The sequence below is a fragment of the Paenibacillus sp. TAF43_2 genome, from assembly GCF_052113545.1.
Lineage (GTDB): Bacteria > Bacillota > Bacilli > Paenibacillales > Paenibacillaceae > Pristimantibacillus.
The window spans coordinates 1-57,671 of record NZ_JBFRDK010000005.1 but is presented as its reverse complement, the minus strand read 5'-3'; the positions used below and the strand labels follow the sequence as shown (position 1 = coordinate 57,671).

Below are 57,671 nucleotides of genomic sequence, written 5' to 3'. Positions count from 1 at the left end.
CATGCCTTTCGGACCTAACACGCCGCGCCAGATCGTGAACTCTGCATCTATGCCCAGCTCTTTTAACGTTGGCACATCCTTGAAGTCACCTTCAATCCGTTCATCAGAAGTTACGGCCAAAATTTTGATTTTTCCTGCTTTTAAATAGCTGCCGAGGGAAGAGATGTCTGTTCCAATCGCATCAGCATTGTTGCCAAGCAGCGCAGCAATGGCTTCGCCTCCGCCATCATAGGACAAGTACTTGACTGTTTTTGGGTCAACGCCTGCTCTAAATGCGGGGAGTACGCTAATTAAATGATCCATAGAACCAGGCGCCGATCCGCCGGCTAGTGTAACTTTTGAAGGGTCTGCCTTAATGTCGTTAATTAGTGAATGAAGATCGTTATATTTGGAATTTGCCGCAACCGCGATTGCGCCATAATCCTTCGTTATTTGTGCGAGCGGGGTAACATCCTTGTAGCCGTACGGGCTGTTCCCTTCTTTTTTGAGGTTGTTAATGAGAATAGGCGGGGAGCTGACAAACAGCTTGTAGGGGTCATTCTTGTCTTTGGTTACATATTCGGCTAAAAACACAGTGCCGCCGCCGCCGGGCTTGTTCTCAACAGTCATCGTTTGATCAACGAGCTTTGTTTCACCTAGCACTTTGGCCAAGGACCTTGCTGTCTTATCCCATCCGCCGCCAGCTCCCGATGGGGCTGTCACAATGAAAGGTTTCTCAGGATAATTAGCCGATCCGCCTTTTGATGCTGTTCCGCCGCAGGCCGTCAAACTAACAGCAACAAAAGCAGCAGCTACTATAGTTTTCCAATTTTTTGTTTGGTATCCCATACGAATAATCCCCCTTTAGTTTCATTCAAGTAAACGTATGAATGATTATTGTAAGCGCTTACCTGTTTGATATGCTTCATACTATCATCGCGAATTGGGGTTGAATACAATAACCACATAAGTTGAAAAGTAGTCATACTGTTTATTTTGTTCATAAAATTTACGGCCATTATCGACTCAAGGGACTATGTTCAGGGAAGCATGTAGAATACAATAAAATCAGCGTCCCGCGGATGAGAAGTTTTTGCATGGAGGTAATTGAATGCGATTACAAACGAGATTGATTTTGTTAATTGGAACTTTGCTATTTATTATTATCATTGCTCTTACCTTCAGCTTTGAGAGAATACTAGTGACGACGCTGCAGAAAAATGTAGGTGCATCAGCTCTGAAAATTGCGAAGACAGTAGCGTTGATGGACGTCATTAGACATGCCTTTGAAGAGGAGAATCCTTCAGCCATCATTCAACCCATCGTTGAGAAAATTAGAATGGAAACGGACGCTGAGTACATCGTCATTGGGAATAAAGAGGGAATTCGTTATGCGCATCCGCTGCCGGACCGAATCGGGAAAGAAATGGTCGGCGGTGACAATGGGCCTGTGCTCAATGGAGAGTCGATCATTTCAGAGGCCGTTGGCTCGATGGGCCCCTCCTTGCGGGGAAAAACACCCATTTTTAATGATCAGGATGAAGTTATAGGCATTGTATCAGTGGGTATTTTATTAAAAGACATTGAACAATCGGCAGTGACTTATCGTAATGCGATGATTATTTTTGCAGCCATTGCGCTGATGGTTGGATCTGGCGGAGCCATTGTTATTGCCAATAGCGTAAAACGATCGATCCATGGTCTAGAGCCTGAGGAAATTGGCTTGTTATATCAGGAGAAGAGAGCTATTTTGGAAACGATCCATGAAGGCATAATTGCCATTGATACAGAGGGAACGATTACCCTTGTCAATCAAACGGCTTTGAAGCTGATCGATCCGCTCGAGCAAATGGAGATTACCGGGCAGCATGTGCGGGATGTCATTCCAGAATCGCGGCTAATGGAGGTTATTAAATCAGGGCAATCGGAAATTGATCAAGAAATGACCATTAACGAAAGCAGTGTCGTCGTCAATCGCTTGCCGATATTTGATCATCAGCACCGGGTCGTAGGGGCGGTTTCCAGCTTTCGCAACAAATCCGAGCTGCTTCGATTAACGGAGGAGCTGACGCAGGTGAAGCGTTATACCGAAGCACTGCGTTCACAAACGCATGAATACTCCAATAAGCTGTATACGATATATGGGCTAATCCAGCTGGAGTCGTATCAAGAAGCAATGGATATTATTACACATGAAACCGATGTTCATCAAAATCTGATCCATTTCCTCCTGCAGGAAATTCCTGATCCTATTATTGGCGGCATACTAATTGGCAAGTTCAATCGTGCGAATGAGCTTAAGGTGAAGCTTGAGATTGATTCCAAGAGCACCTTCAAAACGATCCCCGATGATCTTAACCGCAATCATCTGGTAACGATTATCGGCAATTTAATTGACAATGCGCTGGATGCTGTTCTAGAGAAAAATGATGAGAATCGAACCGTGAAGGTGTTTCTGTCTGACGTAGGTAAAGCTTTTACGATCATTATTGAAGATAATGGGAGCGGCATTAAGGAGGATGTCGCAGAGCGGCTGTTTGAGCTCGGTTTCTCCACGAAAAATGAGGATCATCGGGGTTATGGGCTAGTTATTGTTACGCAGGCGATACAACAGTTAAGGGGTCATATCCGTTTTGAATCGCGTCCGCAGGAAGGGACGATCTTTACCGTTGTGATTCCAAAAGAAAAGGGGAAAGATATATGATACGAGTGGTCATTATCGAGGACGACCTTCGAATTGCACAAATCAATCGACGCTTTCTAGAGAAGATAGAGGGCTTCGAAGTCGTTGGAATTGCAACAGATAAGCAGCTGGCGCATGAGCATTTAGATATTTTGGCTCCGGATTTAGTGCTGCTTGATTTATATTTTCCCGATATGAGCGGGCTCGACCTGCTTCACTACATACAGAAAAACAACCCGTTAACAGATGTCATTATTATTACGGCCGCTAAGGAATTTGAAACGGTTCGTGAAGCCATTCGCGGCGGGGTATATGATTTTATGATCAAGCCGGTTGTATTTGAACGTTTTCAAGAGAAGCTGAAGTCTTATCAGAAATATCATAACCAAATGGCACTGCTCGGAGGCTCAAATAAACAAGTGGATCAAGAGGGAATTGATCAGCTGCTGTGGGGGGTAAATGATCGTACGGACAAGGATTCTTATTTGCCAAAAGGCATCGATAAGATAACGAATGAGAAAATACTCTCCTTCATTCAGGCAGGTCCTGAAGTATTAACGGCGGAGGAGCTTGGGAAAAAGGCTGGTTTCAGCCGTACGACCGCTCGGCGGTACTTGGAGTATTATGTGGCCAAGGGTGAATTAATAGCTGATATTTCTTATGGAACCGTTGGAAGGCCGGAGCGGGTTTACAAAAGAAAAGAGCAAATATGAGGCTGCCATTTTTAGTTTTTCGAGAGGACAATGGATAATAAAAATAGCCCGTTAATGAGGAGCAGCGCACCAAAGATAAGGCCAGTTTTATTCTTTTTTATAAATTCCATTTGAACACCTCGCCACTTTTTTTTACTACATATAATTATCTCGTTTTTGGGCTTATTTTTCCACCTTTTTTTTGGTAAAAATGAAGCGATTAATAAGTTTGTGACAGAAAAAATACGTGCTTTTGTGCCTAAGCCTATGTTTATTCCGCTTTAAGGTTCACTATTTGTAGAAATTTGTATTTGGAGCAGCAATTGTTATAAAATTGATTGGGAGAGGCGATAAGGAACTGCCTGCTGCCAATGCACTTTTTTCTATGTAAAATTGCCGTAAAGAAGAGGTAATATTCAGGTTTTGTAGAATAATGTATGGATCATACATTTTTTTTGGAACTTGCATGTCGAATAGGCGTATTGTTGGTTAGTAGGTTCAGAATCGCTGTATTTGGATATTTTTTTAGTAGTGAACCTTATGGAAAGGGGGTGCAAATACAATGGCTATCTCTCTCGTAAAAGGTCAAAAGGTAGATTTAACGAAAGGCAATGCTGGTCTCAGCAAAGTTATCGTTGGTTTAGGCTGGGACCCGGCTCAAACCAAAGGCGGTTTTTTCGGAATGAAAAAAGCGGCTAACGTTGACTGTGACGCATCGGCATTATTGCTTGATGAAAACGGCAAGCTAAGTGGCGAGAAAAATCTCGTTTGTTTCTACAACAAGCAAAGCGGATGCAGCTCGGTCGTTCATACGGGTGATAATATTACCGGTGAGGGCGATGGCGACGATGAGCAAATCATCGTGCAGCTTGATCGTGTTCCTGCTAATATTCACAAAATCCTTTGCGTAGTTAACATTTACGAATGTGAATCCAGACGACAAGATTTTGGCATGATCAAATCGGCCTTTATTCGTATCGTCAACCCAGCGAACAATCAAGAACTGATTCGCTTCAACTTGACGGATGATTATTCAGGCAAAACGGCTCTAGTCGTAGGTGAGCTTTACAGACACAATGGTGAATGGAAGTTTAATGCAATTGGGGAAGGCACTCATGCTGCCCATGTTGATATCCTTGCACGTCAATACCAATAAATTTATGTGAGAAAAGAGGGCTTTTAAAATGGCAATCAGCTTATCCAAAGGACAAAAAATCGATCTCACGAAAACAAACCCAGGTCTTACAAAGATTACAGTAGGTCTAGGCTGGGATACTAATAAATATGACGGCGGAAAAGACTTTGACCTTGATGCTTCTGTATTTTGCTTGAATGCACAAGGCAAAGCAGGTTCTGAATCTGATTTCATTTTCTACAACAACCCAAAAAATACAAACGGTTCAGTTGTTCACACAGGTGACAACCGTACAGGCGCAGGCGATGGCGACGAYGAGCAAGTAAACGTTGACCTTTCTGCTATCCCAGCAGAAACTGACAAAATCGCATTCTGCATTACGATCTATGATGGCGCAGAACGCAGCCAAAACTTTGGACAAGTATCCAACGCATTCGTTCGTATCGTGGACGAGCAAAGCGGCACAGAACTTATCCGTTATGATCTTGGAGAAGATTTCTCTGTAGAAACAGCAGTAATCGTTGGTGAACTATATCGTCATTCCGGCGAGTGGAAATTCAGCGCAATCGGAAGCGGCTTCCAAGACGGCCTAGGCGGTCTTGCTCGCAACTTTGGTCTTTCTGCTAGCTAGTCATACTTATCTACCCGTAAAGGGTCGCCAGTGGCGGCCCTTTTTTAAAATATAACAATTTATAAGTAAGTGAACAGCGGAAAGTCGCAGCAGATATCAAAACGGTCTAGTAGGCCTTTGCACTGACTTTGGCGTTCAAACCTAGTCAATTCAAGGAGGAATAGAACGATGTCTATAAATCTTTCCAAAGGTCAACGCATTGATCTTACAAAAACAAACCCAGGTCTTACGAAGGTTGTTCTCGGTCTAGGCTGGGATAYGAACAAATATTCAGGCGGCGGAGAAATTGACCTTGATGCGAGCGCGTTTTTGCTTCATCAGGATGGCAAAGCAAAGGACGAGAAGGACTTTGTATTCTATAATGCACTGATTGCTTATAACGGCGCTGTTGAGCATACAGGCGATAATCGTACCGGTGAGGGTGAAGGTGACGATGAGCAAATCAAAATTGATTTCCAAAAAGTCCCTCCGCACATTCAACGAATCGGAATTAGCGTTACGATTCATGATGCCGAGTCCAGGCTGCAAAACTTTGGTCAAGTATCCAATGCCTTTGTTCGTCTAGTAGACGAGTCTTCTGGAAGAGAAGTGCTGCGCTATGATCTGGGAGAAGATTTCTCCGTTGAAACAGCGATTGTCTTCTGCGAGCTGTACCGGCATGATGCCGATTGGAAGTTCCAAGCGGTAGGTTCAGGTTTCTCGGGCGGACTAGCAGCGCTTTGTCGTAATTACGGGCTTACGGTTTAATTCATCTGGCGTATAGGGTGGCAGTTTGAGGGTTTGTCACCCTATTCTATTATTACCGAAGGGCGGTTTAAGCATGGAGCTGGCATTAATGAAAGGTCAAAAAGCGGATATTACCAAAAATAATCCTTCCATAAAAAACCTTCTAGTTGGCATGGGATGGAACACTGCAGCAGGTGTAGATGTCGATTTTTCGGCTTTTCTATTACGAGCGAATGGAAAAACAGCTGGAGACCAAGATTTGATTTTTTACAGCAATCCTAAGGATGTCAGCGGTTCTATACAACTGGCAAGCGGCAATAAACGAAGTTTTGCAGGAAAAACGGATACGGAACAAGTATTGATCGCGATTAGCGATGTGCCTCAAACGATTGAACGTATTTCATTTACTTTAACCATTTATGATGGGGAAGCGAAGAGACAAAATTTTTCTAGCGTGAATGATGCCTATATCCGGGTTATTGACGAAGGAACAGGACGCGAAATTTTGCGGTATGATCTTGGAAAAAATTTCTCTATTGAGACTGCGATAGTCGTAGGAGATTTATATAGATATAATGGCGAATGGAAATTCAATGCCATTGGGTCTGGTTATTCAGGCGGTCTTGCTGCACTCTGCAATAGCTTTGGTATTGAAGTAAAGGCAGACGCTCCTGCTGAAGCGCCAACTCCAGCACCAGCACCAGTGAAAGCTCCACTTATTCCACCTAAACCTCCCGCACCAATCGTACCAGAACCAAGCAGTCCGCCAATAAGCCTCAGCAAAATTTCGCTTACCAAACGCGGTGATGTCATCAATTTACAAAAAGGTGCCGGATCACTTGGTGAGATTGTCGTTAATTTGAACTGGAATCAGAAAAAAGCCTCCACTGGTTTTTTTGGCCGTTCAAGCAGCGGTGTAGATCTAGATGTCGGATGTTTGTATGAATTAAAAAATGGTATGAAAGGTTCGGTTCAAGCGCTAGGCAACAGCTTCGGAGATTTTTCGCGAGCGCCGTACGTTTCGCTTGACGGGGATGACCGAACCGGCTCTATTACAACGGGTGAAAATCTTAGAATCAACGGTAATAAAGTTTCTGAGATTAAGAGAATTGTCATATACGCATACATCTATGAAGGAGCTACGAACTGGGCGGAGGCTGCTGGTATTGTTACCATCACACAAACAGGCGGTCCTGATATAGAGGTGCGGATGGACGAGCATAATAATCGCAAGGGTATGTGTGCGATTGCGATGATCGAGAATGTAAATGATCAAACCTTCAGCATTCAGCGGCTCGTGCAATATTTCTCAGGCCATAAAGAGCTTGACGAGGCTTATCGCTGGGGTCTCAGATGGGTACAAGGAAGCAAATAAAGAAAAATGCGGAGGTTTAAGAGATGGTCGACTTTTTTCAAAATGTAATAGCCAACTTCGGGAGCTTCTTTCACTGGGACAACTTGTCACAAGTTCTCACCAACCCGACAAACTGGGGAATAATTGCAACACTCGTTCTTTTGGAAGGCTTGTTATCGGCAGATAATGCGCTAGTACTAGCGGTTATGGTAAAGCATTTGCCGAAAGACCAGCAGAAAAAAGCGTTGTTCTACGGTATTATTGGTGCCTATATCTTCCGATTTATCGCAATCGGAGTAGGTGTCTATCTCGTACAAATTACATGGATTAAAGTAGCGGGCGGATTGTATCTGTTATGGATTGCGTTAAGCAATCTATTCCATCTGGAATTCAAGCTTGCTCGTGTCGGCAACATTCCATTAATTCCTTACATCGGCAAGAAGGGCAACGACGATGATGCAGAAGTTCAAAATAAAGGCTACGGCTTCTGGCGTACGGTACTTGCTGTTGAAATTATGGATATCGCGTTCAGTATCGACAGCGTACTAGCTGCATTCGGCGTAAGCGAAGAGGTATGGGTTCTATTCCTCGGCGGTATTCTCGGCGTTCTAATGATGCGTGGCGTCGCTCAAGTATTCCTCAAGTTGATTGACAAGTTCCCTGAGCTTGAGAAAGCGGCGTTTATTCTAATCATCGTTATCGCAGCAAAAATGATTGGCGGAGCGTATGGCTTGCATGTGCCGCACGCTTTGTTCTTCGGTTTAATTATAGCTGTATTTGGCGGTACCCTTCTTTACAGCGCAGCACGTAAGAAAAGAGAATCAAAAGCGGTTTAGATTCGATAATACTCTGTTTATGAAAAATATCCCTCAATGGATCGCGAGGGATATTTTTTCACTCTCAGATTGCTTTACACAACTTTTAGGAGGGATCACTTTGAGGTATTTTAACTATCTTACCAATGAAGAAGAGCAAAATTTCTTTTACTCCCTTCCAACTCAGTTCAATAATTATGCTGACAAAGAAGTTATTGCTCACGCGATTGGTGCAGCGCTCTACATGCCTGCCACCAAGGATAACATAGCAGATGATTTGGTAACCGGAAAACACGAAGGACTCGTGTCTATGGTGATAGACCTTGAAGATGCAGTAGGTGATAATCAAATCGAATTTGCCGAAGAGACGTTGAAGGCAACGTTGATTAAGATTGGCCGTTACATTTCGATTGGTTTGCTCCATGCCGACGATATTCCGCTTATGTTTATAAGAGTGCGCTCTGTTGAACAGCTTAAACGACTGCTCTCGTTTTTCGGTGAAGAGATTGAATATATTACAGGAATCGTGTTTCCAAAGTTCAATGTGGAGACTGGCGGTGAGTATTTAAAGCTGCTGCATGAATACAACACAAACAAACGATCAACAAGCTCTACGCTATACGGCATGCCTATTTTGGAAAGCTCTGACGTCATTTATCGCGAGAAAAGAATGGAAACGCTAATGGGCATTTCCCAGTTGCTGAATGAATATAAGGCCTATGTGCTGAATGTTCGGATTGGAGCAACAGATTTTTCGAGTTTATTTGGGCTTCGAAGAAGTCCGGATCATACGATCTACGACATCGGCGTCATTCGTGATTGTATTGCGGATATCGTAAATGTGTTTGGACGGATGGATAATCATTATGTGATCTCCGGCCCCGTATGGGAATATTTTAAAAGCGATCGCGTATTTAAGCCCCAGCTCAGGCAAACGCCTTTTGAGGAAAGCATGGGAAGACACGGACGGATTTTGCGTATGGATTATATTAATAAGTATGTGGACGGGCTTATTCGCGAGGTCGCTATGGATAAGGAAAACGGGATAATCGGCAAAACCATTATCCATCCTACCCATATTAAGCCTGTACAGTCGATGCTTGTGGTGACGCATGAGGAGTATATGGATGCCCTGCACATTATGGAAAATGAACAAGGCGATTTGGGTGTGATGAAGAGCCGTTATTCGAACAAAATGAATGAGTTCAAGCCGCATATGACATGGGCCAAACGAATATTGTTCAGATCAGACATTTATGGGGTGCTAAATGAAAACCAAAACTTCACCTGCTTGCTCGCAGAAGAACGAGAATCAGCAATCGTTTAATATTATCGGAGATTTAGAGATTGCCATTGAGGTTACGAGTAATTCATTTCATATACCGCTTGAGCAGCTTTTTCAAATGGCAGCCCGAATTAATAAAAAACGCAGTTTTTTATTCGTAAGCAAGGTGCTTGGCAAGCATATTCCTGTTCGCCCGCATGTGTCCTTATTATCGGGTGCGGCACTGGGGCTTTTATATCAGCAGTTTAAAGGTGAGAAGCTTCCTATCCAGATGGAGCAGCTGCTGCATGCCTTTGAATCTCCTGAGACAGCAGGTGAGATCTATGAACAGATGAAGCAAAATAAAATGATTATAGATGAAAAAACGCTGTTTATCGGTTTTGCGGAAACGGCAACAGCGCTTGGACACAGCATGTTCGATATGTTCGAGGGTAATGCGTCTTTCTTGCACACCACGCGGGAAAAAATCGACTATATGACGTCCTGCATCGATTTTGAGGAAGAGCATTCCCATGCGACTACACATCGCTGCTATGCTGACAATCCAGCTGTATTCGAGAATGCAGAAACGATTGTGCTGGTCGATGATGAGATGACGACCGGGAAAACGGCCATCAATATAATTCACGACTTGAATGCAAGGTATGGGAAGAAAAAATATATTGTTGCTAGTTTGCTTGATTGGCGTTCAAACGAGGATATGGAACGTTTTGATGAGCTGGAGCAAGAGCTTGGCATATCGGTAAACTGCCTATCGCTTGTTACGGGGCGGATATCTGTTAAGGGTACCCCAATTCAAAATGCTGACAAAGCAGCAGAGTTGCAAACAAATGAGTCGGAGCCTGCCATTAATGTTCTCTATGTGAACAATCGGTTTGCTAGCCTTCCCTCTTTGAATCGAGAAGTTTCCTACCTGAAGCATACTGGCCGCTTCGGATTAACGGCTGAAGAAAGCCTGGTGCTTGACGCAGAAGTAGGACAGGCGGCGGCGTTCATCCGAGAACATAGAACGGGCAGCAAGGTGCTTTGCATGGGAACCGGTGAATTTATGTTCATTCCTATGCGCGTAGCAGCAGAACTAGGCGATGATGTATGGTATCAATCGAGTACAAGAAGCCCCATTCATCCGGATTCCAGTTCACAATATGCGGTGAATACAGCTTATCCCTTTATTTCCCCTGAACATGCTGACGTCATGAATTTTATGTACAACATACCAAATGGCTATTATGATGAGATGTTTTTGTTTATGGAGCGCGAGGTTGCAGGAGCGCAAATGGAGGAGCTTAATAAGGTGCTTCTCTCCTTAGGAATCCAGCGTGTTCATATCGTTTATTTCAGTCGGAAAAGGCTTGCCGATCCGGCTCCTATCGGGAGCTATAAGCAGGAGGATGTTACTTTTTTGCTAAAAGACCTTAGCGATATTTCGTTAGAGCAGCGAACGGAGGACAGGGAAGCGGCCATGCAAACAGGCGGCCACTATTCGGAAAGCTTGCCGATTGAATATCAGCCTACTGATGAGTATATACAATTATTTCAAAACACACTCAGTGATTCGGCCATTCGAATCGCAAGAGCGGTTGGAACGGTTTCCGAGCGAATCATTCAAAAAAATGGATTTGATGTTGTGCTTGCATCCTTAGCGCGAGGCGGTACGCCAATTGGCGTATTAATTAAGCGATATATCAAGCATATGTATGGTATTGAGGTTCCGCATTATAGCCTTTCAATTATTAGAGGCAAAGGCATTGATGAGAATGCACTGCTGTATATCAATCAGAACCATCCGCATAAACGCGTGCAATTTGTAGATGGCTGGACGGGCAAAGGTGCAATTGCCAAAGTGCTCATAGCAGCTTGCAGCCAGATGAAGCAAAAATACGGCATTGAATTGAACGATGAGCTTGCGGTGCTCGCAGACCCCGGCTATTGTGCAAGTACGTTCGGGACAAGAGAGGATTTCCTCATCCCAAGCGCTTGCCTTAATTCAACGGTGTCAGGTTTAGTCAGCCGGACTGTATTGCGCAGCGATCTTATTGGCGCCGATGATTTCCATGGTGCAAAGTATTATAAGGAGTGGGAGAGCTCTGATCTGTCTCAATTATTTGTGGACACGATTTCTGCTTATTTTGATCAGACAGCTGATGACTCCAAAGCGGAAGCTCTTCAAATGGAAGCAAATCCTGCGGAAAATGAAATGACTTGGCAAGGGATGCAGGATATTGCTCGTATCCAAACTGATTTTGCAATCACTGATATTAATTTCATCAAGCCTGGCGTAGGTGAAACGACTCGTGTTCTTCTGCGCAGAGTCCCTTGGAAAATACTCGTTGATCGTCTTGATAATCCTAACTTGAAGCATATCCTGCTGCTGGCTAAGGATCGTGGTGTACCTGTGGAGGAATATCCAAACATGACCTATTCCTGCTGCGGTATTATTAAGGCTTTGAAGGGGGAGACGGAATGATCTTTGCGAGCGATTTGGACCAAACTTTAATTTATTCCGTAAGATCCAAGGGCGAGATAGAGCTTGAAGAAATGGTACCCGTTGAGCGTTATGAGGAAAGATATATTTCTTATATGACCAAGCCGGCGATTCAGAAGCTGCAAGAGCTTGTCAGCATTATGCGATTTGTTCCTGTGACGACGCGAATTCCGGAGCAATACAACCGTATCTTCGCGATAAGAGAACAGTTCCGTCCTGAATATGTGATCGTCAGCAACGGCGGTACCGTTCTCCGTAACGGAGAAATTGATCAGGAGTGGCATAGCTTCGTTCGTGAAGCTGTGAGAGAGCATTGTGCTGAGCATACGGAAATTGCGAGCCTGTTTGCGGAAATTGCTTCTACCCACTGGGTGAAGTCGACTGATCTTTGTGATGAGCTATTTTATTCCATTAAAGTAGAGAGAGATCAGCTGCCGCATGAAACGTTGGAGGAGCTGAAGCCGAAGCTTGCTTCGCGTGGCTGGAGCTACTCACTTCAAGGCCGTAAAATATATTTGGTTCCCGAGAGGGTAAGCAAGGGGGCGGCCATTCAGTATGTGAAAGAGAAGCTCGCTTCAAATTTCGTATATGCAGCCGGCGACAGCCTGCTCGATGAGAGTCTGCTGCTGGCAGCTGATTATGCCATATCGCCTGTACATGGTGAATTAGGACGATCCTATTCGGCACATCCGCATATTCAATTTACACAAGCAAGAGGCGCGCTTGCCTCGGAAGAACTGCTAGACTCCATCTTAGAGCATGCACGAAGATTATAAATGCAATCGCAAAAATATATCTAATCAGATGGAAGAAGGTTTTTATACATGACACGAGTTTATATGAATCGTTGGTTTTCGGTAGCTTATCATTATATTAATATGATTCGCAATAATCCAGACGGCGAGTCGTTTGAGTTTTTTGGCACGCACCCGGATATTAATCATATGTCCTTGCTTGCATCCGATCATATCGGAACAGAGCCTGCTGTTTTTGGACGCGAATACGTAGATTTTTGTGTAGATTTCTGCAAAAGAAACCAAATCGATATTTTCATTCCTCGTTTGCATATGGAGGAAATATCAAGATATGTTCATTTATTTGATGAGATCGGCACGAAGGTTATGGTATGCCGTGATATCGAATTGCTGGACTCCATGATTGAGAAGGATAAATTTTATGAAGCGCTGCAAGGAAAAGATCTCGTGACCATTCCAGACTACCGTGTTGTAAATACAGCAGAACAGTTCAAGCAAGCTTATGAGGAGCTCACAGCTGCTGGCCATAAGGTGTGCTTTAAGCCAACGAAGTCAGAAGGCGGCATGGGTTTCCGGATTATTGATAATGAACGGGATCCGCTGCGTGACCTGTATGGCTATGTAACCCTTTCTACAACGTTTGAGCAAGCTTATGAAACGTTGTCATTAACGGAGCATTTTGACACGCTGATGGTGATGGAGCTGCTCGACGGTACGGAGTATAGTATCGATTGTGTGGCATCTGCTGAGGGTGAACTCATTACAGCTATTCCTCGCCGCAAATCAACGGGCAGGACTTATCTATTGGAGGATACGCCGGAGCTGCTGGCGATTGCAGATCGGATTGCGACAAGCCTTCGCATTCCTTATGCCTTTAATATTCAGGTGCGTTACAACAATGGCATACCGAAATTGCTGGAGATCAACCCGCGGATGTCTGGGGGCCTTTATATTACCTGCTTGTCTGGCGTAAATATGCCTTATTTGGCCGTTCAAGCGCTGCAAGGAAAAACGATTGATCCGCCTGATCCGAAGTTCGGCATACAAGCGGGTTATGTAGAGCAGCCTTTGATCATGGAAATGAACAGAGTAGAATAACCGAAGAAAGGGGCGAGAGCCCCTTTTTTTTCATATTGTGCTCATTAATTTGGCACAACATCCTTTTTTTATTTTTTAAAATTGACTTCTATGTACCAATAACGAGATAATTGTAGGAAGAAGACGAGCATAAAGATTAGGTTCAGAAAGCTCATATGGAGGTGCAGCAATGAATGCATTGAAAAAAAACGCAGCCATCGCGATTGGCGTTTATGCAGTCGCATTAGTTGTTAATGGGATTACCTCCCCATATATAGCTATGGCGGTTCCCGTGTTCGGTTTGTTAATCGCATTATCATGGAAGCAGCGTCCAAGGAAAGAAATTAATCAGCCAACACGCGAGCCAGAGCTGCAGCAAAATACGCAAAACCCGCCCATACAACAACCAAGTGCAGCTTCAACTGCTCAAGCATCATTGGCCTCAAAGCCAGCTCCTGCAGCTGTTATTCCGCCGCAGGTTCTAGATCCGGAGCTTGCTTCTGCATTAGAATACATCGGAATCATTGAAGATATGATTTTACTCGAAGGCGAGAAAAATAATTTAGACGATGAAATTGTTCAGAAGACGCTTGCATTGCTGTCGCGGCTAAACCGATTAATTCCGGATTTAATGGCGTTAGGAGACTCAAGCATTAATCACAACATTTTGCGATTGGTGCGAAAGGATTTAAATTCGACCATTAATCCATTTCTTCGGCTCAGCGGCGAAGCGAAACGCCAGAATAGGCGGCTTTTGCTTGATGGCATTAAGGATGTAGATTCCAAGCTTACTTTTTATACGAAGACGCTTGAGCAAAAGGATCTTATGGAGCTTCATACAAAGGCTGAATTAATTCAGCAGCGTTATCGACTTACTGACTAATGAAGGGGGAAATGAACAATGGCGCAACAACTCGTACAATTAAAAAATGAAGATATTCAAAAGCTGGAGCAAGAAGTGCAAAGCACGATGCAGAAGGTAGCGACAACCGATGCTATGCATCTGGATACACTAATGGATGAGATTACGAAAAAAGGCCAGAAGACGCTTGAGCGTTCAAGCCAGACGCTTACGATGCTCGAGAGACCGCTGTCGGATCTCATGTCAGGCAAACGGTCTGAGGTAGCAAACAACATGCTTAAGCTTCGCAGCGAGGTTGAGGATTTGAGCAAAAGCAAGCAGCTCTCGCTCGTGCAGAAGCTGCTTCGGAAAGCACCGATGAAGGCTTATATTTATAAATATCAATCTGCAAAGTCTAACGTGCAGGTGATCGTCAAATCGCTCAGAGATGGCCGCGACAACTTGGAAGAGAACGTCATTCACATGAGAAACTTGAAGCGCAGCAGTCTAGACAATGTATATGACCTGCAGCTGCTTGTCGAATATGGCAATCGTCTCAAAAAAATGTTCGAAGAGGAAATTGCTAAGCCCGAGAACGAGCACCGGAAAACCTATTTGGAGCGCGGACTACGCAAGGTTGTAACGAAGCTTCAAACGTATACGGAAATGATCATGCTTTATCAGCAAGCGATTGCCGCAACGGATATTATTAATGATACAAATGATAAGCTAATGGATGCGCTGGACAGCTCGATTGATAAAACCCAGCATCTCATGTCGGTTTCAGTCTTGATTGCCAGTGCGATTGATGACCAGATGAAGGCAATAGAAGCTGTCAATTCAACGAATGAAATGTTAGGCAATCAATTTGCTGAGAACGCGCGTCTTTTGAATGAAACGAGCGAGCGAGCTAATCAAGCATTAACGAAGCCGGCTATGAGCATGGAGCTTGTGGAGCGGGCAATGTCGGATCTCTTCTCCGCGATGGACAAGTACGAGAACTCCAATCGACAAATTATACAAACGGTATCCCAGCAAACGGAAAAAATGACGCAAATTAATCAAAAGGTTGGACAACGCTTAGGCATTCAAGCGGGTTCTGGAGCTAGCCAAGCGGAGCTTCCTTCTTCAGCAGCCAAAGGATTTTTGGAGTAAATCAAAAAAGCATAATTAGCAGGACGAGCTCTCCAAGGGCTCGTTTTTTTGCGTTTTTTGAGAAGAAATGACGGATGTCCTACAAGTAATGGCTCATAAAGCATAAAGAAACAGCATAGTCTTAAAGAAAAAACGAGGTGATCATGCTATGATTGGCGAAATTGCCATAGCTGCACTCATTGTCGTCTTAATTGTTGTTGCCAGCTTTGAACGGGCGGAGGATATTTTGAAAGATTTTTAAGCATCGCTGTTTGTGTTCACCTCTGATTTGGTATAATAGGATGAATTATACTGGCTGATCGGAGGTGTTCCAATTGGAGTTTACCTATGAAATTATTTCGGAGTCGAATATTAATGTACGGTTCATCTATGGCGGCGAGTGGTTTACTTTTAATCTGTTCAATCGAGACCAGCAATGGGTCCTTCATCCTTTTGATTCCTCTTTGATTCGCAATAAAGATATGAGCAGGCTTGTCATAGCAGATTTGATCCAGCATAAGCCTTTTCAAGTGATGTTAGCCAAAGAAGGCATTCTTCTTTCCGAGCTGAATACATCCATTCCGCTTGGACAGCAGGAGGAGACAGAGGTGGAGTACGAAGCGCTTCCTCGTATAGGGCGCGGTGGTTCGGACCTAATCTTTGATGAACAGCGTTCTTCCAAGCCAGAAGAAATCAATATCGAACAGTTAATTGAAGAAAACGACCTGGAGGATCTTATTCGGCTCGAGGTACAAATGATTGAATCGCGTCAAAATCTTTATAATCAAATATTGCACCGAATGTTCATGGCTGATCTAGGTCCAACCGACCCGGAATTCCAGAAAATTCAACAAATTGTCAAAACATATGGGGAAGCGAAAACAAGGCTCCAAACGATACAATAACGGAGTCACTTCCTGTATAATAGAAGCACTGAATGGTTCTGGAGGAGATTAGGTTGGCACAGCTTTATTACAAATATGGAACAATGAACAGCGGTAAATCTTTCGAAATCATTAAAGTGGCTCACAATTATGAAGAGCAAGGCAAGCAGGTTCTTATTTATTCACCATCGGTAAGTGCAAGAGGCGGTGTGGATCGTGTAGGTTCTCGTGTAGGGTTCGAGCGGGAGTCCATTCCGGTTCAAGAGGATACGAACCTTTTTGAAAGTGTGAAAAGCTTCGTTGCAGGAGCTGCACCATCCAAAATTTATTGCGTACTCGTGGATGAGGCGCAGTTTTTGAAGAAACATCATATTTTGGAGCTTACACAAGTCGTTGATGAGCTTAACATCCCTGTTATGGCATTTGGGCTCAAAAACGATTTTCAAAATCAATTATTTGAGGGCAGCTATAACTTGCTCGTGCAGGCGGATAAAATTGAAGAGATTAAAACCATTTGCTGGTTCTGTGATCGGAAAGCAACAATGGTTATACGCTATAATGACGGACAGCCGATGAATGCAGGTGCGCAAATCCAGATTGGCGGCAACGAGGATTATAAGCCTGTATGCAGACGCTGCTATAATGAAGCTTTTCGCAATGCGTAAGCAGAGGTAATAACAATACAAAAGAACCTCCAGATCCACTGTTGCAGTGGCTTTGGAGGTTCTTTTGTTTGGTTTGCTATTAAAGACTGAATTCACTTGGATTAAGTCCAAGGGTATTGCAAATGTCACGCACAGCAGCTTGTTCCTTCATATCGAAATCGCCGTCTGCTGCTCCGATTGCGCTGCACACACCAACGATTACACGAGCGACGTCTGGTTTGCTGCGGAATTTGGCAATCGCTTTAAGCGCCTCTTGCTTGCCAATCATCGCGTCAAACTCCATATTGCCTACAAAGTGATTGAAACGGTTAATCACATCACTCATATCAAAAACTTTTAATTCTTCGCTGCGGCCTATGTAGCCGGCCATTTTTTGTTTTTCATTGGAGTCGACGGAACCGTCTGCTGCTGCTACAATCGCACAGCCAGCTACTACCGCATCTAGGAAATCTTTATTTTTAAATTTTTTGACCTGATCGGTTAGTCCTTGCTTACTTGTTTGCAGCCATGATTTGAAAGAGCTCATTTAGCTCAGCCTCCTAGGGTGAATTTAAATCTTATTATTCTATTGTAGATTTAATTGGGGTCATTTAGCAAATTTTGCGGTAAATTGTCTGTTTATGCTGTTAGATTAGATCGTTGAATGAGAAGGAAATAGGATGAACTATAGAATGAGAGACAATGTATTTTTGAAATCGATTACATTATACAAAAAACAACGCACATCATCTTAAAAATGACTCATATTATGAAATCGTTTTCAATTTTATACTTGTAAGTAATCTCGTCTACAGCTGTCCATTACAATTAAGAAGGGATATGCCGTGAGACGACAATCATAGTTATGGGGAGGGTTTGGTTTGAAAAGAAAAATGTCGATGATGACGGCGATGCTGCTTGTCATATCGCTAATGACGAGCTTGCTTTCAGTAGGAGCAGCGCCTTTGGCGCAGTCAAATGGGGGATTGCCGACGTACTTGGACCCATCAAAAAGCGTGGATGCAAGGGCGGCGGATCTGCTTGCCCGGATGACACTAGAAGAGCGCGCAGGACAAATGATACAGCCAGAGAAGTCGAATATTACACCTGAGGAAGTAAGGCAATATTTTATCGGCTCGGTGCTTAGCGGCGGCGGTTCGTTCCCAAGCGGCAAGCAGCAGGACAGCACGCGTGAAAATTGGCAGACGCTTATAGACGGCTATCAGGACGGCGCGCTTTCTACGCGTCTTGGGATTCCGCTGCTGTATGGCGTAGACGGAGTACACGGACATAACAATGTGAAGGGAGCAACCTTGTTCCCGCATAATATCGGTTTGGGTGCAGCGAATAATGCTGAGCTGGTGAAACAAATCGGCGCCGCGACAGCAAAGGAAATACGCGCAACCGGAGCAAATTGGGATTTTGCGCCGACGATTGCAGCCCCGCAGGATATTCGGTGGGGCCGAACCTATGAAGGATACAGCGGCAATCAAGCGATATCCAAGGTGCTTGGTGCAGCATACATTCAAGGGCTGCAAGGAGAAACAGCTGCGGAGCGCAGTCAGACGAAACATGTCGTTGGCGCTGCGAAGCATTTTTTAGGTGAAGGCTATACGGATAACGGCGTTAACCAAGGGAATATAACGAAGTACACAGAGGATCAGCTCATTGCAAGTGATTTAGAGATGTACAAAGCTGCCGTTGATGCAGGTGTACAAACGGTAATGGCATCTTACCACAGCATTCAAGGCCTTAAGATGCATGCGAATAAGCGGCTTCTTACGGATGTGCTGAAGGGTGAGCTTGGATTTAAAGGTTTTGTTATTTCGGATTATAATGCGATTCAGCAAATCACGCGTGATCAAGACGGCAAAGCAGTCAGCGGCTTGAAAGATCAGCTGAAAGCATCCGTTAATGCAGGCGTAGATATGTTCATGCTGACGGGTGACTGGAGAGCCAGCCTTGAGCATTTAATTAGTCTTGTTAAGGATGGCAGTATTACGGAAGAGCGTATCAATGATGCAGTTCTTCGTATTTTGAAGGTGAAAATTTCATCTGGCCTATTTGAGAATCCAAAGACAGATACGGATTTGGCAGGCTACTTCGGTGCATCTGAGCATCGTGCGCTTGCGCGTCAAGCTGCGGCGGAGTCGCTCGTTCTTCTGAAGAACGATGAGGTGAACGGTTCACCGATTATGTCTCAGCTGAAGGATATGGACAAAATCTTCGTAGCAGGTAAAAATGCGAACGATATCGGCAACCAATCTGGCGGCTGGTCGATTACTTGGCAGGGAGCATCCGGGGCGATTACGACCGGAACGACAATTTATGAAGGGCTCAAAGAGGTTGCAGGAGCCGCGAAGACGGTAACGTACAACAAGCATGGCCGCGGCGCTGCTGGCTATGACGTAGCTATTGCTGTTGTAGGCGAAACGCCTTATGCAGAAACGAATGGAGATCGTACGAGCCTGAATCTCGACGAAGAGGATCTGGCAACGATTGCAAATATTCGTGCAGCTGATCCGAACATTCCACTCGTTGTTGTTCTTGTATCCGGACGCCCGCTTACGATAGCGGATCAACTGGGTGACTGGGATGCGCTTGTCGCAGCATGGCTTCCAGGTACGGAAGGTCAAGGCGTGGCTGATGTACTAATTGGGGGCAAACCGTTTAAAGGGAAAAACCCGATCAAATGGCCATTTTATGTAACGAATAATTATCCAATTATGACCGAATCCAGTCCGAATTTGCTGTTTCCTATCGGATACGGCTTGACGAGCGGGCAGGCTACGCCTGATCTGCCGAGCAAGCCTGTAGAACCAGAGAAGCCTTCACTGCCTATCCCGGGCAAGGTCGAGGCGGAAGCGTTCGATGCGAAGAGCAGCGGATTAAATACAGAGGACGCGCAGGACATTGGCGGCGGCAAAAATATTGGCTGGACGTCCGGCGGCGCATGGCTGGATTATAGGGTGAAAGTGAGTGAACCCGGTACCTATAAAGCCGATTTCCGCTATGCTGGCAACGGCGGCGCAACTGGGATTAAGATTAAGAGCGAAGGGGGAGCGACGCTTGGCACATTGAGCGTAGGCTCCACTGGAGGCTGGCAAAGCTGGCAAACGGCCAGCGTCGAGAATATCRTGCTAAGCCAAGCAGGCATTCAAAAGCTGAGGCTTGAGTTTATTGCCGGAGACATTAATTTTAACTGGGTAGAGTTTACGCGCACAGGCGATGTTCCAGCTGGCGGCGGCGGTGGCGGCACTGATCCAGGTAATGGAGGCGGCGAACAGCCAGCACTGATTAGCGGAGCTGTTGAGGCATGGATCTCCAGTGAACGTGATGCGGGTGACCGCAAATGGTATTATGCGGATCGTTATCAAGCTGGCGATAAGAAGCTGGAGCAGCAGACGAATTTAGATATTACCCTTCCAGATAACAGCAAAGCGACAACGATTACGATAAATCCGGATAAAAAGTATCAAACGATGCTGGGAATTGGTTCGTCCATGGAAGAAGCGACGATTCATAATCTTGTGAAAATGTCTCCGGAGAAGCAGACAGAGCTGCTTCGCCAATTAATCGACAAGGATAACGGCATCGGCATGAGCTTGATTCGCCTAACGATCGGAACCTCCGATTTTACAGCGCAAAAGTTTTATTCGTACGATGATTTGCCTGCCGGTGAAACGGACGTTGAGCTTAAGAAATTTTCCATTCAGAAGGATATTGATTTTGGCATCATTCCAACCGTCAAAAAGATACAAGCGATTAATCCCGATGTTCAGTTTTTTGCATCGCCTTGGAGCCCTCCAGGCTGGATGAAAACAACGGGCAGCATGGTTAGAGGCCAAGTGAAGGAAGAATACCTTCCTGTGCTTGCAGATTATTATGTGAAATTTTTAGAGGCTTACGCAGAGCATGGCATCTACTTTGAAGGCATGACGCTGCAAAATGAGCCGCTGCTCGAAATTGATTATCCAAGTACAGCGATGTCATGGCAGCAAGCGTCACGTCTAGCCAAGCTGCTGCGGGCGAAGCTAGATCAGAATAGCAATGCAAAAATCAAAAGTGTAAAGCTATGGATGTTCGACCACAATCCTGGCGATACGATGGCTTATCCAGCACAAATTCTGGGCAATTCCGTAGAAGGGGCTTACGATGCCATAGAAGGGACGGCGTTCCACGATTATGGCGGCGAGCTGTCCATGATGACGGAGCTTCAAAAGCTGTTCCCGCAGAAAAGCGTGTATTTGACGGAGCGTGCGGTATGGGGCACTACGGGTGCTGACCGAATCGCACAATATTTCCGCAACTATGCCAAAAGCTATAACAGCTGGGTTACGATGCTGGACAGCGATATTTCATCCCATCAATGGGTAGGCATTCCTGATCCGACCCCAGTCGTACAGGATTCCTCGAATCCAGATCACTACTGGCTGCTGCCGGAGTATTATTTGATGGGGCAGTTTACGAAATTCGTGAAGCCTGGTTATGTGCGAATCGATAGCAATTACGGCTCGGCTGCGACAGTAACCAACGTTGCGTTTGCAAGCCCAGACGGCAAAGAAATTGTAACGGTTGTCATCAACCAAACGAGTGACCCGCAGCCATTTAAAATTATAGTTGATGGACTTCAAATTGAAGCGGTCATTCCAGCCAAATCAGCAGCAACCTATCGCTGGAATCGTACGCAAATAACAAACGTTCCAGCAACGATTGACGCTACGCGCTTTGCTTCAGCAGAAGGCGAGTTCCAGGTTAATCCGAACGGATACTTAGGTTCTTTTGCACCAAATGGAACAGCGTCGTTCGATTATGTTGTAAATGTAGCAGAAGCAGGCGAGTATGAACTCGATCTGGCGATTGCAGGTTTCCAAACGGATGGTCTAGTTGGCTTTGAACTGGATGGCCAGCCGCTTGTGTCACTGCCGATCAATCAGACGACGTACCAATGGGAGTACTTCGCTAATCGCCGCGAGCGCGTTATGCTTCCAGAGGGTGCGCATAAATTAACGATGAAAGTGAGTAAAAACGACTTCAATGTTAGAAGTATTGCGTTCACGAAGGCGGATAAGGCAGCTATTTCACTTCCTGCATCTATAGAGGCGAGTAAATTCACATCTGCCTATAATGTACTCGTAAACGGCTCAGTGGTCAGCTATGCCGATCCGAATGATTGGATGGAATATAAGGTGCAGGTTCCGGCGGATGGAAACTACGGTATAACGTATCAATATTCCACGACCTATGACGGAGCGAAAGCTGAGCTTTCACTAGGAGGAAATGTACTGAAAACGACTGAGCTTCCAAACAGCGAGAGCTGGGATGCTTGGGCAATGGCTTCAGATACAGTTGCTCTGACTGAAGGTGTTCATACGCTAAGAGTTCGAATCGTTGATCAAGGCTTCAACTTGAATGCCATTGCGGTTGGGCCTGCTATTATCGCAGATGCCTCAGCCGTAACAGAAGGTGCAGAGGCTGGAAGCCATATTTTTGTCCGGCTGCTTAACGACACGTATAAAGAGGAGCTGACTTCCTCCAATTGGTCCATCGAAGGGTATGCGGGAACGGTTGTAGACAGCGTTTATCGTGTTGATGACCATATGGCTAAGCTTACCTTAGGAGGAGGGGCGACTAGAGACTATGACTCTGATCGTACCGCTACGGTAACAGCCAGCACATATGAAGCTGCTTCTGGAAGCACAGGTAAGACGATGAGCTCTAAAGTTATCATTAAGGCTATTGATGATGCGGAGTCGTTATCCTTGTCAGAGAGACAGATTGCTTATGGCGTAAATAACAAGGAGCTAATCGTTACCCTTGCTGGCGGTACATTCGTGCAGAGTCAGCTTGGAGCGATAACCGTATCGGGAGCGGCGACCACGCAAGGAGGCGTATCACTGCGCTCGGCGGAGCTTCTCAGCCCTAATCGAGTGAAGCTTACGCTGAACTGGAGCGGAACCGTTTACTATAATGAATTGGAATTGCAGGTTAACGTTCCACTGCAAGCCTACGATGATTCAACAGGAGGTACGGCGTTAAACGCTATGGCAGTGCTGCTTGGAACCGAAAATGTGAAGGAGCCAGTAAATCTTTTGTCCCTTGATTCCTTGGATCAGTTCAATCGATTAAAAGGATTCGCAGTGTCTGGAACAGGAAGCGCGAGCAGGCTAACCCAAATTGATGCGGGCGATTATGCCGATTATTTGGTGCACGTGCCAGCAACTGGTTCCTATGTTGCAACCTTTAAGGCTACATCTGGCGGCCAAGCTGTGAATGGCATCGTGCTGGAGGCGCAAGACGGCGCTGTTCGGAAAACGATTAACGTACCAAACCTTTACAACCAGGTCGTTGAAATGCGAATCGTCATTGATCTCGTTGAAGGTGACCAAAAGCTTCGTATTCTGGCTGGAGCATCCGGCTACGAGCTTAGAGGCATTAAATTTGAGCCGTATGTTGTACAGGTAATGGATCAGAGCGGCGTTATGAAAATTGAAGCGGAAAGCTACACCCATGCGGATGCGGCTGCTGTTCAAAGCAATATGGACGGACAAACGCTGTTATTCAAAAACGTAGGCTTTATCGCGGCAGCAGGCTCGCTTTATTTTGACGTAAATATCGCAAAATCGAGCTTCTACAAAGTGACCTACCGTTATGCAACGCCGCAAGCTGGCGTGAGTGGAACGTTGTCCGTGAATGGGCAAAAGTTGTCTACTACGCCGCTAGGAGCAAGTGGCGGATGGGATAAATATGCGGAGGCTTCTGGCATTGTAGAGCTTGCAGAAGGCGTACAAACGATTCAATTTACTAGCAATAATGATGGGGCAAACCTGGATTGGATCACGCTTGAGCAGACTGAAGCGGTTACGCAAATTACAGGTGCCACAGCGCTTCCGACTGCTTCGTTGAAAGCTGGAGCCTACAAAGGAACCAAAACGGTTGCTTTAACGACTGCTACAGAAGGGGCTGCCATTTACTATACAACAGATGGATCGCTGCCTAGCAGTACAAACGGGCAATTGTACAAAGGAGAGCTTAAGCTCTCGGAGCTGACAGTGCTCCGCACGATTGCGATTAAAGCAGGAATGAAGGACAGCTTTGTTGCACCATTTACGTATATCATTACGCCAGGGGAAGAGCCAACACCAACACCAACGCCGACGACACCAACGGAGCCAACACCAACACCGACGTCACCGACGGGGCCAGCTGTAACGCCAGCTCCTACGACGCCTCCGAGTGGGAAGGGCACAATACCGGCACCAACTCCGGTCATGGACACGGCTAGCGGACTTGGTAAAACTGCGATAAGCCAAAAGCTTATCGACGAAGCTTTGAAAGCAGTAGAAGGAAATAATGGTACCGTTCAAACCATTACAATTAAAGTACCGAGTGTAAATGGAGCTAAAGGCTACGAGGTGCAATTGCCTAAAGGGACTATTAGCGAGGCTAAGCTGTCGGTACAGTATGAAATTCAGACAGGTACGGGTACGATTGTTGTACCAAGCCATATGTTGAAATCACTGCCTTCGGATGCGAAAAACGTGTCCATTGTGATTGCGAACATCGATAAAACAAAGCTTAGAGAAGAAGTGAGAGCAGCCATCGGCAGCCGTCCTGCGGTTGAGCTGAATCTCTACGTTGACGGCGTTAAAGTGGAATGGAGCAATCCAGAAGCTGCTGTAAACGTATCGTTTAGTTATACTCCAACAGCTGATGAGCTGGCGAGCAGCGAGCAGATTACAGTGTGGTATTTCGACGCAGCAGGTAAAGTGATTGCAGTGCCAAGCGGCAAGTATGACAAATCGCAAGGTGCTGTGCTTTTCACAGTAAATCATTTCAGTACGTATGGCGTAGTATTCGTAAGCAAAACGTTTGACGATCTTGGCAAATATCCTTGGGCGCAACAAGCGATTAAGGTAATGTCGGCTAAAGGCGTCATCAACGGCATATCGGATAATGCATACGCTCCAGCTCAAAATGTGAAGCGGGCAGATTTTATTACCCTGCTCGTGAAAACTTTAGGTCTTAACGCTGCGTATGATAGTCAGTTTACCGATGTCGCAAAGGGTTCTTATTATTATGATGCGGTTGCCATTGCGAAGAAGCTTGGCGTAGTAACTGGCCGTGCGGACGGTACGTTTGATCCGAATGCCTCCATTACAAGGCAAGAAATGATCGCGATGACAGCAAGAGCGTTAAATATTTCTGGCAAAAAGCTGCAAGCAGGAAGCTCGGAGCAGTTGAAATCGTTCACCGATTTGAAGCAGCTAGCAGCTTATGCTACGGACAGTGCTGCTCTTCTCGTAGCGAACGGCATTGTGAAGGGCGACGGCGCTAAGCTTAACCCGCTTGGTTATACAACCCGCGCGGAAGCAGCTGTTATTATGTATGCCATTTACAACAAGCAATAAGTTTGGGATGAGCGATGCGGCTCATTAAATGACCAGGAAGAAGCCTTCGAACTCACTGATAAAGTGGGAAAGAGGGCTTCTCTTTTTTTTGCCTATTCTATGAAAATTTTTTCAAAATAGTCGTATGCCGTTCTCTCTATTAATCTAGCGAATAGGATGAGGGTATCATACGGTAGGAGTTGATTAGGTGTCATTTTATTTTAAGCTGCGCACGTACCTAGGGAGAGATGTAGAAGTTATTCTCTCTAATGGGGATGTGGTTGCAGGTGTGCTGCTGACGGTGGGCTTCTCGTACATTGTGGTTCGAACCTTGAGTGTACCTGGATACGGTGGGACGGAAGATGTGTTGATACGTTTGCGGGTCATCGAATATGTCCGGATTTTATAGGAATGGCTGTACGGATGACGGAAGAAGGCGTGACTATGTCGAGCGATTGATCGCAGATAAGGATGTGCTGCCTCCTTTACGAAAAGGAAGAGATTTCTCCCAAGCAGGCAATCGGCGCGGGGTTCACCAGCGCTTGTCAGTGATTATACCCGTTCAAAACGAGGAACGGACAATAGGGCGTGTCATTCAAGAGGCTATATTGCTGTCGCCAGCTGAAATTATCGTAGTTGTAAATGGCTGCAATGATCGTACAGAGAGTATTGCTAGAGAGCTTGGCGCGTCGGTCATAGTTTTTCAGGAGCCGCTCGGAACGGATGTTGGCAGAGCTATTGGCGCATATGCAGCCACTGGCGATGCGCTGCTGTTTGTGGATGGTGATTTTCATATCCCTTGGAAGGAGCTTGCTCCTTTTCCTAATGCGTTGCTAAGGGAATGTGATTTGGCTATTAATAAGCTGGATCACCACCTCAGCATGCGCGTGCCTTGGAGTGCCGTGACAACGCTGAAAATAGCACTGAATATGGCAGTTGGCCGCGAGGATCTGGCGAATGCTTCACTCGTGCATGTTCCATTTGCGCTGAATAGGCGGGCGCTTGATGTCATTCAATGGTCCATTTTATTATGTCCGCCGAAAGCTTATGCGCTGGGACTGCTCGGGGGGTTAACCGTCAAACCCGTTCACTGCGTAGAAGTTGATCGCTTAAACCGTTATCGTCCGAGCAAACACAGCAATGCCGGAGGAGACCATTCCATTGCAACGATGCAAATAATAGGGGATCATTTTGAGGCTTTGCATGCCATTTACAGGAGAGAGGGCAAGAAAGGAGAGATAGGATGCAGCGGGAATTTGGAAAAGTAAGTATCGTTATTGCAAATTATAATCGTGCAGCATATCTCATTGAATGTTTGGACAGCTTGATGAGTCAAACGTATTTGAATAAAGAAATCATCATTGTAGATGACGCATCGACCGATAGGTCGCTGGATGTTATCGAGGCTTGGTGCGAAGCAAACGGAGTAGCGGGTACAGAATCTATAGTACTCGTTAGACTTCCTAGAAATATTGGTTTTTCTGGAGCCGTTACGACGGGTTTCTTCCACGCTCGCGGACAATATATCGCGGTACAAGATGCGGACGATTTCTCTCATCCGCAGCGTTTAGAGAAACAAGTAGCGTATCTCCAAAGCCATGCAGAGGCTGCACTGGTAGGAACGAGCTATGCTAGCTTTGATGAGGCCGAGAAGAGGCAGTATGTTCAGGAAAAATGGCTGCGTTTCGGTGACGATATTCTTAATGTTTACCGCAGCGGCGGTCACTGTGTTTGCCATGGTACGATCATGTTTCGCGGCGATGCTTTTGACCAGATTGGCGGATTGAGCCGCCGAATTGTCGGGGCGGAGGATTATGAGTTCATCGTTAAATTTTTGAATAACAAAGCTCGTATTGAAAATATTCCTGAAATTCTTTATTACTATCGTCTGCATGCGAGCCAACGATCATTGGCTTTTTATGCGAAAAAGGAGTGAGGTGAAATGGCAGGCTCGCCGTTATCCGTCTTAATGGCTCTGGACAGTGTGGATGCCGGCGGTACGGAAACACATGTATTAAGTCTAGCAAAAGCACTAATAAAAATAGGTCAAAGAGTGAGTATAGTTGCCGCGGACGGCCCTATGCGGTTTCGGTTTGAGGATGCCGGGTGCCATGTATATTTGTTTGAATTCCAGCCAGCTGGAGCGTCAGTTCAAACGGAGCGAATCGTTAGGCTGCAGGAAATTATGCGAAGCGAGAAAGTGGATTGCGTTCATGTGCATCAGACTCCATCAGGTCTATTTACGGCAAAGGCAGCTAATCTATTAGGAATTCCGTCTATATTTACCGTTCATGGCACCTATTATCCGCAAACTGCTCTAAAATCGCTGCTTGTTTACTCGGAATCGGTCATCTGTGTAAGTGATCCTCTTCAAAGCTACATCACGCGGTTTGGCTTTCCGTCTATCGTTGTCCCGAATGGCATCGATCTAGCGGAGTTTTATCCATCCAGCGGCGCAAAGCTTCGCTCAGACTTAGGTATTTCTGAAGATGCAATTGTACTTATGTATGCTAGCCGCTTGGCTTGGGGAAAGGCAACAGCATGTGATGTCCTGCTGCGGGCGATGAAGGATCTTTATCGTTATGGGTGGGATAAGCTTGAGCTTGTCGTTGTCGGGGATGGCCCTAAATATAATGCAATTTCAGAACTTGCGGAATTCATTCAGGTGGAAATCGGAAGACGGTTCATTCATATGGTTGGAAAACAATCTCAAATGCGAGAGTATTACAATGCTTCAGATATCGTTGTCGGTACGGGACGCGTTGCGCTGGAGGCAATGGCTTGCGAGAAGCCAGTGCTTGCCATTGGCAACCATGGCTATTTTGGCTGGGTGGAGCCGAGCAATTATGAGCAGGCTTGGCTTAACTATTTTGGAGACCACGGTTCGTCTGCCGCTTATTCCCGTTATTTGTTTGCAAGCGAGATTGCAGATGGATGCCGCAGGCTGGAGGGGCTGCGCGCTAATGGAATAGAGGGAAGACGTTGGGTGGAACGTGAGTTTCATATCGATCAATCCATTGATCAAATTATGAGCGTGTATCGTTCAGCAATTGGAGAGATTTAATGAAGGGCGGTACGGAGTGAAAAGAATTTTGTATGTAGGCTGGTTAGGGTTTAGCAATGTTGGCGATGAGTTAATGTGGCTGTTGTTTCGCGACCTGTGCAGAGCTTATCTGCCTGAGAAAAAATATGATGTCATTCCGTCAATACCTGGGGTAGATATTCGGAACTCGGGTCCGTATGATGTTGTCGTGCTCGGCGGCGGCTCGCTGCTCATTCCAGGTTATATCGATGTTGCTTATCAAGCGGCTAGGAACCATAAAAAAGTAATGATTTGGGGCAGCGGTCATGACAGACAGGAGTTTCCTGTATTTGATGCCTCGGGGAAGGTCGCAGCCCATTTGGCCTACACCGATGAGAACCTGGCAACTAATGAGAAATTAGCTGAGCTAGTGAAGATGTCAAAGTATTGCGGCGTCCGAGGTCCATTGTCCTATCAGTTTCTCGAGGATTCTGGCGTCAGAATGGAGCAGGCGATCATAAGCGGTGACCCGGCATTTCTGCTGCCTGCACCGTCGCCACGCAAGAATGGGCAGGCTAGCAGAACGATTGGTGTGAACTGGGGAACTGCTTATAATCGAATATTCGGCGGCAATGAGGAAAAGGTAGAGCAGCAATTGGTAGAGGCGCTGCGTATATTAATATCGCAGGGCTATCGCATCAATATTTTCTCCGTTTGGGGTCCTGATAGAGAAGCTTGCAAGCGTCTATATTCGAAGCTGGGAAACCAGACGAATGTGGATCTTGATTTGGAGCTGTACCATCATGAGGATTTGATGGAGAAGCTTAAGTCCTATGCGCTGACGATCAATTTCAAATTGCATGCTAGTTACCTGTCAGCAGCGGCAGGGGTGCCGTTCGTAAGCCTTGGATATCGATTCAAATGCATAGACTTTGGCTGTTCGGTGGATCTTCAGGATTATGTGCTCTCCACCGGCGATACGGCACTTGGCGAAAGCATTCTGGACAGAGCAGCCAAAATTGAAAAAGAAACGGATATGATTCGCGAAAAGTTTTATTCGCATCAGAGCCGTTATCGCAAGCTGCTGAAAAAGCCATTTCAAGAACAACTGTTTTAAGGAAATAGCTGCAACAGCGTAAGAGGAGCTGCCCGAAGGTTTATTACCTTTCGGGGAAGCTCTTTTTTTAATAGACAAAGGATGGATATTATAGGAAGAAGGTTGACATCGAAAAATAGTTTATGATATATAAAAAGAAGGATTGGCACTCAAAGAGTTTGAGTGCTAAAATATAAGGTAGCGGTTTAATAAACGTTGAACAAGCCTTCCTGTTGCGTTACCTTTAGGCTTACTAATTATTGATGAATGGAAAGGGGATCTATCCATGTCCAAAAAACAGTTCAAAGCAGAATCGAAACGATTGCTGGAAATGATGATTAATTCCATTTATACGCAGCGCGAGATTTTTTTGAGAGAGCTGATCTCGAATGCCAGCGATGCGATCGACAAGCTATATTACAGAGCGCTAACTGATGACCAAATGGTATTTAACAAAGAGGATTATTATGTTAAAGTCGTTGCCGACAAGGCAAAACGAACATTAACGATCACCGATACAGGGATTGGCATGACGAAGGAAGAGCTGGAGAATAACCTTGGCGTTATTGCGAAGAGCGGCTCTTTTGCCTTTAAGAAGGAAAATGAGCTTAAGGATGGACATAACATTATCGGTCAATTCGGCGTAGGCTTCTACTCTGCATTTATGGTGGCGGATGTGGTTACCGTTGTGACCAAAGCTCTTGGCAGCGATGAGGCGTTCAAATGGGAATCAACTGGCGCCGACGGTTATACAATTGAGTCATGCGAGAAGGACTCCGTTGGTACGGAAATTGTACTTAATATTAAGGAAAATACCGAAGATGATCAATACGATGAGTACTTGGAAGAGTACCGTTTGAAGTCGATCATCAAAAAATATTCTGATTTTATTCGATACCCAATTAAGATGGATGTCAAAGGCCAAYGGCCTAAAGCAGATGCGGAAAACGAGTTTGAGGAATATCAAGAAGAGCAAACCGTTAACAGCATGGTGCCGATCTGGCGTAAAAATAAAAATGAGCTGACATCGGAAGATTATGATCAGTTTTATTTTGAAAAACGTTACGGCTTCGACAAACCGATCAAGCATCTTCATATTAGTGCGGATGGCGCTGTTGTGTACAATGCGATTTTGTATATTCCAGAGAGCACACCTTTCGATTATTATACGAAGGAATATGAGAAGGGGCTGGAGCTTTATTCAAATGGCGTTCTAATTATGGATAAATGCTCAGACCTGCTGCCGGATTATTTCAGCTTCGTTAAAGGTATGGTTGATTCGGAGGATCTATCGCTCAACATTTCACGTGAAATGCTGCAGCATGACCGTCAGCTGAAGCTGATTGCGAAAAACATCAACAGCAAGATCAAGAGCGCGCTGCTTGGCATATTGAAGGATGACAGAGAGAAGTATGAGTCGTTCTACAAAGCATTCGGCAGACAGCTGAAATTCGGCGTATACAACGATTACGGCGTGAACAAAGAAGTGCTTCAAGACCTGCTTATGTTCCACTCTTCGAAAGAGAAGAAGCTAGTTACACTGGACGAGTATGTGTCAAGAATGAGCGAGGATCAAAAGTACATTTATTATGCTTCCGGTGAATCGATTGAGCGGATTGATAGACTTCCGCAAACCGAGCTGGTAACGGATAAAGGCTTTGAAATTTTGTACTTCACGGACGATATTGATGAATTTGCTATCAAGATGGTTGCGAAGTATAAGGATAAGGAATTCAAGTCGGTATCAAGCGGCGATCTTGGTATTGAAGAGGACGAGAAGGACAAGGAAACGGCCGAAGAGCAGGATGCCAATAAAGAGCTTTTCGAGCAGATGAAAGAAATTCTTAACGATAAAGTAAAAAGCGTAAAAGCTTCAAAACGCCTTAAAACACACCCTGTGTGCTTATCCACAGAAGGCGAAGTAACGATTGAAATGGAAAAAATCTTGAATGCGATGCCGAACAGCCAAGACGTAAAAGCAGACAAGGTGCTCGAAATTAACGTGAACCATGAAATTTTCCAATCGTTGAAGGATGCTGCTGGGAAGGATAAAGTGAAGCTGGCTCTTTATACAAGCCTGCTTTACAACCAAGCGCTTCTCATCGAAGGTTTGCCAATTCAAGATCCAGTTGCGTTTACGAACGATATTTGCAAAGTAATGGTTTAATAGAGCAAGCGACAAGCAAGCGTAAAAAGCCCGTACGGGGTCATTCCCGTACGGGCTTTTTTTCTACGATAGAAAATTATGGATGCTGATCATAGCTACCGATAAAATTACACGAGGCGCGTGGTGTGTTTGCGGAAATATAATAAATCATGGTATTGATTATTATTCCGGATATAATAGCACTACAAGATAAGAAATAATTGAATAAGAATGCAGAAACAAATAAATAAACAAATAAATAAATAAACAATATTCATTGTATGAATAAATGTGAAGCCGCAGAGGAGGGTTTATAGATGATACGGATAAAACGCCGGCTGAACTTAATTACGCTTATTTTGCTGCTCATGTGTATTATTATTGTTCCGGTTCTTATCCAAGGTTATATGTTGGGCAAAGGAGCGGTTCAGCAAGTGGAGACACTATATGATAAATCGGTTTCGAGCAATATGGAGTCGCTCTCCATCAGTTTGGACTTTTATGTGAACCATATTGAGGATTATATTCGCACCTTGTCGCAGGATCAGGAATTACAGAGGCTGTTAAGTCGAAATAATAACGCTCCCATAAATGAACATGCGGTCAGAGACCGGCTGAAGTCGTTCACTGCTGCGTATCGGTTAAGAGTGCCCTTATACGTACAAATTATTAACGATCAAGGGGAAGTATTCAGCAATAGCGTTTTGCATGACACAGAAGTTGAACGGTTAAAGCAAGTGGTGCAGCAGTTTAATTGGCCTTCCGAGAGGATACCTTATGATAACAACATCATGTATCGCAATGTGGGCCCCAATTTTCACGACCTCTCGGAGGGGCAGAACGCATTTTATTTCACTAAAAATATTGTACATGGCAATTCGGCGTTAGGCCTCTTGAACGTAGAGGTCAACGAGAGTTTATTTCAGCGGCTGCTGCGCAAAATTCAACTGAACAGCTCAACCCTTGCATTCATAAGTCAGGAAGACGGCGAATTGCTTATTTCTAGCGAAGATGATGACGACCGCCTGAAGGAGCTATCCAGACAGGCGATATCGAAGGCGAAGGTGGACGGCGGGGGATATGAAAGCTTTTTGATTCAGTGGAACGGCCAAAGCTACTTTTGCTCCATCCAAAACATTCCCTTCTTAAGATGGTATTTAATTGCGTTAACGCCGGAAGAGCTTTTGGCAAGTCCCACTAAGCAATTGTGGAGCCATACGCTCACGGTAACCGTGTCGTCCATTCTTTTGATTTCACTTATCCTGTATATATTCACAAGAAAAGCGATGATACCCGTGCTGAATTTATCGAGGATGGTTCGGAAAATACGCTTTAATGACACTGGGCAGGGGCAGGATGTCATTGGAAATTTTCAATACAAAGGCTTGGAGGAAATCGAAATTTTATTCTCGGGCATTCAGCAAATGCTAAGCCGGATTAATGAACAGATTGAGCGAATTAAAACGGATGAACGAGAAAAGTCGAGCCTGGAGCTCAATCTCTTGCTGTCCCAGATCAAGCCTCATTTCCTGCATAATTCGATTAATTCGATCCGTTGGATGGCGGAAATGAAGGGCGAGAAGATGATTGCCCAGACCCTTGTTAATTTAAGCAGCATGCTGAACTATACACTAAGCAAATCACGAACCATATGGAGCACGGTCGGCGAGGAAATGGATTATGTCAGAAGCTATATTGCGTTTCAGGAAAAACGGATGTTCATCAAAATTGAAACGATATGGGATGTGCCGCATGAGGTGCAGGGTGCAAGAATATTGAAGCTGACGCTGCAGCCGATTGTCGAGAATGCAATCATGCATGGATTTACTAATCTTGATGGAATTACGCCACAGCTGACGATTACTTGCGCGATGGAAGGGGAGCAGGTACGGGTGGAGGTTATAGATAACGGAGTCGGAATTGAAGAAGGCTCCATTGCCGGTATGCTGATAACGGATTCCAATGAGTACGAGGATGAGGAACGAACCTCGGGGATCGGGCTTAAAAATGTGCATCGTCGCTTGCAGCTGGAGTATGGCGAGAGGTATGGCATCGAAATTCGAAGTGCAGTGGGTAAAGGGACGAACGTAACGCTTACCTTTCCCTATATCGATCATAATGGAGGAGATTCGGAATGAAAGTGATGATTATTGAAGACGATATGCTAGTTAGAATGGGGATCAAATCATTAATTCCTTGGTCTGAAATGGGGCTGGAGGTCGTCTGCGAAGCTAGAGACGGAGTTGAAGCTGTTGAGCTGTATGAGAGATTTCTGCCGGACATCGCACTTGTGGATATTCTGCTTCCCAGAATGAATGGGCTTGATTTTATTGAGAAGGTAAAGCCCTTAAATCCGGACGGGGAATTTGTTATTTTGACCTGCAATCAAGATTTCGAAACGGTTCGCAAATCGCTGCGCCTGGGCGTTCATGATTTCATCGTAAAATCAACGATGGAAATTGAAGAGCTTCAGCTTATTTTGAAGCAGCTGACAGCGAAGATGAAGGCCAAGCTGCTGGAGCATCATTTTCAGGAAGAAGGGACGCCGGAAGCGGGTTCAAGATTCGTTCGTAAAGCCAGCTTATTAAGAGATTGGCTGCACGGCTTGTATAACAGTGAAGAGACAGAAGCGTTTGCCGAGAAGCTGGGAGAGTATAAATATTTTCTGCAAAAGGGAGAATATGAGGCATGGGTTGTGGCGTTAGATCCTTCTCAGGATGAATCCAAATTAACTTCCCAAGAAATCGTTAAAATAGGCCATTCGATTGACCATATGGCTGTTGAACTTTACCGCAGCAGGCTAATTGGGTTCGTGGAAAACATAAATGATAACCGATGGCATGTATTGGTAAGCAGCACGAATAGCTCGGATATCGACCCGAAGCTGTTGATCGACTCGGTTTCGCAGTATCTGGGCCATGCTCTATCCATTGCTGTGAGTAAAAGGTTTACAGACTGGCGGGAGTGGACCGTGTATGATCGTCGTTTTGCTAGCGACCTGCTAAGCCTCAAATATTTTTGTGAAAATGACCACCTGTTTCAGGGCGAGCTGCCTGAAGCAACGCTTTCCGATGCCGTGTTTATTTGGAAAAAGGCGATAATGAACAAACTGTCCAGCTTTCAATACGAGCAGGCAGGAGATCTGCTGGCAAACCTCAAGCAGGTCGTCGGCCCGCCATATCCCAAACCAAACCTGCTGCAAAATGTACTGGAGGATATTTTATTTCAGCTGAAGCAAATTTGCGAAATGTCGGGACGGCGACCATCGGAGACTTATTTCCAAAGATCTGAGCTGCTGGACTGCGTTTCATTAACGCAAGCGGTGCATTTGTTATACAACGCTATCCATGTGCTGCAGGAACCGGCATTCAAAGAGAAGAACGGCCATGAAAGAAAGAAGTTTGTTGAAGCCACCGAAATGTTTATTCAAGAGCACAGGTTTGATGAAATTAGTTTAAATGCCATCGCAATGCATCTTAAAGTAAGCCCTGTATATCTCAGCAGAATATATAAGGAAGAGAAAGGGATTTCTTTCAGCACCGCTGTATTGACAGCCAAGGTGGAGCAGGCCGAAACGATGATCCGCAGCGGAATGACCTTAACTGAGGTTTCGGACAAGCTGGGCTACTTAAACTTAAGCTCGTTTACCCGCATGTTTAAGAAAATTAAGGGGATTGCACCCTCACATTATGCAGATGCTGAAAAGAATTAAAAGATGTTAACTGCGGCTTGAAAAATGATAAATGGTATCCTCTTCGGATATAAAGTGATAAATCAAATGGTTGGCTTAGGAGATTCATCTGCTTATGGAAAGCTTCTATACTAGGAAGCAAGACATCAACTAACGAAAGAAGGAAGGTTTCCATGAGAATGAGAAGATGGTCTGTTTTAAGTATAGCTTTAATGATGCTGGTTACAATGTCGCTTTCTGCATGTTCCAAGAATGAAAATGAAAGCGCTTCTACAGGTGGGGAAGGACAGGAGAAGGTCAATATTGTTTTCTGGAATTCAGGGTTTGCGACTATTGATGAGAATAACAAAGCGAAGAAAAAAGAAGACTTCTACATTTCTCAGGCCGTTGCAAGGTATGAGAAGGCCCATCCCAATGTGAAGATTGATGTGCAGGATGTTCCTTCCGGAGATGAGCTGTTTGCTAAATTCCAAACGGCCAGCATTGCTAAGAACGGTCCTGATTTAACGGTACTCTGGTCGGGTTCCTATATGCTTCGGTTTAAGCAATTTTTAGAGCCGATGGATAGTTACTTTTCAGGTGAAGAAAGATCCAGAATCGTTGGATGGAGCGCAACAACGGAAGACTTTACGGCTGATGGCAAAGCCTATGGCGTTCCATTTGGGACAGACGGAACTTTTCTTCTAGCGTATAACAAGAAAATTTTTGCGGATGCCGGAATCGATCCCATTGCCCAGCGCCCGAAAAATTTTCAAGAGTTTGTGGCTATGCTGGAGAAAGTGAAGACGAAGGATATTACGCCGCTTGGTTTGTTTAAAGACAGCTTCCTTCATGTACCGGACTATTGGATTGCTCAAACGGTGGATATTCCGGGTCTCGACAGCTTGGTCAAAGGCACAACCAATTTCTCCGATCCTAAGCTGGTGAATGTCATGAAGGGCTGGCGCGAGCTGTTCGAGAAAAACTTGGTCATTGCCGATGATTCCGTTCGACAACTGTTTATTCAAGAGCAGCTCGGCATGACGGTTGGAGCAAATGCGGACATCTTGAACTTCAGCAAGGAGATGGGCGACAAGGTCGGCTTTATGAAAATTCCAGACTTCAGCGAGGATGTCAAAATCCACGATGGCGGTCCTGGCGGGGTGGGCGCTGCATTTGTGGTGACGAACTACTCGGAGCACAAGAAAGAAACGGCTGATTTCGTCAAATTCCTGATGAGCAAGGAAGAGCAAATCAACAAAATTAAGTCGGGCGAAGCACGTATTACAGTCGTCAACGATGTGGATGTGAACGAGTACGTATCCGATCCGCTAGTGAAAACGATGCAGGATATGGCCAATGAACCTAGCACTATTTTCTGGCCAGACAATGTTTACCCAGCGGAGCTGACAAGCGAGATGATGTCGCTGCAATCCCTGGTTTCCAGCGGGAAAATGACGRCAGAGGAATTTATGAAAAAAATCGACCAGAAACGCGATTCGCTTCTAAAAAATAAATAGGCGGTTAAGGAGCGGCCTTCATAGGAAAGGAGGCCGCTTCAACCAAAAGGCAAGGAGGAATAGAAGGATGGGTCTCAAGCAAGAACGATGGGTAGGTTTGTTCTCCTTGCTGCCGGCTTTTCTGTTGCTAGCTGTATTCGTAGGTTATCCCATGTTCAACACTTTTTTTCATAGCTTTACGGAATGGGATGGGGTCACTTCTACGTTTGTTGGCTGGGATAATTTTAAGACGATCCTTAGTAATGGCGATTTGCCGCTTATGCTGCGTAACAACTTAATCTTTTTATTATCGGTACCGGGCATCTTGTTCATATCGCTTACGGTATCGGTTCTGCTGCATGAGGAGGTTCCGGGGTGGCGCTTGTTTCGTTCGGTGTATTACTTGCCGGCGATCCTCTCCTCGGTCGTTATCGGTTTTTTGGCAAAATCCATGTTTACGAATAAAGGGATTGTGAATACGCTTCTGGAAAATGCCGGACTTGGCGCGTTTACGACGGATTGGCTGAATACGGTGCCGACCGAATTTATGATCTTGATTTTATGTTTTTACTGGCAGACGCTAGGCCAAGGAACGCTCATTTTTTTATCGGGGCTATCTTCGATCTCCAATGAATTGTTTGATGCGGCCAAAATAGACGGAGCCAATTGGCGTCAGCGATTAATGTACATCGTCATACCGTCGTTATATCCAGCGATATTTTACTTTACGATCGTCAATGTTATTTACGTTTTTGTCGGGCTGTTTGGCCTTGTTTATTCGATCACAGGCGGCGGGCCCGGTTACGAGACAACACCAATCGATTATATGATTTATATTCAAGCTTTCCGAAGCGGAAATATGGGCTATGCGAGCGCGCTATCGGTATTCTTGTTCTTCATTGTTATGTTCATTACCTGGATTCAGTTGAAAATATCCAAGCGCTTGGAGCAATAGGAGGACATTATGAAAACAGCCTCTAGAAGAATGGTCAGATTTCTGATTTTTATTGTGCTCGCTGTCATTGCCTTTATGGCGATGTATCCGTTGTTCTACATGGCTATCAGCAGTATGAAGCCGACGATAGAATATATCAAACATCCGATGGGTCTTCCAAAAACCTGGTATTTTGATAACTTCATCGCACTCATTTATCGCTTCTCTCTTGTTCGGTTGTTTGGCAATACGCTTGTCTACGTGGGACTTAGCTTAGTTGCTTCCCTAGCCTTGTCTATTCCGGCAGCCTATGCTTTTGCCAAATTAAAATTCAAATACCGCAACGGATTTTATATTATTATGATCGCTACGATGACCATACCGGGTATTACTTTTATCATTCCAAACTATTTGTTGATGTCAAAGATCGGCTGGACCGACCATATCATATCCGTGGTGACCATCTGGTCTGTCTCGGCTATTCCGAGCACGGTCTTCTTACTCACTTCACTAATGAGAGCCATGCCCGATGAAGTGCTCGAAGCGATAAAAATAGACGGTGCCAAATATCATCAGGCGATGTTCAAAGTAATTTTGCCCATGAGCTTGCCGGGCGTGGTCACGGTTTCGATCTTCAATGCGACGAACTGGTGGAACGATTTGTTAACCCCGCTCATCTATTTGCAATCGGATGGCTTAAAGACCGTAACCGTTGCGGTGGCGACTGTGCTCAATCGGTTCAGCTCAGACTACCCGCTGTTATTGTCAGGGCTGTTGCTTGCTTCGCTGCCGCCCATTGCGATTTATATTATTTTTCAAAGCTATATTCGTAAAGGGCTGGTTATTGGAGCTGTTAAATAAACGATATCGAATGAGGATAGGAAAGGATGTCATCACATGAGTACGAAGCAAGGACGGCTCTTTTCAAAAGTAGCGATTATTACAGGAGCGGCATCAGGAATCGGTAAAGGAACGGCGCTGCTCTTTGCTGAAGAAGGCGCGAGCCTTATCCTGGTCGACATCAACGAGGAAAAATTAAACGAGGTAGCTGCCGAAATTCGCMAAATGGGCGGAAGCTGCGAGATCGTATGCGGCAGCGTGGGCCTGATGAAGACGGCTGAAGATGCGGTGGCAAGCGCGGTCTACGCTTACGGCGGGCTAGATATCGTTTTTAACAATGCGGGCATTATGCCTGTTGGCGATATTTTGGATTATGAGGAAGAAACTTGGGATGAAGTGCTGCAGGTTAACTTAAAGTCGATGTTCTTAATGTGTAAAAAGGCGATTCCCGAAATGCTCAAGAGAAATGGCGGTTCCATCATTAATACATCTTCTGTCATGGCCTCCTTAACGGAGCCTGGCTATACTGCTTATTCTGCTTCCAAAGCAGGCATTATTGGTTTAACCAAAGAGATTGCCGTCTCCTATGCCGAGAAAGGCATCCGCTGCAATTCGATTTCGCCAGGCTGGGTGGAGACCGACATGAACGTCCGTCTCGCCGAAAGCATGGGCGGAATGGATAAATTGTACCCGATCATCAAGCAGCAGCAGCCGCTCGGAAGAATGGCAACGACGCGCGAGGTCGCGTATGCAGTGTTATTTCTGGCCTCTGACGAATCGGTCGTCGTTAATGGCTCTAATCTAAGCATTGACGGAGCAGCATCGGCTGCGATTTGATAACAAGCCCTCAATCAAAATCATTCACTCTCATATGGAGGTTATACCTATGGCTAAAATTAGTATTATCGGAGCAGGCTCTGCGATGTTCTCCCTCAGCCTAATCAAGGACATCTGCTTGACGCCTTCTCTTGAAGGCAGTGTCGTCAGCTTTATGGATATAGATGAGCAGAGATTGGAAAGCGCATATTCCCTTTGCGAACGCTACGCCAAAGAAGCTAATATCCATCTGGTGCTGGAGAAGACGACGGATCGTAGAGAATCGCTACGCGGTGCTGACTTCGTCGTGCTTGCTGCGCTGGTCGGAGGCCATCAGCGTTTGAAGGACGGATGGGATATTGCCCGGAAGCACGGTTATCGGTTTGGCGGGAGCCTGCATGTGATGCATGACGAAGGCTTCTGGATTAATTTCGATCAGCTGCGCCTGATGGAATCGGTTATGCTGGATATTTTGGAAATTTGTCCGGACGCTTGGTATATGCTCGTGTCCAACCCGGTCATGGCGGGCGTAACCTACTTGCAGCGCAAGTATCCACAAGCCAAGCTGGCAGGCTTCTGCCATGGTTCTAACGGGGTAAAAGCTGTGGCTGAGGTGATCGGACTTGACCCGAATCATATTACGTATGAGATTCCAGGCGTGAATCACTTTATTTGGCTGACCGAGTTCCGATACAAAGGGGAAAATGCATTTCCTATTTTGGATCGTTGGATCGAAGAAAAATCGGCTGCTTACATCGAGAACTGCGCTACCTGCGACTGGTTAGGTCCCAAAGCGCTTGATCTCTATAAGAAATTCGGCGTATTTCCCATTGGCGATACGGGAAATCCGGGTGGTGGCTCTTGGCCGGCTTGGCACCATGCGGATCAAGAGACGGAGCATCTCTATAAGGAAGACCCTGAGGCTTGGTGGCGGGATCTTTACTTCGCGGGAGGTGCAGCTGGCGTAGAGAGAATCCGGAAGGTTTCCGAAAATACGACAGAAGCAGTGATGGATCATTTCCCGCCGGTGCATTCGTCAGAACCGATGATTCCTTTTATTGAAGCGATAGCATGTGATGTGCCTAGAGTGATGATCCTTAATATATTGAATGACAGCAACTACGTGCCGGGCATCCCGCTCGATTTTCAGGTAGAAATTCCTTGTTACGTCAGTGGAATCGGCGTTCAAGGCATTAAGACCAAAGGCTTGCCTAAGCCTCTGATTAACTTTGCGCTTCGCGATCGTGTCGCACCCGTAGAGATTGAGCTGCAGGCCTATGATAGCGGGAACTTTGAAGATCTTGTCCAGTTAATTATGATGGATCCGTGGACCCGTTCCGAGAAACAGGCTCGTGCGCTGCTGGATGATATTCTTGAACTGCCCAGCCTTGCTGCGATGAGACAGCACTTTAATTAAGGAGGCAGGCAGAATTGGCTATCGAACAGTTTGAGCTTTATGGGGAAACGGCAATAAGGGTACAGAATGAGGAGCTGGCGTTCACGCTGGTACCGGCTTGGGGAAGCAACCTATTATCCTTGCGATTAAAAAATAAAGATCTTGAATTGCTGCGATTTCCGGAAAGTCAGGAGAAGTACAAGGCAGATCCTATCTTGTATGGCCTGCCGATCCTCTTTCCTCCCAATCGCATTGCCGATGGCAGGTTTGCATTTAATGGCAGGGACTATCAGTTTGATATTAATGATGCTGCTGAACACAATCATACCCATGGCTTATTATTTGATGCGCCATGGAAGCTTTTACGGGCAGAGGCAGAGGGAGAGAGGGTCGTACTGGAGACGATTATTCATTCCGATGAGCATGAAGCGATTTTAGCTCGGTTTCCACATTTATTTAGTATTCAAATGAGTTACATCTTGGAGCGGACAACGCTCACGATTAAAGCGACAATCAGCAGCCGGGATGCCTCGCCATTTCCTTGGGGACTCGGCTACCATACGACGTTTAATTATCCGTTTGATCCCTCAGGGGATCTGGCGCAGTGCCGATTTTCTCTGAATGCGGATAAGCAGTGGGTGCTGGACGAACGTTTCTTGCCAACAGGCGAGCTTGTCGCTATTCCTTATTTGGAGGAGCTGCGTAAGGGGAAAAGCCTAGTCGAGCACGCGCTGGACGATGCGTTTCAGACAGCGGGAACGGGAGCCAATGAAGCGGTGCTAACCGATCTGAATTCCGGCATTCGCGTTGTGTACAGCGCGGACGAGCAATTTAAGCATTGGGTGGTCTACAACCATGATGCACGGCAGGGTTATCTGTGCCCAGAGCCTTATACCTGGATAACGAATGCACCAAACTTGCAGCTTCCGCAGGAGCTGACGGGCTTCCGTGTTCTTCAGCCTGGCGAGCAAGTGACAACAACAACGCGAATACGGATTGAAGAGGTGATTTGAGCATGTCTTTGCGCAGTGACCGATGGTTTAAACACCCGTCGAAGGAAACGCGATTCCAGCATCTGTCGGCCATGAGGGCTAATGGGCATGTTCCCGAATCATTTGTAGGCAAGCCGATTATTGGCATTTTCAACTCATGGAGTGATTTGAATAGCTGTAATGCGCCCCATAAAGAATTAGTCGAATTTGTCAAACGCGGAGTGCTGCTTGCCGGAGGATACCCGCTGGAGATGCATACAATCACGACGCCTGCTGATTTTATGAAGCCTTCCGATCTGCCTTATCGCAATTTGATGGCGATGGACGTTGAGGAATCCATTCGGGCATTGCCCATTGACGGTGCAGTGCTGCTTTGCGAATGCGATAAGACAACACCCGCCCAGCTTATGGGTGCAGCGAGCAGCAATATTCCTTCGCTGCAGCTTGCTGCCGGACACCGGGCGTCGGGTTCCTTTCGCGGGAAGAAAGTGAATTATGGGACGGATCTTTGGAAGCTGATGGATGATTACAATGCAGGCCTTCTGACAGACGAGGAATGGAGCGAGCTGGAAAAATGCATTTCATGCACGCAGGGAGGATGTCCCGTTATGGGCACCTCCTCTACGATGAAATGCCTATCAGAGATTCTCGGTATGATGCTGCCAGGCACCTCCACGATTCCGGCCACGCATGCCAGCCGTAAATGGGCAGCCGAAGAAACGGGCAAACGAATTGTTGCGATGGTTAGGGAAGAGCTGACTCCGGCTCGTCTAATGACGGAAGCTGCATTTGATAATGCCATCAAGCTGCTTGCAGCGCTTGGCGGCTCTACCAATGCGGTTATCCACTTGACTGCAATTGCAGGGCGGCTCGGAATTCATATCCCTTTGAAGCGCTATGAAGAAAAATCTAAGGGCATCCCGCTTTTGGTCAATCTCCAGCCGAGCGGAGAGCATAGCATGGATGATTTTTTTGAAGCAGGCGGGCTTGGAGCGGTGATCAGCAGACTGCTGCCCGAGCTGGATGCGACTTGTCTTAGCGCGCTTGGAACAACGCTTGAAGAATGTTATCGCGATTATCCAGCCTATAAGGATACGGTTATTTATTCGGTGGCCGAGCCATTCAAATCGGAAGCGGGCATTGCCATACTAACAGGCAATCTTGCTCCTGCGGGAGCTGTTCTGAAACGAGCGGCTAGTTCCTTAATCAGTCACCGGCATAGAGGCCAAGCCATAGTATTCGATAGCTATGAAGAGATGAATGAAACCATAGATAGCGAACAGCTGGAGGTCGATGAGACCTCCGTGTTAGTCCTGCGAAACTGCGGACCGGTGGGAGCAGGGATGCCCGAATGGGGAGCGCTGCCGATTCCGAAGAAGCTGCTAAAGCAGGGAATTCGGGATATGGTACGAATCAGCGACGCCCGAATGAGCGGAACTAGCTTCGGAACGAATATTTTGCATGTTTCACCGGAAGCCCAGCTTGGAGGGCCTATCGCTGCCATTCGAAGCGGGGACTGGATTGTGGTCGATCTGGATCACGGTACGATCAGCGTAGAGCTAGCGGATGTGGAAATACGTGAGCGTCTGCGTGATTGGTCGCCTGTTCGTGCGCATAAGCGAGGGTTTATGAAGCTGCATGCGGATCATGTATTGCAAGCCGACCAAGGCTGCGACCTTGATTTTCTGCGTCCAAAATCCAAAGAGGAAGTTAAATTTATAGAACCAACCGTCGGAAGAGGCTAGTGGGAGTTAGTCATTCACATACATGGAATGATTCGAGGGGGAAACAACGATGAACAAAGCTCAAGCGTTTGCGGCTAGTCTTGGCTTGCCGGACAAAGAACAGTATCAGCTCGCGACAAGCGTAAAAACATTTGAAGATGGAGCCCATTACCGTGTGGAAATCCCTTCGGTAGAGGGCCCTGCAATAATGGAGAGCGTTATTGCAGAAGCCAAACAATGGGGACTAACGGTCAACCGCGTCTCTCAGGGCAGCGGAATTATGCTGTTAAGCGATTCCGAAATTAACGATATGGTTCAAATGGGCATGGCGGAAGGGATGGAGGTATGCCTCTTCGTTGGGCCGCGAATGAGCTTCGATATCGGAGCGATGTCTCTTAGCAGCAGCGGAAAGCTGCTAGGCGGGCGGCACGCCGGAATGGATCAGCTGCTCTATGGATTGGAAGAAATATTTCGTGCGGCTGAATTAGGCATTCGAAGCGTTCTTGTGGCGGATGAAGGCTTATTATGGCTGATCAATCAAGCGAAAATCAAGGGACAGCTGCCAGCCAATTTAGTCGTTAAGATTTCAGCGTTGATGAGCCCAACCAACCCTGTAAATGCTCGGATTTTTACGGAGCTTGGCGGGACTACTTTGAATTTGCCTGGCGATATTACTCTGCCGCAGCTGTCATCGATTCGAACCGTGGTTGATGCTCCGATCGATCTCTATATTGAGTCGCCGGACGATATGGGCGGTTTTATCCGCAACTATGAAATTCCGGAAATTGTAAGAATCGCTTCGCCAGTTTATCTGAAATTCGGGCTTCGAAATGCTGTTAGCGTGTATCCGGCGGGTATTCACAACAAGGAGCTGGCCATCGCGCAGTGCAGGGAGAAAGTGCGCAGAGCTCATTTGGGCATTCAAGTTCTCGATCGATATCATTCGTCTGCCATTCAATCCGACAAGTTTGCCGAAGGGCTGGGAATTCCCTCAGTGCACTAATGCGATAACCCAAGGGATGGAGTGAATAGAGAAATGGCTACAGAGCAGACTTATTTAAACTTTATTGATGGAAAATGGAGCGTATCCGCAACCGGAAGGTTGACGGAAAGCATTAATCCTGCGAATTCGTCTGAGATTGTCGGATATGTGCAGGATTCCAACGAAGCGGATCTTGAGCTTGCGGTGAGCGCCGCTAATCGTGCCAAAGAAGCGTGGCGCCGGCTCTCGGGCGCAGCGCGGGGCGATTATTTGTTCAAGGCAGCCAACCTTTTGGAGGCAAGACTGGAAGATATAGCTGGAACTATGATGCGCGAGATGGGCAAGACCCTTGCGGAATGTAAAGGTGAAACGGCTCGTGGAGTTGCCATTCTTCGTTATTATGCCGGTGAAGGCATGCGGAAGACAGGTGACGTTATACCTTCAACTGACCCTGAGGCGATCATGTTCACAACTAGAGTGCCTCTAGGTGTCGTAGGTATCATAACGCCGTGGAATTTTCCGGTTGCGATCCCGATGTGGAAAATGGCACCGGCGCTTATTTATGGCAATACGATTGTCATAAAACCAGCCATTGAAACGTCGATTACGGCAGCAAAGCTGCTTGCATGCTTTGAGGAAGCAGGCTTTCCGTCTGGCGTTGTCAATATGGTCACAGGTGACGGTGCTCTAATTGGTGGCGGTATTGCCAATCATTCCAATATTCAAGGTATTACCTTTACAGGGTCCAATAAAGTAGGGAAGCAGATTGGCCAAGCGGCTCTTTCACGTGGAGCCAAGTATCAGTTGGAGATGGGCGGAAAAAATCCGCTTATCGTCGCTGAAGATGCTAACCTCGATCTTGCCGTAGAAGCAGCGATTAGCGGTGGACTGAAATCTACTGGACAAAAATGTACAGCTACGAGCAGGGTCCTCGTGCAAGCCTCTATTTATGAAGCGTTCCGGGCGAAGCTGCTGGATCAAGTTAAACAATTGAAGCTGGGAAATGGGAAGGATTCCACCACATGGATGGGGCCTTGTGCCAATGAAAAGCAGCGTAATACCGTTCTTTCCTACATTAATAAGGGAATCGCGGAAGGAGCTAGCCTCCTCTATGGCGGAAGCATACCGGAGGATGAGGAATTGTCGAATGGCTATTACGTGCAACCGACCGTCTTCGAAAATGTAACCGTGGATATGACGATTGCCAAGGAGGAAATTTTTGGTCCGGTACTGGCGCTCATACCTTTTGTGGACTTGAAGGAGGCCTTATCGCTGGCCAATGACGTGGAATATGGACTGAGTGCCTCTATTTATACACAAAATATTAGCCATATACTAACCTTTATCTCTGATATGGATGCAGGCTTGGTACGCATAAATGCGGAAACGGCAGGTGTGGAGCTGCAAGCACCATTTGGCGGAATGAAGCAATCCAGCTCGCATTCGAGAGAGCAGGGGCAAGCGGCAATCGAATTTTTCACCTCAATTAAAACCGTTTTTTTGAAAGCTTAATGTAAATAGGAAAACAAGTAAGTCCCAGTGAGGCAAGAGCTCACTGGGACTTTTTAACTTAACTTTCACAGTTTGAAATCGATAGTAGAGGAGAATGTATTAACTTTAATTTTTAAGATTTTCAGTGGCCTCTTGCCGTCGTAGTTTTTTTGTTATGCGGCACACGGCTTGAGTCAACCCGCATTGTAGTTTTTTTGATATTGCCGCGGCGTAAGCCCCGTCCATTTCTTGAAGGTTGAGCTAAAGTGACGTTCCTCCTGATAGCCGACCAGCTTGGAAACCGCATAAATTTTATAGCTTTGGCGCAGCAGCTCCTTCGATTGCTCTACGCGGTATTGATGCAAATAGTCAAGGAAGTTAACGCCAAGCTCTTGCTTGAACAATGAGCTTAAATAGGAATTGCTGACGAAGGTTTCCTTGGCAGCAAGCTCTAGTGTGAGATTTGTATTGTACTTTTGCTTAATCAGCTCAATGGTAGCATGCACAGTACGATGCAGTGACTTCTGGTTCGATACAGCCTCGACGATGCTTTGCACGATTTTTTGAAGGACGACGGAGCAGTCATCAAGCGTCTCCATGTTAGGGATTTGCTCGATCCAGTTCACGAAGCTGTCCTGCCATTCGATAGAGGCAACTTTGCGCTCTTGGGCGAATTTTTGCAGCTCTAGAATAAGACTTGTGGAGCGCAGATGAACCTCAGCTTTGGAATAGCTCGAATTGTTCCGAATATGCGACATGCTCGCTTCAATGGCATCGACTGCCTGCTCATAATGCTCGTTCTGCAAGGCGAGAAGCAGGTCTTTCTCGAGTCGATGCAAATAAGCATCGTCTAGAATGGAGCTTTTGGCAGCGGTCTGCTTACCAGCCTCGGCATGAAAAAAAATGCCGCCTCTTCCTTGATAGAATCTGGCTTCCATCGCTTCAATCGCTTGCTGGTAACCGATATGCGCATAATCAACCGAAGCAGCTGCAGAGCTGATTGATATGCTGATCGAGAGCTTCAAATAAGCTTCAAGATTAAGCTGGAGCTCCTTCATAGCACCTTCAATCGCCTCGTTGGTCGTATTTTCCGGATAATTTCCGATCCATAACATCTCGTCGCCATGGCGAAACACCTCAAGCTTGCCATCGTACAACGGCCGAAGGGTTTCACCTGCAATATTCAGCAGCGCATAACGTATAAGCTCCAAATCACGTTTGGATGCGGTGACGTTCTGCGCCTTGTTGGAGTCAATGCGGATCAGACCGACTTGAATGGGTCCGCACGAGAGCGCCATGTCCACTTCGCTCATTACGCTGGATCGATCCTCCAGAGGCATGAGCGGATGCTGAACCCATTGCGATAAAATCTGATTTTTCAGCAGATGAAGGTTGCGGTTCCAGCTGCGGTTAAGGGCATTTAAAGCTTTATCTTCATTTTCGGATTGTTCAATTTTTTGCTTTAAGTCCAGAATTACACGAATAATATCATGCGGCATACAAGGCTTTAAGAGGTAGTCCGAAACGCCAAGCTTGATCGCTTCCTTGGCATACTCAAACTCATTGTAGCCGGTAAGCAGCACAGAATGAAATTCATGGCCGGCTGCTTTGGCTTCACGAATAAGGTCAAGACCGTTTAGAAAAGGCATACGGATATCGGTCAGCAGCAAATCAGGGGGATTGTTATGAATCATTTCCAAAGCCTGTTTGCCATTCTCCGCTTCTCCGGCAATCTCAATGCCATACAGCTTCCAGTCGACAAGTGTAAGAATGCCTTCTCGGAACGATTGCTCATCCTCTGCAACGATCATTTTAAGCACCATTTCCATTCCCTCCTTGTTTAATTCGCAGTTGCACCCTTGTGCCTAAGCCTTCCTTGCTTACGATCTCGAATTCTGCCTGTTCATAAAATAAAGCGAGCCTCTCCTTGATGTTAGCCAGTGCCATCCCAGAGTGAGCGTCATCCGTTTGCAAGTTGCGCATCGGCTCCTCTACGGTTGGTTGATTAAGAAGATGTACCTGCTTCTCCGGCATGCCAGGCCCGTTATCGGTGACTTCAAGAATAATAAGCGAGTCCTCTGTATAAGCCTTGATGTGAATATGTCCATTTCCGCCTGAGGGCTCGATGGCATGGATAATCGCATTCTCGACGAGCGGCTGCAGGAGCAGCTTAGGCATACGAAAGTGCTCAATCGAGGGCTCCAAATCAATCTCAAAATTAAACCTCGTCGTAAATCGTTTCTTTTGCAAAAATAAATAGTTTCGTACCAGCTCGATCTCGTGCTTCAGCTCTACAAAATCGTTGCCGCTATTCAGGCTTAGTCGGAACACTTGGGAGAGTGAGAGGACCATCTCGGATATTTCTTTATCCCCCTTCTGCACGGCGCTCCAGTTTATCATATTTAAAGTGTTGTATAGAAAATGTGGATTAATTTGCGATTGCAGCGCCTTCAGCTCGGCTTCCTTCTGCTTCAGACGCGAAGCATATACGTCATCAATTAAGGTTTTAATTCGTCCAACCATCGTATTGTACAAATGGCCGAGTCTGCCGATCTCATCGTTGCCGTTGAAGTGTACCCTCTGCGTAAAATCCCCCGTTTGGAGCGCCCTCATGGAGAACATCAGCTTTTTCATCGGATTCGTAATAATGCGGGCAATGACCCAAGAGACAATAATCGTGATAAGCGTAACGATCGCCATGATCGAGAAGGTGACGGAGCCGATATGCTTTAATTCGAGCACCAGCTTGCTGCGATCTTGGATAACGACAGTACGCCAGCCGGTAATATCCGATAAGGAATCTGAAACGATATAATGTTCATTTTCCTTAAGCAGCGCTAATCCTTCTGCGGGTTCAATGGCAGCTGTATTCATCTGATCGAACACAGGAAGCATTGTTATCGGTTTGCCAATCATGCGCAAATCAGTTGAGGCGAGTATGGTGCCTTGATCATTCATTACAAACTGTGTAGCTTCCTCATCGTCATGATATAAGGATTTGCTTAGCTTATCTGCGTCCATCCCTATAATTAAAAGGCCGCTTCGAACATAGTTGTAAAAGTTTTTGTATGGCTTCACTAAAACGATCTTGTGATGGGTATCACCAAGCAAAATACCATCCGAAGGATAAAACATATCCCATATTTGTCCTGATTCTGTATTAGCGAGCCTCTCATAGTAACGCGTTTTCATAAAACGCTCAAGGCTGATAGCGCTTGCAATACCGGTCTGTGTAATCGCAAACGGCTGAGCGGGCACATCATCCTTCGTAGAGGGATAAAGCACTAGCGATTGGATCGTTTCGCCGGTAACCATAAGCGGCAGCAAATTTTTGAACACTTGATCACGGCGCTGCTGCGTGTCGCCATTCATAACCATGCTTTGAACGGTCGGATTTAGAAACAAGTAATTAGAGAAGCTTAACGTGTTTTTGGCAAAATAGTCGAGTTGATCCTTTGTCTTGATCGCCATGTTCATTTGAGATTGATGAAGCTTATCGACCACTTCTCCCGAGGCAATGTAATAAGAATACAGCCCGGTAATCCCAACGGTTGCAATCAGAAGGGGAATGACTAAGGTAAGCAGTTTCCGTTGCAGCGTAATATGTCGAAAGGGAGTAAATAAGGATCGCATCATGTTCACCTGTAGCATTCAGATTTGTGACTTCAGTATACCAAGAAATAAATCCAGTTAGGCTGATTTTGGGAATGATCCAAAAAATGAGGCATCTATTCTTAAATTTGGATCATATTTTGTCGCAGATATAACACGTTATAATGGGGACAGAACAGGGAACGCCTGCTCAAATAAAAAAAGGTGGGGTAGCGATGAGAAAAATATGGATTTCGCTAGTAGCAATAATGATGGTTTTTACAGTAGCAGCATGCAGCTCCGGCAATAATGGGAAAAACGGAGGCAGCGAAGCGACGAATAGTCCAACGAATGCAGCAAAAGAAACGGATGCGCCGAAAGAGAAGGAGCCGGAGCAGGTAACACTTAAGTTTTTCACAGCGCTGGCTGACCGCTCTAATGGTGCTGGTAAAATCGAGCAAGCAATCATTGATAGTTATATGGCAGAAAATCCAAATGTGAAAATAGAAGTAGAAGCGCTTCAAGATGAGCCTTATAAAGCGAAAATTAAAGTATATGCATCAACAGATGCAGTACCTGACATTATCCAGGCGTGGGGCCAAACATCTTTTATTAAACCTTTGATCGACAACAACATGCTGCTTGAGTTAAATGAAGCAGATTTTGAGAGCAGCAACTTTGTACCAGGTGCAAAAGATGGATTCTCCCAAGACGGCAAACTATACGGATTGCCGCGCGGTACAGATTTCTTGGTTATCTACTATAACAAGAAAATTTTTGACGACAATAACTTAACGGTTCCAACAACAACGGCAGAATTGCTTGAAGTATCCAAGCAGCTGAGAGCAAAAGGTATTAACCCGCTTGCAACGAACGCAATGGAAGGCTGGTCTCTGCCAATCTGGTTCGAGTATGCAGCACAGCGCCACACAGGCAATTTTGACAAAATGGATGCGGTATTGAAGGGTGAAGCTAAATTCTCAGGCGACGCTGACTTCCTTGCAGCAGCACAAGACATCGCTGCACTGGCAGAGAACAAAGCGCTTGCAGACGGCTTCATGACAGCAGATTACGGCACTTCCCGCAACTTGTTCGGGCAAGGCCAAGCGGCAATGTTCGTGATGGGCAACTGGGAAGCAGGCCTTGCAACAGACGAGAACTTCCCTGAAGATTTCCGCAATAACGTAGGAGCGATCTCTTACCCGGCTTCTGACAAAGGCAAAGCAACAGATGTAGCTGCATGGTATGGCGGCGGTTACTCCGTATCCAAAACATCGAAGCACCCTGAAGCAGCAGTCGCTTTCTTGCAATATTTCTTCAAGCCTGAGAACTGGGCGAAGCAAGTATGGCAAACAGGATCAGGCACTCCGGCTCAGAAGTTTGATCAATTCCTGACAGGCAACGAAACAGCGCTTCAAAAACAATTGGTTGGCATTTTCAGCGCTATGACTTCTTCCAGCGGTACACCGGTACATGATAACGGTACGGATGAATTCAAGACAAAAGTAATGGAAGCTMACCAAAAGCTGTTTGGAAAACAAATTACACCTGAGCAGTTCTTAACAGAAATGGACGCAGCTGTCGGTGTTCTGAAGTAAACAAATGAGCTAGTTAGCTGATGGGGCAGCCGAATTCATTCGGTCTGCCCCGCCTTCTACCAAAGAGAGAGCGGGGAGAACCATGCACAAACTGATGAGCAATCGCATCACCATTTTTTGGCTAGTCGCACCGGGTTTTATGCTGTTTCTCTTCATGGTTTGCTTTCCTATCATTATGAGTGCATATTACGGTACGACGAATTGGACAGGAATCGGTGCTTACGAGTTCGTTGGACTCGAGAATTACCAAAAGATTTTGTTTCATGACAGCGTTTTTTGGCGTTCATTGCTTAATGCCCTGCTGCTGCTTGCAGCTACGCTTCTGATTCAACACCCGATTGCGCTTTTGTTCTCCATATTTGTAATGCATGCAGGAAAGCTAGAGAAATGGTTTCGGGCTATCTTTTTTATACCAGCAGTGATTTCAATCGTTGTTACTTCGAAAATGTGGGTAAGCGTATTTCATCCGAACTTTGGGATGTTAAATAAATTGCTTGAAGGCGTTGGTCTAAGCACCTGGAAACAGGATTGGCTGGGCGATTCAAATATTGCCATTTGGTGCATTATCGTTGTGGTCATGTGGCAAGGCTTTGGTTATGCGCTTCTGCTTTATTACGCCGGACTTCAAGGCATACCAAAGGATATATATGAGGCGGCAGAGCTTGATGGAGCTGGAAGAGTGAAGCTGTATACGCGTGTTATTATCCCACTTCTCTCGCCAATGGTTCGAGTTGCAGTTGTCATCGCGGTTACGGCTTGCTTGAAGCAGATGGAAACCGTATTCCTCATGACGAACGGAGGACCTGCCAATACGACACAATTTATTGGTAATTACCTATATAAAACGGCGTTTTCCTCGTCGCTGTACGGCTATGGAAACGCAATATCCGTTGTGTTCGTTATCATTTGTCTCATTATTACGGTAGCGATGAACAAAGCGTTCAAAAAAGATGTTGGTGAGTTTTAATACTCACCCTTGTATATGGACATTTGGTATATGAATTATTTTAGGAGGCATGCCCGTGGAAGCTCTTGCAGCTAAGACCAATCGCCAAGCGAAAAACGGCAAGAAGAAGGACGCCGCATCGCCCGCATTAAAGGTCATTCTTCATCTCGTTTTATGGGTCGTAGCGCTTCTGCAAATTTTTCCGCTCATTTGGCTCATCAATTATTCCTTTCTGAAGAGCGGAGATTTTTTTGGCAGCGGCATATTAAAATGGCCCAAAACATTTGAATGGAATAACTATGTGAATGCATTCAATTACGGGAGCGTTCCAAAGTTTCTATTAAACAGTGTTTTTATTACGACCGTAACCATCTTGGTTGCTGCTTTTCTAGCGCTTATGCTCGGCTATGCGTTCACTCGAATGGAATGGAAGCTGCGCGGTCCTGCGATGGCGTTCATTATGCTCGGTATGATCGTACCGATTCATGCGACTTTGCTGCCGAACTTTATTTTGTTCGACAAGCTGAATCTCATTGATAATCCTTTGTCCTTGATCCTTCCTTACATTGCTTTCTCGCTGCCAATAAGCTTGCTCATTATTTCGGGTTTTCTTGAAACCATTCCGAAGAGCATAGAGGAGTCGGCGGTTATGGACGGCTGTTCGGTCTATGGCGTTATTTTCCGCATTATTATGCCGATGACGAAACCTGCCATTGCGACGGTTTGTATTATGAACTTCATCAGCTGGTGGAATGAATTCATTATGGCCAATACATTTCTAACATCCGAAACCTTCAAGACGCTGCCATTTTCCATTATGAAGTTTACCGGTCAGTACTCTTCCAATTATGGCGCACAGTTCGCTGTAATGACCATCATCGCTTTGCCGACAGTTATCATCTATTTGTTGTTTACAGAGCAAATGTCACGCGGAATTACGGCTGGTGCAGTTAAGGGTTAAATGAGGAGAGTATAAGGAGGCTGAGGTAGCGTGCAAACACCTGTTACGGCAAATGCAGCAGTAAAGAGCTCGCGAAGAGAGAAACCGCTGTGGCGGCGGTTTCTGGCGCAATGGCAAGTACAGCTCATGATATTTCCAGCACTGATCTTTATACTCGTTTTTAATTATTTTCCGATGTACGGTGTCTTGATGGCATTTCAGGACTACAGCTTATTTAAAGGTTTTTTTGGCAGCACATGGGCGGGTTTTAAACATTTCGAAATGTTTTTTAACTCGCCGGATTTTTATAGAGTCATTCGGAATACGATTGTGATCAGCTTGCTTAAGCTGGTCATTAACTTTCCGGCTCCGATTCTGCTTGCCCTGATGTTAAACGAAGTAAGAAATATGGCTTTCAAAAGAATCATTCAAACGATCAGTTATTTGCCTCACTTCTTATCATGGGTTATCGTGTCTGGTTTTACGATCTCCATATTGTCCGTGGATAATGGCAGCTTAAATATTTCACTGCAAGCGCTTGGGCTTATTGATAAGCCGATTAATTTCTTGTCTTTGCCCGAATATTTCTGGGGAATTATCGTGACGACGAATTTGTGGAAGGAAATCGGATTTGCAACGATTGTTTATTTAGCAGCTATCGCAGGCGTGAATCCCAGCTTGTATGAAGCGGCTTCTATTGATGGTGCCAGCAAATTTAAACAAATATTTTTGATAACGCTTCCATCGATTACTCCGGTTATTATTATTTTTCTAATTCTGAACATCGGAAGCTTATTGAATGCAGGGTTTGATGATTTGCTCTTGCTCGGCAGGAGTGCAATGCTCCGAGATGTGGCGGACGTCATCGATACGTATGCTTACCGGGTAGGCATTATTAATAACCGCTTCTCGTATGCGGCCGCTGTTGGTCTGTTTAAAGCGATTATAAGTGTAGGCTTGCTGACGATGGCAAACTACATGGCTAGGAGAGCAGGTTCAAGCCTATGGTAATTCAGCGAACTTCTATCAATATTCAGAAAAGTGGTGAAGCCTAGTGAAGCTGAGCAGCAGCGATAAAGTATTGCAGGTTTGGATTTATATTTTACTAGTGTTACTTGGGCTCGCTACGCTGTACCCGTTCTGGAACTCCGCGGTGATCTCCTTTAACGAAGGGCTCGACACGGCAAAAGGCGGAATAACGTTATGGCCAAGGGTGTTCACGATTGATAATTATAGAATCGTATTTCAAAATAACCGGATTATTGATGCGTTCCTAATCTCGGTGTCCCGTACCATTGTCGGGACGTTGATCTCTATTTTCTTAACGGCCATCTTCGCTTATGGCTTGTCCGTTAAAGGCGTTATCGGCAAAAAGTATTATATGATCTTTGCGATTATTACGATGTATTTCAGCGGGGGACTTATTCCCTTTTACCTGCTGAACCGCGAGCTTGGCTTAATGGATACGTTCTGGGTTATGGTCATTCCGACAGCGGTAAGCGTGTGGAATATGATTATATTCCGTACCTTCTTTATGGGGCTGCCTGATGGACTAGAGGAATCTGCCAAGATCGATGGAGCCAGTACGTTTGGGATCTTTTTCAAAATTGTATTGCCTTTATCTGGGCCTGTTTTGGCAACGCTTTCACTATTTACGGCTGTCTATCACTGGAATGACTGGTTTACAGCTACTATTTTCATTAATGACGCTAAGCTATATCCAATTCAAACTTTACTGCAGCAAATTATGAACTCCAACACGATGAGCGAGCAGCTCTCGATCGCTTCACAAGGAAGCGGTGCCGCCTCAGATGCGTTAAGCAGAATGCAGAGTGTGACGAGCAAATCCTTAACGATGGCTACGATGATGGTAGCGACGATTCCTATCGTTTTGGTGTATCCGTTCGTACAGCGTTTTTTCGTAAAAGGCGTAATGATCGGCTCCTTAAAGGAGTAATGCGGGTATTCGACCTTAGCGCTTAGGTGTTGGGTATGAGTATATATATTAAAAATTGGGAGGTTTACGAACATGAAAGGAAAAAAGCTGTTAACTGTGCTTATGACCGCTGGTCTTGCCGGTACTGTGCTTCTAGCTGGCTGCTCCAGCAACGACGGCGGAAAATCAAGCAATTCGGGCAATACAGGTAAGGAAGGCACGAATAAAACAGAGACTAGCAATGGATTTGTTTTGGGAGAAACACCGGTAAACTTTTCTTATTATGTTCATTATGATTGGTGGACTACGGAGCCGTGGGGTGCTAATCCGAATAGTAAATGGGTACAAGATAATCTAAAAGTAACTGTAGAGCCTATTCAATCTGGCGGCGCTGCAGCGCAAAAGCTGAGCACGATGATTGCGTCGAAGGAGCTTCCGGGTGCAATTATGATGGACCGGGGACCTGAAGTAGAACGACTGAGAGCTGCAGGAGCGCTCGTTCCGCTGGATGATTATATCGACAAATATCCGAACCTGAAGAAATGGGCAGGCGAAGAGACGCTAAACATGCTCCGCTCGAGCGACGGCAAAATCTATCAATTCCCGAACTGGTATACAGCAGCGCCTACGGGGAACGGCGGCTGGTTTGTGAACAAGAAAATTTACGCAGACCTTGGCTCACCGAAGCTTGAAACAATCGATGATTTGTATGCTTACTTAAAGCAGGTCAAAGATAAATATCCGGACGTGATTCCATTAGAGGTAGGCGGAAACGGCTCGGGCGTTGAGGTCATGTTCCCTAGCTTCCAGGAGGGTGCAAACGGTGCGTTCCATTCGATGAAAGCATATCCTAATGGGGATAAGTTTGATACGATTTACAACAACGAAGCTTGGAAAGAAACGATGCTGTTCGCAAGCAAGCTATTTAGAGAAGGCCTTATGACACAGGATGCGATGACTCAAAAGGATGATCAGGTAAAAGAGAAGCTTGCAACGGGCAGAGTAGCTGTATTTGTTGGCGGTAATGCGACTAATGTGGGACGCGAAGGCCATAACGCATTAAAGGCAAAAGATCCAAATGCAGGTTATGAATTTATTTGGCCAATTGCTAAATCAGGCTTGGATAAAAACAAAATTTATCCAAACGGTTATAACGCACTAGGCTGGAACGTTAACGTCATTACAACAAGCGCTAAAAATCCAGAAGGTATTTTTGCGTATTTGGATTGGATGACGGGCGAGGAAGGCACTCGTATCATGTTCTTCGGGCCAAAAGGCTTGTACTGGGATGAATTTGATGCGGATGGCGCACCGATTCCGAATGATAAATGGTTCAGCACGCCGCAAGAAGAGAAGGACAAAGATAAGCTGGAAGCCTATGTATGGGCAGGAAACGCAACCTTTGTAGATACGAGCAAGCAAAAGATCGAGCAAACGCTGCCGGAAGAACAACGCAACTGGGGTTCGTTGGCACAGCTTAACATTGCATGGAAAACATCAATGAATATGACGCAATTCAATAACATTGATCCGGCTCCAGAGACGGATGAAGGAATCATTAATCAGCAGGTGACGGAAACAGCGAACGAGTATTTCGGAAAAATTCTGTTCGCGAAAAGCGATGCAGAGGTGCTTAGCTTGATCGAGGAAGCGAAAAAGACTACAACCTCGCTTGGCTTCGATAAAGTAAATGAGTACCGTACAGCAAGATGGCAAGAAAACCTTGCTTTGATTAACGGCAAGTAATTGTTGTAAATGAGCGAGCTCAGGAGGGCTGCTTCTAGGTAGGATTTTACCTGGGAGCGGCCTTCTTTTTGTTGTTGTAAGCGCAAATAGGTTCCTATAGCAGTGATTTGCACGTTCGCCGACACCGGAATGAAGCTGTAAGCACGTATACGTTCTTAAACTGGACAAACTGAGGTTACTTTGCAGCTGTAAGCGCAAATAGGTTCTTACAGCAGTGATTCGCACGTTCGCCGACGCCGAAAAGAAGCTGTAAGCACGCATACGTTCTTACAGCGGACAAACTAAGGTTACTTTGCAGCTGTAAGCGCAATTAGGTTCCTATAGCAGTGATTCGCACGTTCGCCGACGCCGAAAAAAAGCTGTAAGCACGTATACGTTCTTACACTGGACAAACTGAGGTTACTTTGAAGCTATAAGCGCAAATAGGTTCCTAAAGCAGTGATTCGCACGTTCGCCGACGCCGAAAAAAAGCTGTAAGCACGYATACGTTCTTACAGCGGACAAACTGAGGTTACTTTGTGGCTGTAAGCACAAATAGGTTCTTACAGCAGTGATTCGCACATTCATCAACGCTGGAATGAAGCTGTAAGCACGTATACGCTCTTACACTGGACAAACTGAGGTTACTTTGCAGCTGTAAGCGCAAATAGTTTCCTAAAGCAAGTGATTCGCACGTTCGCCGACGCCGAAAAGAAGCTATAAGCACGYATAYGTTCTTACACCGGACAAACTGAGGTTACTTTGCAGCTGTAAGCGCAAATAGGTTCTTACAGCCGTGGTTCGCACGTTCGCCGAC

Annotated in this window: 43 protein-coding genes and 1 pseudogene (1 of these 44 running past the window's edge); 40 read left to right on the top strand and 4 right to left on the bottom strand. The window is 45.7% G+C overall.

Annotation, left to right across the window (positions count from 1 at the left end; all coding sequences use genetic code 11):
• A protein-coding gene (locus tag AB4Z17_RS02330) for a Bug family tripartite tricarboxylate transporter substrate binding protein (RefSeq protein ID WP_076267383.1) crosses the window boundary here: on the bottom strand, positions 1 to 828 show its 5' portion. The gene continues 189 nt to the left of window position 1, outside the view; only the first 828 of its 1,017 coding nucleotides appear in the window; it begins with the start codon at positions 826 to 828; its stop codon lies beyond the left edge, outside the window.
• Positions 829 to 1,090: 262 nt separating this feature from the next.
• On the opposite strand from AB4Z17_RS02330, the gene AB4Z17_RS02325 reads away from it, so the two are divergent.
• The 16 genes and pseudogenes from AB4Z17_RS02325 to AB4Z17_RS02250 all read left to right on the top strand — a co-directional run bounded on the left by AB4Z17_RS02325 (position 1,091) and on the right by AB4Z17_RS02250 (position 17,141).
• Positions 1,091 to 2,683 carry an ATP-binding protein gene (locus tag AB4Z17_RS02325; RefSeq protein ID WP_441957914.1) on the top strand — a complete coding sequence of 531 codons (1,593 nt, stop codon included), beginning with the start codon at positions 1,091 to 1,093 and terminating at the stop codon, positions 2,681 to 2,683.
• Positions 2,680 to 3,375, top strand: coding sequence for a response regulator (locus AB4Z17_RS02320; protein ID WP_441912023.1), 696 nt, complete (start codon positions 2,680 to 2,682; stop codon positions 3,373 to 3,375). The genes AB4Z17_RS02325 and AB4Z17_RS02320 overlap by 4 nt, the downstream gene beginning before the upstream one ends.
• A 541-nt stretch (positions 3,376 to 3,916) precedes the next feature.
• Complete coding sequence (locus AB4Z17_RS02315; protein ID WP_076267380.1) at positions 3,917 to 4,510, top strand: TerD family protein; 594 nt, start codon at positions 3,917 to 3,919, stop codon at positions 4,508 to 4,510.
• Between the two features lie 28 nt (positions 4,511 to 4,538).
• A complete protein-coding gene (locus AB4Z17_RS02310) occupies positions 4,539 to 5,120 on the top strand; it encodes a TerD family protein (protein ID WP_076267379.1) in 582 nt (193 codons plus the stop codon).
• A gap of 168 nt (positions 5,121 to 5,288) precedes the next feature.
• On the top strand, positions 5,289 to 5,867 hold the full coding sequence (locus AB4Z17_RS02305; protein ID WP_441957912.1) for a TerD family protein: 579 nt from the start codon (positions 5,289 to 5,291) through the stop codon (positions 5,865 to 5,867).
• A 73-nt stretch (positions 5,868 to 5,940) separates the two neighbouring features.
• Positions 5,941 to 7,221, top strand: coding sequence for a TerD family protein (locus AB4Z17_RS02300; RefSeq protein WP_339205092.1), 1,281 nt, complete (start codon positions 5,941 to 5,943; stop codon positions 7,219 to 7,221).
• A gap of 23 nt (positions 7,222 to 7,244) precedes the next feature.
• Positions 7,245 to 8,036, top strand: a complete 792-nt coding sequence (locus AB4Z17_RS02295; RefSeq protein ID WP_076267376.1) for a TerC family protein — start codon at positions 7,245 to 7,247, stop codon at positions 8,034 to 8,036.
• Between the two features lie 100 nt (positions 8,037 to 8,136).
• Positions 8,137 to 9,342, top strand: a complete 1,206-nt coding sequence (locus AB4Z17_RS02290) for an HpcH/HpaI aldolase/citrate lyase family protein (protein ID WP_441912021.1) — start codon at positions 8,137 to 8,139, stop codon at positions 9,340 to 9,342.
• A pseudogene (locus AB4Z17_RS02285) lies at positions 9,284 to 10,585 on the top strand (phosphoribosyltransferase family protein); the annotation flags it as partial. The gene AB4Z17_RS02290 and the pseudogene AB4Z17_RS02285, both read left to right, overlap by 59 nt.
• Positions 10,586 to 10,612: 27 nt before the next feature.
• Entirely contained in the window at positions 10,613 to 11,767 is a 1,155-nt protein-coding gene (locus AB4Z17_RS02280) for a cysteine protease StiP family protein (RefSeq protein WP_441912038.1), read from the top strand.
• Positions 11,764 to 12,561 (top strand): HAD family hydrolase, encoded by a 798-nt coding sequence (locus AB4Z17_RS02275; RefSeq protein WP_441957910.1) that lies wholly within the window; start codon positions 11,764 to 11,766, stop codon positions 12,559 to 12,561. Before AB4Z17_RS02280 ends, AB4Z17_RS02275 begins: the two co-directional genes overlap by 4 nt.
• A 48-nt stretch (positions 12,562 to 12,609) precedes the next feature.
• Positions 12,610 to 13,638 carry an ATP-grasp domain-containing protein gene (locus AB4Z17_RS02270; protein ID WP_076267373.1) on the top strand — a complete coding sequence of 343 codons (1,029 nt, stop codon included), beginning with the start codon at positions 12,610 to 12,612 and terminating at the stop codon, positions 13,636 to 13,638.
• 169 nt (positions 13,639 to 13,807) lie between these two features.
• Entirely contained in the window at positions 13,808 to 14,500 is a 693-nt protein-coding gene (locus AB4Z17_RS02265; RefSeq protein WP_076267372.1) for a hypothetical protein, read from the top strand.
• 18 nt (positions 14,501 to 14,518) lie between these two features.
• Positions 14,519 to 15,613: a toxic anion resistance protein gene (locus AB4Z17_RS02260; protein WP_076267371.1), complete on the top strand. Its 1,095-nt coding sequence runs from the start codon at positions 14,519 to 14,521 to the stop codon at positions 15,611 to 15,613.
• A 314-nt stretch (positions 15,614 to 15,927) separates the two neighbouring features.
• The gene (locus AB4Z17_RS02255) at positions 15,928 to 16,497 is read left to right on the top strand and encodes a hypothetical protein (RefSeq protein WP_441912015.1); all 570 of its coding nucleotides are present in this window, start codon (positions 15,928 to 15,930) and stop codon (positions 16,495 to 16,497) included.
• A 53-nt stretch (positions 16,498 to 16,550) separates the two neighbouring features.
• On the top strand, positions 16,551 to 17,141 hold the full coding sequence (locus tag AB4Z17_RS02250; protein WP_339205085.1) for a thymidine kinase: 591 nt from the start codon (positions 16,551 to 16,553) through the stop codon (positions 17,139 to 17,141).
• Positions 17,142 to 17,220: 79 nt separating this feature from the next.
• Here AB4Z17_RS02250 and AB4Z17_RS02245 read toward each other — a convergent pair whose 3' ends face one another.
• Positions 17,221 to 17,667: a tellurite resistance TerB family protein gene (locus tag AB4Z17_RS02245; protein ID WP_441912013.1), complete on the bottom strand. Its 447-nt coding sequence runs from the start codon at positions 17,665 to 17,667 to the stop codon at positions 17,221 to 17,223.
• A 334-nt stretch (positions 17,668 to 18,001) separates the two neighbouring features.
• Here AB4Z17_RS02245 and AB4Z17_RS02240 point away from each other — a divergent pair, with 334 nt between their 5' ends.
• The 18 genes from AB4Z17_RS02240 (at position 18,002) to gucD (ending at position 46,139) form a co-directional block, all read left to right on the top strand.
• The gene (locus AB4Z17_RS02240) at positions 18,002 to 25,531 is read left to right on the top strand and encodes a glycoside hydrolase family 3 N-terminal domain-containing protein (protein ID WP_441957907.1); all 7,530 of its coding nucleotides are present in this window, start codon (positions 18,002 to 18,004) and stop codon (positions 25,529 to 25,531) included.
• A gap of 187 nt (positions 25,532 to 25,718) precedes the next feature.
• Positions 25,719 to 25,919, top strand: coding sequence for a hypothetical protein (locus tag AB4Z17_RS02235; RefSeq protein WP_076267366.1), 201 nt, complete (start codon positions 25,719 to 25,721; stop codon positions 25,917 to 25,919).
• A complete protein-coding gene (locus AB4Z17_RS02230; protein WP_441957905.1) occupies positions 25,903 to 26,778 on the top strand; it encodes a glycosyltransferase family 2 protein in 876 nt (291 codons plus the stop codon). The genes AB4Z17_RS02235 and AB4Z17_RS02230 overlap by 17 nt, the downstream gene beginning before the upstream one ends.
• Positions 26,754 to 27,446: a glycosyltransferase family 2 protein gene (locus tag AB4Z17_RS02225; RefSeq protein ID WP_441957903.1), complete on the top strand. Its 693-nt coding sequence runs from the start codon at positions 26,754 to 26,756 to the stop codon at positions 27,444 to 27,446. The genes AB4Z17_RS02230 and AB4Z17_RS02225 overlap by 25 nt, the downstream gene beginning before the upstream one ends.
• A 6-nt stretch (positions 27,447 to 27,452) precedes the next feature.
• Complete coding sequence (locus AB4Z17_RS02220; RefSeq protein ID WP_441957901.1) at positions 27,453 to 28,574, top strand: glycosyltransferase; 1,122 nt, start codon at positions 27,453 to 27,455, stop codon at positions 28,572 to 28,574.
• 16 nt (positions 28,575 to 28,590) lie between these two features.
• A complete protein-coding gene (locus tag AB4Z17_RS02215; RefSeq protein ID WP_441957900.1) occupies positions 28,591 to 29,649 on the top strand; it encodes a polysaccharide pyruvyl transferase family protein in 1,059 nt (352 codons plus the stop codon).
• A gap of 265 nt (positions 29,650 to 29,914) precedes the next feature.
• The gene (gene htpG, locus AB4Z17_RS02210) at positions 29,915 to 31,795 is read left to right on the top strand and encodes a molecular chaperone HtpG (RefSeq protein ID WP_441957899.1); all 1,881 of its coding nucleotides are present in this window, start codon (positions 29,915 to 29,917) and stop codon (positions 31,793 to 31,795) included.
• Between the two features lie 296 nt (positions 31,796 to 32,091).
• On the top strand, positions 32,092 to 33,912 hold the full coding sequence (locus tag AB4Z17_RS02205; RefSeq protein ID WP_441957898.1) for a sensor histidine kinase: 1,821 nt from the start codon (positions 32,092 to 32,094) through the stop codon (positions 33,910 to 33,912).
• Positions 33,909 to 35,486 (top strand): response regulator transcription factor, encoded by a 1,578-nt coding sequence (locus tag AB4Z17_RS02200; protein ID WP_441957896.1) that lies wholly within the window; start codon positions 33,909 to 33,911, stop codon positions 35,484 to 35,486. Before AB4Z17_RS02205 ends, AB4Z17_RS02200 begins: the two co-directional genes overlap by 4 nt.
• Positions 35,487 to 35,677: 191 nt before the next feature.
• Positions 35,678 to 36,964 (top strand): ABC transporter substrate-binding protein, encoded by a 1,287-nt coding sequence (locus tag AB4Z17_RS02195; protein ID WP_441957894.1) that lies wholly within the window; start codon positions 35,678 to 35,680, stop codon positions 36,962 to 36,964.
• Positions 36,965 to 37,031: 67 nt separating this feature from the next.
• Positions 37,032 to 37,898: a carbohydrate ABC transporter permease gene (locus AB4Z17_RS02190; protein WP_083681827.1), complete on the top strand. Its 867-nt coding sequence runs from the start codon at positions 37,032 to 37,034 to the stop codon at positions 37,896 to 37,898.
• Between the two features lie 9 nt (positions 37,899 to 37,907).
• On the top strand, positions 37,908 to 38,738 hold the full coding sequence (locus AB4Z17_RS02185) for a carbohydrate ABC transporter permease (protein WP_339205068.1): 831 nt from the start codon (positions 37,908 to 37,910) through the stop codon (positions 38,736 to 38,738).
• A gap of 36 nt (positions 38,739 to 38,774) precedes the next feature.
• Positions 38,775 to 39,554: an SDR family NAD(P)-dependent oxidoreductase gene (locus AB4Z17_RS02180; protein ID WP_441957892.1), complete on the top strand. Its 780-nt coding sequence runs from the start codon at positions 38,775 to 38,777 to the stop codon at positions 39,552 to 39,554.
• Between the two features lie 49 nt (positions 39,555 to 39,603).
• Positions 39,604 to 40,950: a family 4 glycosyl hydrolase gene (locus AB4Z17_RS02175; protein ID WP_441957890.1), complete on the top strand. Its 1,347-nt coding sequence runs from the start codon at positions 39,604 to 39,606 to the stop codon at positions 40,948 to 40,950.
• Positions 40,951 to 40,964: 14 nt separating this feature from the next.
• Entirely contained in the window at positions 40,965 to 41,942 is a 978-nt protein-coding gene (locus AB4Z17_RS02170) for an aldose 1-epimerase (RefSeq protein WP_441957888.1), read from the top strand.
• A gap of 2 nt (positions 41,943 to 41,944) precedes the next feature.
• Positions 41,945 to 43,666 carry a dihydroxy-acid dehydratase gene (locus AB4Z17_RS02165; protein ID WP_441957886.1) on the top strand — a complete coding sequence of 574 codons (1,722 nt, stop codon included), beginning with the start codon at positions 41,945 to 41,947 and terminating at the stop codon, positions 43,664 to 43,666.
• A 49-nt stretch (positions 43,667 to 43,715) separates the two neighbouring features.
• Positions 43,716 to 44,648, top strand: a complete 933-nt coding sequence (locus tag AB4Z17_RS02160) for a hypothetical protein (protein WP_441957884.1) — start codon at positions 43,716 to 43,718, stop codon at positions 44,646 to 44,648.
• 33 nt (positions 44,649 to 44,681) lie between these two features.
• The gene (gene gucD, locus AB4Z17_RS02155) at positions 44,682 to 46,139 is read left to right on the top strand and encodes an alpha-ketoglutaric semialdehyde dehydrogenase GucD (RefSeq protein WP_441957882.1); all 1,458 of its coding nucleotides are present in this window, start codon (positions 44,682 to 44,684) and stop codon (positions 46,137 to 46,139) included.
• Positions 46,140 to 46,312: 173 nt separating this feature from the next.
• Here the strand turns inward: gucD and AB4Z17_RS02150 are convergent, their stop codons facing one another.
• Complete coding sequence (locus tag AB4Z17_RS02150; RefSeq protein ID WP_441957880.1) at positions 46,313 to 47,941, bottom strand: response regulator transcription factor; 1,629 nt, start codon at positions 47,939 to 47,941, stop codon at positions 46,313 to 46,315.
• On the bottom strand, positions 47,931 to 49,754 hold the full coding sequence (locus AB4Z17_RS02145) for a sensor histidine kinase (RefSeq protein ID WP_441957878.1): 1,824 nt from the start codon (positions 49,752 to 49,754) through the stop codon (positions 47,931 to 47,933). The genes AB4Z17_RS02150 and AB4Z17_RS02145 overlap by 11 nt, the downstream gene beginning before the upstream one ends.
• A gap of 191 nt (positions 49,755 to 49,945) precedes the next feature.
• On the opposite strand from AB4Z17_RS02145, the gene AB4Z17_RS02140 reads away from it, so the two are divergent.
• From AB4Z17_RS02140 to AB4Z17_RS02115, 6 genes are all read left to right on the top strand, one after another.
• Positions 49,946 to 51,307: an ABC transporter substrate-binding protein gene (locus AB4Z17_RS02140; protein WP_441957876.1), complete on the top strand. Its 1,362-nt coding sequence runs from the start codon at positions 49,946 to 49,948 to the stop codon at positions 51,305 to 51,307.
• Between the two features lie 94 nt (positions 51,308 to 51,401).
• Positions 51,402 to 52,274, top strand: a complete 873-nt coding sequence (locus AB4Z17_RS02135; protein ID WP_441957874.1) for a carbohydrate ABC transporter permease — start codon at positions 51,402 to 51,404, stop codon at positions 52,272 to 52,274.
• Positions 52,275 to 52,329: 55 nt separating this feature from the next.
• Positions 52,330 to 53,214, top strand: a complete 885-nt coding sequence (locus AB4Z17_RS02130) for a carbohydrate ABC transporter permease (RefSeq protein WP_441885103.1) — start codon at positions 52,330 to 52,332, stop codon at positions 53,212 to 53,214.
• Between the two features lie 126 nt (positions 53,215 to 53,340).
• Entirely contained in the window at positions 53,341 to 54,204 is an 864-nt protein-coding gene (locus AB4Z17_RS02125) for an ABC transporter permease (RefSeq protein ID WP_083681842.1), read from the top strand.
• A 43-nt stretch (positions 54,205 to 54,247) separates the two neighbouring features.
• Positions 54,248 to 55,150 (top strand): carbohydrate ABC transporter permease, encoded by a 903-nt coding sequence (locus tag AB4Z17_RS02120; RefSeq protein ID WP_441911977.1) that lies wholly within the window; start codon positions 54,248 to 54,250, stop codon positions 55,148 to 55,150.
• 72 nt (positions 55,151 to 55,222) lie between these two features.
• A complete protein-coding gene (locus AB4Z17_RS02115; RefSeq protein WP_339205056.1) occupies positions 55,223 to 56,875 on the top strand; it encodes an extracellular solute-binding protein in 1,653 nt (550 codons plus the stop codon).
• Positions 56,876 to 57,671 lie beyond the last annotated feature (796 nt).

Bases quoted from the DNA above. Each gene is read 5' to 3' on its own strand.
- AB4Z17_RS02325 (WP_441957914.1), top strand. From the start codon at position 1,091: ATGCGATTACAAACGAGATTGATTTTGTTAATTGGAACTTTGCTATTT.
- AB4Z17_RS02320 (WP_441912023.1), top strand. From the start codon at position 2,680: ATGATACGAGTGGTCATTATCGAGGACGACCTTCGAATTGCACAAATC.
- AB4Z17_RS02315 (WP_076267380.1), top strand. From the start codon at position 3,917: ATGGCTATCTCTCTCGTAAAAGGTCAAAAGGTAGATTTAACGAAAGGC.
- AB4Z17_RS02300 (WP_339205092.1), top strand. From the start codon at position 5,941: ATGGAGCTGGCATTAATGAAAGGTCAAAAAGCGGATATTACCAAAAAT.
- AB4Z17_RS02295 (WP_076267376.1), top strand. From the start codon at position 7,245: ATGGTCGACTTTTTTCAAAATGTAATAGCCAACTTCGGGAGCTTCTTT.
- AB4Z17_RS02275 (WP_441957910.1), top strand. From the start codon at position 11,764: ATGATCTTTGCGAGCGATTTGGACCAAACTTTAATTTATTCCGTAAGA.
- AB4Z17_RS02270 (WP_076267373.1), top strand. From the start codon at position 12,610: ATGACACGAGTTTATATGAATCGTTGGTTTTCGGTAGCTTATCATTAT.
- AB4Z17_RS02265 (WP_076267372.1), top strand. From the start codon at position 13,808: ATGAATGCATTGAAAAAAAACGCAGCCATCGCGATTGGCGTTTATGCA.
- AB4Z17_RS02260 (WP_076267371.1), top strand. From the start codon at position 14,519: ATGGCGCAACAACTCGTACAATTAAAAAATGAAGATATTCAAAAGCTG.
- AB4Z17_RS02245 (WP_441912013.1), bottom strand. From the start codon at position 17,667: ATGAGCTCTTTCAAATCATGGCTGCAAACAAGTAAGCAAGGACTAACC.
- AB4Z17_RS02230 (WP_441957905.1), top strand. From the start codon at position 25,903: ATGTCCGGATTTTATAGGAATGGCTGTACGGATGACGGAAGAAGGCGT.
- AB4Z17_RS02225 (WP_441957903.1), top strand. From the start codon at position 26,754: ATGCAGCGGGAATTTGGAAAAGTAAGTATCGTTATTGCAAATTATAAT.
- AB4Z17_RS02220 (WP_441957901.1), top strand. From the start codon at position 27,453: ATGGCAGGCTCGCCGTTATCCGTCTTAATGGCTCTGGACAGTGTGGAT.
- AB4Z17_RS02205 (WP_441957898.1), top strand. From the start codon at position 32,092: ATGATACGGATAAAACGCCGGCTGAACTTAATTACGCTTATTTTGCTG.
- AB4Z17_RS02200 (WP_441957896.1), top strand. From the start codon at position 33,909: ATGAAAGTGATGATTATTGAAGACGATATGCTAGTTAGAATGGGGATC.
- AB4Z17_RS02190 (WP_083681827.1), top strand. From the start codon at position 37,032: ATGGGTCTCAAGCAAGAACGATGGGTAGGTTTGTTCTCCTTGCTGCCG.
- AB4Z17_RS02185 (WP_339205068.1), top strand. From the start codon at position 37,908: ATGAAAACAGCCTCTAGAAGAATGGTCAGATTTCTGATTTTTATTGTG.
- AB4Z17_RS02175 (WP_441957890.1), top strand. From the start codon at position 39,604: ATGGCTAAAATTAGTATTATCGGAGCAGGCTCTGCGATGTTCTCCCTC.
- AB4Z17_RS02165 (WP_441957886.1), top strand. From the start codon at position 41,945: ATGTCTTTGCGCAGTGACCGATGGTTTAAACACCCGTCGAAGGAAACG.
- AB4Z17_RS02160 (WP_441957884.1), top strand. From the start codon at position 43,716: ATGAACAAAGCTCAAGCGTTTGCGGCTAGTCTTGGCTTGCCGGACAAA.
- gucD (WP_441957882.1), top strand. From the start codon at position 44,682: ATGGCTACAGAGCAGACTTATTTAAACTTTATTGATGGAAAATGGAGC.
- AB4Z17_RS02150 (WP_441957880.1), bottom strand. From the start codon at position 47,941: ATGGTGCTTAAAATGATCGTTGCAGAGGATGAGCAATCGTTCCGAGAA.
- AB4Z17_RS02145 (WP_441957878.1), bottom strand. From the start codon at position 49,754: ATGATGCGATCCTTATTTACTCCCTTTCGACATATTACGCTGCAACGG.
- AB4Z17_RS02135 (WP_441957874.1), top strand. From the start codon at position 51,402: ATGAGCAATCGCATCACCATTTTTTGGCTAGTCGCACCGGGTTTTATG.
- AB4Z17_RS02125 (WP_083681842.1), top strand. From the start codon at position 53,341: ATGATATTTCCAGCACTGATCTTTATACTCGTTTTTAATTATTTTCCG.
- AB4Z17_RS02115 (WP_339205056.1), top strand. From the start codon at position 55,223: ATGAAAGGAAAAAAGCTGTTAACTGTGCTTATGACCGCTGGTCTTGCC.